This is a genomic window from Paraburkholderia sp. IW21 (assembly GCF_041321145.1).
Classification (GTDB): Bacteria; Pseudomonadota; Gammaproteobacteria; order Burkholderiales; family Burkholderiaceae; genus Paraburkholderia.
In genome coordinates this window covers 1-57,671 of sequence record NZ_JBGGWA010000009.1, presented here as the reverse complement: position 1 = coordinate 57,671, position 57,671 = coordinate 1, and the positions used below count along the sequence as shown (strand labels likewise).

The window sequence follows — 57,671 nt, the reverse complement described above, 5'->3', positions numbered from 1 at the left end:
TGACCTGGTTGAGATCCTTGTCGTATACGTAGAGCTTGTCGCCGTCGGCTTGCAACAGCTGTGCATAAGGCTTCTCGTATTGCCAGATGAACTTGCCGGGGCGCGCGAACGTGAAGGTGCCGCTCGATGTGCCGCCTTTGTTCCCGCCCGTGGACAACACACCGCCGTTCGCACCGCTTGCACCCTGCGCCTTGCTTGGCGCACGCACTTCCTGCTGCACGAACGTGCCGCGCGCCGAGTGGACTTGCGCGACAAATGCCTTCAGTTGCTCAGTGCCGCTCGCGAATGCCTGCGATGCGAAGAGCATCGACGTGCCGATCGCCACGCTGCCGACGCTACGCACGATCGTCCGGGCGAGTTGGCCAAAACGACCTGATTGAGCACGTGGCCGAGCGTGCTGGTGCGCGAATAGCTGCATAGTGTTTTCTCCCTTGATTGATCTGTTGAGCGGTCGTGGCGGCGGACCTTTCGGGGCAGCGGCCGTTGGACCGGCGCGGCTGGCCTCATGCGCATGCCCTCAGTCCTTGCTAACAGCTTAAGCACGTGGGCTTAAACAGGGCTTATGCGCCGCGCACTTCACCACGGGTTTGGCGGAATAAGCCGCACGGCCTATTCCGCTTCCCGCGCCGGGGCGAGAATTTCGCGATTGCCGTTCGACGACATCGACGACACCACACCCGAGTTCTCCATCTGCTCGAGCAAGCGCGCCGCGCGGTTGTAGCCGATGCGCAAATGCCGCTGCACCAGCGAGATCGACGCGCGGCGGTTCTTCAGCACCACGTCGACCGCCTGGTCGTATAACGGGTCCGACTCGCCGTCGCCCGAACCGGTTCCGCCGGCGCCCGCGGAGCCTTCATCGCCCTCGCCCGTCACGCCGCCTTCGAGAATGCCCTCGACATAGTTCGGCTCGCCCTGCTCCTTGAGCTTGTCGACGACGCGATGCACTTCCTCGTCCGACACGAACGCGCCGTGCACACGCACCGGCAAACCGCTGCCAGGCGGCAGATACAGCATGTCGCCCATGCCGAGCAGCGATTCCGCGCCCTGCTGGTCGAGAATGGTGCGCGAGTCGATCTTCGACGACACCTGGAAGGCCATCCGCGTCGGCACGTTGGCCTTGATCAGGCCGGTAATGACGTCCACCGACGGACGCTGCGTTGCCAGAATCAGATGGATGCCGGCCGCACGCGCCTTCTGCGCGATCCGCGCGATCAGCTCCTCGACCTTCTTGCCCACCACCATCATCAAGTCGGCCAGTTCGTCGATCACGACGACGATGTTAGGCAGGCGCGAGAGCGGTTCCGGATCGTCCGGCGTCAGGCTGAATGGATTCGGCAGCTTCTCTTCACGCTTGGTGGCTTCGTCGATCTTGTTGTTGTAGCCGGCGAGGTTACGCACGCCGAGCTTGCTCATCAGCTTGTAGCGGCGCTCCATTTCGGCGACCGCCCAGTTCAATGCGTGACCCGCCTGGCGCATATCCGTCACCACCGGACACAGCAAATGCGGAATGCCTTCGTAGACGCTCATTTCGAGCATCTTCGGATCGATCAGAATCATGCGGACCTGGTCGGCGCTCGCCTTGTAGAGCAGCGACAGGATCATCGCGTTGATCCCCACCGACTTGCCCGAACCGGTCGTACCGGCGACCAGCAAGTGCGGCATTTTCGCGAGGTCGGCGCACACCGGCTTGCCGCCGATGTCCTTGCCGAGGCCCATGGTCAACGGTGAAGCCGCGTCCGCGTAGACTGCCGAGCCGAGAATCTCCGAGAGGCTCACGGTCTGACGACGTTGGTTCGGCAACTCCAGCGCCATGAAATTCTTGCCGGGAATCGTCTCGACCACGCGAATCGACACCAGCGACAGCGAACGCGCCAGGTCCTTCGCCAGACCCACGATCTGACTGCCCTTCACGCCGGTGGCCGGCTCGATCTCGTAACGCGTGACGACCGGGCCCGGATACGCGGCGACCACACTGACGTCGACGCCGAAGTCCTTGAGCTTCTTTTCGATCAGACGCGAGGTGAATTCGAGCGTGTCGGCGGAAATGGTTTCCTGCGCGACCGGCGCCGCGTCGAGCAGCGAGATCGGCGGCAAGGTGGAATCGCCCGGCAGATCGGTGAACAACGGCACTTGCCGCTCTTTCTCGACACGCTCCGATTTGGCGGGCGTGACGACCGGCGGCACGATCATGACCGGCTCGTGCTCCTCGATCCGCACGCGGCCCTTCTCGACCTTGCCTTCACGCTTCACTGCGGCGGCTTCGCCCAATTTACGGTCGCGGCCTGCCTCGCGGCGCAGTTTGGCGAAAGTCACCGCCGAAATGATCGACTCACCGACCTTTTCCGATACCGACAGCCACGAAAAACGGAAATACAGCGACAAACCGATGCCCAGCACGATCAGCAGGGCCAAGGTGCCCCCCGTGAAGCCCAGCGCATGCGACACCCCACGCGCGACCGCTTCGCCGATCACGCCGCCCGGCGCGCGCGGCAACTGCACGTTGAGCGACCACATGCGCAGCGCTTCGATACCGTCGCAGGCAAGCAACACCAGCATGAACGCGAACGCGTCCGCAAGCCAGCTGACATCGCGCGGCGCATCGTCGGGCAGTTCCTCGTGACGGGTAATACGGCGGTAATTGGCGGAGATACGGCGGCCGAGCAGCACGATCCACCAGTAGGCCGACAGGCCGAACAGCAGCAGCAAGATGTCGGACGTCCATGCGCCGACGCGGCCCGCCCAGTTGCCGATGCGGTCGACCTGCGCGGCGTGCGTCCAGCTCGGATCGTGCCTGCTGTAGCTGACGAGCGCCATGAGCAGGAAGACGCCGAGCGCCACCTGCAAGATCCAGCGGATTTCGGTGAAAAGGCGCGACATGCGGTGCGGCAATGCCTGCGCGCTCGCGGAATAGGGAGCTTTTGCCATTGATCCTGTTGCTTGTGGGGCCGATTTGCGGCCAGAGTCGCGGCCCGAAGCGGCGCCTAGGGCGGCTCCAGACCCGTTCCCGGCTGCCGGGTCCATCGATCCGGCCTATTGTAAACGCAGTGCCGGATGCGAGGCTGTAAATGACGGTAACTTAGCCGATCGGCTTGACGAAAGCCCGTCTGGACCTGCGGCAATGCTATCGCCGCGATCAGAAAGCTTCATGGAGCAGGCCGGCGTGCCGCCCTTTATAATGCCGCTCTGATACCCATCTGTAGTTTCAGCTCAAATCGCGCGGCCTCGCAGGGGCGAGCCGGGCGCCGTAAAAGGATCGATCATGCCCGCAACTTCCACGAAACACGCCAAGGTTCTCATTCTCGGTTCCGGTCCCGCCGGCTACACGGCAGCGGTCTACGCGGCACGCGCCAACCTGTCACCGGTGCTCGTCACGGGTCTCGCCCAAGGCGGCCAGCTGATGACCACGACCGACGTCGAAAACTGGCCGGCGGACGCCCAAGGCGTGCAAGGCCCGGAACTGATGGGGCGCTTCCTGGAGCACGCCGAGCGCTTCAACACCGAAATCATCTTCGACCATATCCATACGGCCAGGCTGGATGAAAAACCGATCCGCCTGATCGGCGACTCGGGCGAATACACGTGCGATTCGCTGATCATTTCGACCGGCGCCTCGGCGCAATACCTCGGCCTGAAGTCTGAAGAGGCCTTCATGGGCAAAGGCGTGTCGGCTTGCGCCACCTGCGACGGCTTCTTCTATAAGCAACAACATGTGGCCGTGATCGGCGGCGGCAATACCGCAGTCGAGGAAGCCCTCTATCTTTCCGGCATCGCCAGGAAGGTGACCGTGATCCATCGCCGCGACAAGTTCCGCGCCGAGCCGATCCTGATCGACCGTTTGCTGGCGAAGGAAAAGGAAGGCGTGGTCGAGATCAAGTGGAACCACACGCTCGACGAAGTGACCGGCGACCAATCCGGCGTAACCGGCATGCGCATCAAGCATACGCAAACCGGCGAAACCTCGGATATCGCGCTGCAAGGCATCTTCGTCGCGATCGGCCACCTGCCGAACACGCAAATTTTCGAAGGCCAGCTGGAGATGAAGAACGGCTACATCATCACCAAGGGCGGTCTGAACGGCTTTGCAACGGCAACCAACGTGCCGGGCGTGTTCGCAGCGGGCGACGTGCAGGATCACGTTTATCGTCAGGCGATCACCAGCGCGGGCACGGGCTGCATGGCCGCGCTCGACGCGCAACGCTATCTGGAAACCGTCGAGGAGATTGGTGAGCACGTAATGAGCGCGGAAGCCGAGCGTTAATCCGCAACGGTAAGATAGCGGCTGGGCGTGGCCCGGCCGCTTGCCTGATGGAAGGCCGCGGCTGACAAGCCGGCGGCCTTTTTTGCGTCCGCTTTTCAACGCCGCAACCCGCGTCGCGCGATCGATCTACTTTTCTGCGTGTACTACCGATATGCCGAAGAATCAGCCCCACCCTAGCGAACCGAAGCGCGCGCGCGCCGTTGCCAAACCCGCGTCCGAGCCGGCCGCGCCCGTCGTCAAACCGAAGATCGAAGCAGCCGCGGGTCTCGCCGGCCTGGGTGCATTGCGTGACGCGTTAAAGGTCGATACGCAACGGCGTGAGCACGAACGCGCGGCAGCAGCGGCGGCGCAGCGCGAAGCTTCCGCGGACGCCGATCTGTTTCGCCGTGAGATCGGTGCGATTGCACCGCTGGCGGTCCCACCGCGCGCCACCCTGCCGCGCAATCCCCCGCCACCTCTGCCGGTGCAAACCAAACTCGACGAAGAAGCCGTACTGCACGAAGCGATCTCCGATGAGTTCGATCCCGAGGTGCTGCTCGAAACCGATGAAACGCTCTCCTATTGCCGGCCCGGCGTGAGTCAGGAAGTCGTACGAAAACTGCGGCGCGGCGATTGGATCGTGCAGTCGCAAATCGATCTGCACGGCATGCGCCGCGAGGAAGCGCGCGAAGCGCTGGCCGAGTTCATTCGTGAATCGGTCAAACGCGGTTTGCGCTGCTTACGCGTGATTCACGGCAAGGGCCTCGGATCGATCGGCAAGGAACCCGTGTTGAAAGGCAAAGTGCGGGCGTGGCTCGTGCAGAAGTCCGAGGTCATCGCGTTCTGCCAGGCACGCCCGCATGATGGCGGCGCGGGTGCGGTGGTCGTGCTGTTGCAGCCGGGCGCATTGCCGGCTCACGCCAAATCCTGACGGAGTTCCGGTGATCCATCCGAGGCTGACGCTGGCGCTGACCATCATGGAGGCGCTGGCTATTTTCGCGTACGCGATCTCCGGATTCATCGAAGCAAGGAGCCGACGGCTCGACGCGGTGGGCACCTTCCTCGTGGCTGTTGCAACGGCATTCGGCGGCGGCACGCTGCGCGACGTGCTGCTCGAGCGGCGCCCCTTCTACTGGGTCGAGCATCAGGCTTATCTGGTCGCGATCTTCGTGATGTCGTTGTTTGCGCCGACGCTGTTGAAGATGACTTCGCGCCTGCTCTCCGAGCGGGTCTTGCTGGCGGCCGATGCGGTGGGGCTGGGCTTGTTCAGCATTTCAGGCACATCGATCGCGCACGACGCCCAGATGCCGTGGTTCACGTCGGTCATGATGGGGGTGTTGGCAGGCGTATTCGGCGGCGTGATTCGTGACGTGCTGTGCAACGAAGTGCCCTTGATTTTGCGCGATTCGAAGCCGTACGCGACGTGTGCTTTTGCAGGGTGCTGGTTGTATGTACTGCTGGACTACATGAACGTCGATACGGTTTACAGCGTGTTGATCGCCACCGCTTTTATCCTGCTTGCCAGGCTGGTGACCTTCAGGCTGGACGTGCGCTTGCCGCATTGAGCGCGTCGCGCGGCAACAGGTGGCGCGCGCCTTGAATCAGCCTTCCGATGCACCGGCGGCACCGAGGGATATCCTGACATTTGATTTGCATACCCAGAGAAAAGAGGGCGAGTTCACGAGATGTCGATTCTCACCACTCTCATTCGTCGTCTGTAAACCGGCCCGAGCGCCGGTGCTGCGCCGCAGGCAGCCCTCTCTAAACCAAAGGTGAACACAATGGCACTTACGCTCTACGCCCACCCTTTCTCGTCATACTCACAAAAAGTTCTTATCGCATTGTACGAAGGCGGCACCGCGTTTGAATTCCGCGTTTTGTCGCACGACAATCCGGAAATCATGGCGGAGTTCGCCGCACTATGGCCGATAAAGCGCTTCCCCCTCCTCGTCGACGCCGGCCGCATCGTAACGGAGGCGACCGTCATCATCGAACACCTCGGCCTTTACCATCCCGGGCCTATCGCGCTACTGCCCGGGGATGCCCGCGCCGCCATGGAGATCCGCAGCATGGATCGCTTCTTCGACAACTACATCTCGACGCCCCAGCAAAAGATCGTTTTCGACAGCCTGCGGCCCGAGGCAGAGCGCGATCCACGCGGTGTCGCCGAAGCGCGCACGATGCTCGACACCGCCTACGGCTGGCTCGACAAAATCATGGCCAATCGCAAATGGGCCGCCGGCGATACCTTCAGCCTCGCCGATTGCGGCGCGGCACCCTTCCTGTTCTACGCCGACTGGACACATCGCATCGCCCCATCGTTCCCCAACGTGATCGCCTACCGGCAACGGCTGCTGGCGCGGCCGTCATTTGCGCGCGCAGTCGACGAAGCACGCCCCTACCGCCATTTCTTTCCGCTCGGTGCGCCCGACCGCGATTAAACGTCCCGGTCCATCCGCGCCGGCCGACACGCCGGCGCGGGGGTCCACGCGCTTGCCAAAATAATTCTGCCGACCTATACACTTCCTTCGAAAACCAGTTTCCGCCAATTTGCAATAAGGGAAAAACATGGACCGCTTCGAAGCGATGGAGATATTCACGCGCGTGGTCGAAGCAAACAGCTTCACCAAGGTATCCGAGTCGCTCGACCTGCCCCGCGCCAAAGTCAGCCGCACCATTCAGGCACTCGAAGAACACGTCGGCGTACGGCTGCTGAACCGTTCGACACGGCAAGTCAGCGTCACCGAAGACGGTGCGCTGTTCTACGAACGTTGCGTGCGCATCCTCGCCGAAGTCGCCGATGCCGAATCGGCACTTTCCAGCAAACGCGAAAATCCGAGCGGCACGATCCGCGTCGATACCTCCGGCACGCTCGCCCGCGCGCTACTGCTTCCCGCGCTCGACGATTTCTACCGGCAATACCCGGAGATCGACGTGCGGCTCGGGCTGGCGGATCGCAATATCGATCTGATTCAGGACGGGGTGGATTGCGTGATCCGCATGGGCACGCCGGAAGAGTCGAGTCTCGTCGCGCGGCCTATCGGCCAGGCGCGGATCGTGACCTGCGCGTCGCCCGCTTATCTGGAGAAATACGGCACGCCGACCACGCTCGGCGACCTCAGCGAGCATCGCGCGGTCAACTATGTTTCCGCGCGCAGCGGCAAGACTTTCCCGTTCGAATACGAGGTGGACGGGGAGATCGTCAAGGTTGCGATGAAAAGCGTGCTCGCGGTGAACGACGGTACGGTCTACATTGGCGCGGGCACGCTCGGCCACGGCATCATCCAGCCGTCGCGCTTCATGGTCGCCGATCTGATCGAGCAAGGCGCGCTCAAGGAAATCCTCACGACCTACACGAGCCCGGCCACGCCGCTTTCGATCCTGTACGCGCATCGCCGCAATTTGAGTTCACGGCTTCGTGCATTCACCGAGTGGGTCACCGAACTGGCGCGAAGCAATCCGGATCTGCGCAACGCGGACGCTTGACGCCGCCGCGCCAATAGTAAAAAGCCCCATGCGTCTTGCAACGCATGGGGCTTTCTTCAACAAGGATCGCTCGGCGAGAAACCGGTCTTCAGGCGATCCGATCTTCATTCGCCGGATCGAACAACACGGCCTTCGACGCATCGAACAACAGCGTCGAATTCATCAACGGCTGCGGATTCGACGCCGGGTGCACGCGGCTCACGATGCGCTTGCCGTTGACCTGCGCGAACACCAACGTGTCCGGACCCGTCGGCTCGATCACGTCGACCTTCACTTCGATCGGCTGCAACGTCACATTGTCGCCATGTGCGCCGCGCGCGTCGGTAATCCGCTCCGGACGCAGGCCCAGAATCACTTCACGGCCCACATGCGATTTCACCTTCGCCGAGTCGAACGGCAGGTTCAACACCGCGCGTGCGACACCCGTATCCAGTTCGATACCCACGCCCGAGCCCTGCTCCACCAGCTTGCCCTGAATGAAGTTCATCGGCGGTGCGCCGATGAAGCCGGCCACGAACAGATTCGACGGCGAATCATAGATGTCTTGCGGTGCACCGAACTGCTGGACAATGCCGTCTTTCATCACCGCGATGCGGTCGCCGAGTGTCATTGCTTCGATCTGATCATGCGTCACGTAGACGATCGTCGTGCCGAGGCGTTGATGCAGCAGCTTGATTTCCGAGCGCATTTCGATGCGCAGCTTCGCGTCGAGGTTCGACAGCGGTTCGTCGAACAGGAACATCACCGGATCGCGCGCGAGCGCACGGCCCATTGCCACGCGCTGACGCTGGCCGCCGGACAGCTGACCCGGCTTGCGGTCCAGCAGGTGCGTGATCTGCAGCGTATTCGACACGCGATCGACAATCTGCGCCTGCTCCTGCTTCGGCACCTTGCGGATACCCAGGCCGAACGAGATGTTCTCGCGCACCGTCATGGACGGATACAGCGCGTACGACTGGAACACCATCGCGATGTCGCGATCTTTCGGCGACAGGTTATTCACCGTCTTGCCGTCGATCTGGATCTCGCCCTTGGTCACGGTTTCGAGGCCGGCGATCATGTTGAGCAGCGTCGATTTCCCGCAGCCCGAGCCGCCGACGAGAATCAGGAACTGGCCGTCTTCGATGTCGATGTTGACACCCTTCAGAACCGGTACCCCGTTCGGGTAGGTCTTGTACACGTCACGGATGGAAAGGCTTGCCATGCTGTGATTCCTCTTGTCTCTGGTACGGCTTGAAAACGTCTTGTCGGATGACGGCGGCATTTCCTGATGGAAGCCCCGCCGCGCTCGGATGGTTTAGCCCTTGACTGCGCCCGCCGTCAGGCCGCGCACGAAATAGCGTCCGGCGACGATGTAGACGAGCAAGGTCGGCAAGGCGGCGATGATCGCGCCGGCCATGTCCACGTTGTATTCCTTCACGCCGGTCGAGGTGTTCACGAGGTTGTTCAGCGCCACCGTGATCGGCATCGAATCGACGCCGGAGAACACAATCCCGAACAGGAAGTCATTCCAGATCTGCGTGAATTGCCAGATCAGGCACACCATGAAAATCGGCAGCGACACCGGCATCAGAATCTTCGTGAAGATCGTGAAGAAACCTGCGCCGTCGATCCGTGCGGCCTTCACGAGTTCAGCCGGAATACTCACGTAGAAGTTGCGGAAGAACATCGTCGTGAAGGCGATACCGTAGATCACGTGCACCACCACCAGACCGGTCGTCGTGTTCGACAAACCGAGCATGCCTTCGAAGCGTGCCATCGGCAGCAGGATCGCCTGGAACGGAATGAAACAGCCGACCAGGATCATCGTGAAGATCGGATCCGCGCCGCGGAAACGCCAGTGCGTGAGTACATAACCGTTGAACGCGCCGATGATCGACGAGATCAGCACAGCCGGAATCACCATCCGCACCGAGTTCATGAAGAACGGTTGCATGCCGTCGCATCGCACCCCCGTACAGGCACCGCTCCATGCCTTGATCCACGGGTCGACGGTCCAGTGAGTCGGCGGCGTCAGCAGGTTGCCCGAGCGCAGCTGATCGATGTCCTTGAACGACGTCGACAACATCACGTACAGCGGAAACAGGAAATACAGGGCGAACAGGATCAAGGCCGCATAAATGACGGCACGGCTGATCGTCATCTTAGGCTGCATTGCGGGTGCTCCTCGATTCCAGATACATCAGCGGCACGAGCACGGCCACGACGGTGGCGAGCATCATCATCGACGATGCCGCGCCGACGCCCAGCTGCCCGCGATTGAACGAAAACGTGTACATGAAAATAGCCGGCAGCGACGAAGACGTGCCCGGACCGCCCGCGGTCAACGCGACGACCAGGTCGAAGGTCTTGATCGTGATGTGGCAAAGAATCAGCAGCACGGAGAAGAACACCGGGCGCATGCTTGGAATCACGATCTTGCGATAGATGGTGGGCAAGCCTGCACCGTCCATCTGCGCGGCCTTGAAGATTTCACCATCGACACCGCGCAGGCCCGCGAGGAACAGCGCCATCACGAAGCCGGTGGATTGCCACACGGCTGCGATCACGACGCAGAAAATCGCCTTGTTGGGGTCGCCGAGCCAGCTGAACGAAAAGCTCGTCCAGCCCCAGTCGTGGAAAACTTTCTCAAGGCCGACGCTCGGCGTCATGATCCATTGCCACGCCGTACCCGTCACGATGAACGAGAGCGCCATGGGGTACAGGAACACGGCGCGCAGTGCGCCTTCGTTGCGGATCTGCTGATCGAGCAGGATGGCAAGGAACAGACCGAGGCCGATACAGATGCCGATGAACGGGATGCCGAACCAGCCGAGGTTCGCAGCCGACGTCCAGAAGACATCGTTATCGAACAACTCGCGATAACGATCGAGGCCGACAAAATCATAACGTGGCATCAGTCGCGAATTGGACAGCGACAGATAGCCGGTAACCGCAATAAATCCATACACGAAGATGAGGCTGATCACGACGCTGGGTGCGAGCACCAGCTTCGGAATCCAGCGATCGGCAAGGGCCGCCATCGGCGAGGTGCGGCGGGTCACGGAGGCCGTTTTTTTCCCGTTTCCGCTGATAGAAGCAGTCACTACTCGACTCCTGCTGAAACTGTACCGCCGGGGCGCTCACGCATGAAAAACGCAAGGCCGGAACGGCATAGGTGTGACTCCATGAAACCAGGGGTGAAATCTCTCGCCCAAAGTAACGCAACGACTGCCAGCAATCGGAAGGGCGCGCCCGGCACCCATGATGAGAAAAGCCAGGCGCGCTACTTCGCTTAGATCACTTACTTGGTCTTCGCTGCCTTCGCGAGCGCGGCAACCGCGGTCTTCGAATCTTCCTGCGAGTTCATGAACTTCGTGACCACGTCCGAGATCGCACCGGCTGCTGCATCCGGTTGCGCCATGCCGTGTGCCAGCGAAGGCACGTAGCCGCCGGACTTGATCGCCACCTGTTCATCCGCGTACGACTTCTTCGCGCAGTCGTCGAACTTGGCCATGGACACGCCCAGACGAACCGGGATCGAGCCCTTGTACAGGCTGAACTGCTCCTGGAAGTCCGGCGACATGATCGTCTTGGCGAGTGCCAATTGACCCGGCGTTGCGGCCTTTTGGCCCTTCTGCTGGAAGAACACGAACGAGTCGACGTTGAACGTGTAGGCCTTTTCCGTGCCCGGAACCGCAGCACAGATGTAGTCCGTGCCCGACTTCTTGCCGGCGTTGGCGAACTCGCCCTTCGCCCAGTCGCCCATGAACTGCATGCCGGCCTTGCCGTTGATGACCATCGCCGTTGCCAGGTTCCAGTCACGGCCCGTGCGGCCCGCGTCGAAATAACCCTGGATCTTGCGAACCGTGTCGAACACGCCGACCATCTTGTCCGAGGTCAGGGTCTTCTCGTCGAGGTCGACGAGTGCCTTCTTGTAGAAATCGGCGCCTTGCGACAGCACGACGTCTTCCCACAGCGTCAGGTCTTGCCACGGCTGACCACCCATCGCGATCGGCTGGATGCCCGCGGCCTTCATCTTGTCGGCCACGGCGAAGAACTCAGGCCACGTGGTCGGCGCCTTGCCGCCTGCCTTGTCCAGTGCGGCCTTGTTGATGTACAGCCAGTTCACGCGGTGCACCGAGAACGGTGCTGCCACATAGTGACCGTCCGCGTGCATGATCTTGTCGATTTCCGGCGGCAGGTTCTTCTTCCAGTCGCCCGCGGCCGAGTCGATCGGCACCAGCACGCCTTGCGACGCCCAGTCCTGGATCAGCGGACCCTTGATCTGCGCGGCGCTCGGCGCGTTGCCCGAGATCACCTGCGTCTTGAGTGCCGTCATGGCAGCCGCACCCGCGCCGCCCGCAACCGCGAAGTCCTTCCACGTGTAACCCTGCTTCGTCATGTCGTCCTTGAGGACGCCGACGGCTTTCGATTCGCCGCCCGAAGTCCACCAGTGCAACACCTCGATCGATTCGGCCGCTTGGACTGCCGACACGCCACACATCAGACCCGCGGCGCACAAAGCGCCCATGATCGCGCGAAATTTCATTGCTTATCTCCTCCAGACACCTGAACAAAAAACAAATGACCCCTGATGTCGCCAGGGTGCTGTGGTTGGTTCAAACAGGCAAAACACTGGGCGATCGAGCACGGTCGGGCGCATGCATCACGCATGCGCCGGCGGACCGCCATTCGGCCGCTGGAAGCTCAAGAGATGAGTGGTTCGGGATGCAACTGACTGTCTCCTCTTTTGATTTTTGCCTGCCCGCGTCGCGCGCGGCAGACTCGAGGTGCCTCGCACGTTAACCCTGACGCCAGTTCAGCTTTCCGGCTTTCCGTAAAGGCTGCCGGGGCCATGCTGGCGCGTGCTCGCACGCAATGTCCGTTAACATGCAGGGACGCCTGCCGATTCGGGAAAACGCGCATCTTGCATGACTTCGCACGCTTTTTTCATCGAATTAGCGCTACCTCTTGATTTGGATTGTAGTTAAACTACAATTCAGTGTCAAAAATTATTTTATCGGACTACGGTCGCCCTTCCCGATCCCCACGGCGGCCTCAGGATATCGACGGAGACTCATGCAAACCGATTCAAGTTTCACCTTCGTTCTCTTCGGCGGAACCGGCGATCTGTCGATGCGCAAGATCCTGCCGGCACTGTTTGAAGCGCACCGTGCAGGCGGCATGCTGGCCGACAGCGGCAAGATCGTTGCGGTGGCGCGGCATGTGGCTGATCGTGCCGGCTACCTCGAATGGGTCAATGAGCACGTCAAGCCACACGTGTCGAAGAAGGGTGTGGATGAGGCCGCATGGGCGAGCTTCCTCGACCGTATCGAGTTCGTGAAGATCGATCTCGGCAACCCCGAAGACTTCGCCCTGCTGCGCGACGCCGTGAGCGGTCTGCCCGGCATCCGGGTGTTCTATCTCGCCACGGGGCCGTCGCTGTTCGTGCCGATCTGCCGCGCGCTGGCGTCGGTGGGGCTCAACGAAAACTCGCGCATCGTGCTCGAAAAGCCGCTCGGCTACGACCTGAAGTCGTCGAACGCAATTAATGATGCAGTCGGCGAAATCTTCGCCGAAGAACAGATCTACCGCATCGACCACTACCTCGGTAAGGAGCCGGTGCAGAACCTGCTCGCGCTGCGTTTCGGCAATGCGCTGTTCGAGCCGCTGTGGCGCCGCGAATGGGTCGAGAGCATCCAGATCACGATTGCCGAAGAACTCGGCGTTGAAGCGCGCGGCGACTTCTACGACAACACCGGCGCATTGCGCGACATGGTGCAGAACCATTTGCTGCAACTGCTTTCCATCGTGGCGATGGAGCCGCCGCATTCGATGGATTCCGACTCGGTACGTGACGAAAAGCTGCGCGTGCTGCGCGCGCTGAAGCCGATCGATTCGCGCGATATCGGCAAGGTTGCGGTGCGCGGCCAGTATCATGCGGGCGTGATCCGCGGCAGCGCGGTGCCGGCGTATGCTACCGAGCCGGGCGTGAAGCAGAACAGCACGACCGAAACCTTCGTTGCAGTGAAGGTGGAAATTGAAAACTGGCGCTGGGCCGGCGTGCCGTTCTTCCTGCGCACCGGCAAGCGCCTGGCGGACCGCGTCGCTGAGATCGTGGTGAATTTTCGTGCGGTGCCGCATTCGGCACTGGGCGCGTCCGCATTGCGCGCCGGGGCTAACCGTCTCGTGATCCGTTTGCAGCCGAACGAGACCATTCGCCTCTACTGTCTCGCGAAGCAGCCGGGCGAAGGCATGAACCTCGCCAGCGTCCACCTCGACCTCGCGTTCGACCAGTTCTTCCGCGAAGGGCAGATGGAAGCGTATCAGCGCCTTCTGCTCGACGTGATCAACGGCCGGCTCGCGCTGTTTGTGCGGCGCGACGAGCAGGAAGCGGCATGGCGCTGGGTCGAACCGATCCTCAACGAATGGGCAGCGTCGAACAAGCCGCCCAAGCCGTACGCATCCGGCACGTGGGGACCGGCCGCGGCGAGTGCGATGTTGGCGCAGCACGACACCTGCTGGCTCGAAGAAGAGAATTGAATCAACTGAATCACGGCGCTGTACCTTGCCAGATCCTGATCGCGATCCCGGTCGAAGCACAGCACGGCGCCCGCAAGACCCACCGACGAACGGAACGGAATGGCGCCGGTATCACGAAGGCACCTGCTAGTCACCCAGCTTGCAGGCATCGCGTGAGAGCAGTACGGCACATTCCGCAGATCTAACAAGAATGCAGCACGGAGGAGAAGTGATCGAGCTTCACGCTTTCAACGATCAACGCGCCCAATCCGACGCGTTGGCGAAAGCGGTTGGCGACGCGTTACATGCGTCGCTCGCCGCACAGGCGGCTGCGTCCGCCGCCGGCACGCCCACCCATGGCGTGCGCCCTGCAATGCTTGCCGTGTCCGGCGGCACCAGTCCGCGTCCGTTCCTGCAGACGTTGTCCACGCAATCCTTCGACTGGGCGCGCATTGCCGTGACGCTGGTCGACGACCGCTGGGTGCCGGAAACGGACAGCGCGAGCAATTCGCAACTCGTGCACGACACGCTGTTGCAGAACGCCTCGAAGAACGCCGCTTTCTGGCCGCTGGTCGACACCACCCAGGACCTGAACGCGCACGTCGCCGCGCTGAACGCCGACCCCCGCTTTAGCGGCGTGCCGGACGTCGCGATTCTCGGCATGGGCGAAGACGGCCACACCGCGTCGATTTTCGCGGATGCGCCCGAATGGGACCACGCGATTAGCACCGCCGACCGCTTCGTCGCCGTGCATCCGGGCAGCGCGCCGCATGCGCGCGTGAGCTGGTCGCTGTCCGCCTTGAAAGAAGTGAAGCACCTGTTTTTGCTGATCGCTGGACCGCGCAAGCTCGACGTGCTGAATGCCGCCGCCGCTTCGCTACAAAAAAATGCCATCTCGCAGTTGGCAAATGACAAAGGAGTGAGACTCGATGTCTACTGGTGTGCAAACTAAGGCTGTTCCGGGCGCGGGCCAGCACGCCGATGGACCGAGGCTGCTCGCCGACATCGGCGGCACCAATGCGCGTTTCGCGCTCGAATACAGCCCAGGCGAGATTGGCTCGGTGCAGGTCTATCCGTGCGCCGACTATCCGGGCGTTGCCGAAGTCATCAAGAAGTACCTGAAAGACACCAAGATCGGCCGCGTGAATCATGCGGCCATTGCGATTGCGAACCCGGTCGACGGCGATCAGGTGAGCATGACCAACCACGACTGGAGTTTTTCGATCGAAGCCACGCGCCGGGCGCTCGGCTTCGACACGCTGCTGGTCGTGAACGACTTCACCGCGCTGGCCATGGCGCTGCCCGGGCTGACCGACGCGCAGCGCGTGCAGGTGGGCGGCGGCGCGCGCCGTCCGAATAGCGTGATCGGCCTGCTCGGCCCGGGCACGGGCATGGGCGTGTCCGGCCTGATTCCCGCCGACGACCGCTGGATCGCGCTCGGCAGCGAAGGCGGCCACGCCACCTTCGCGCCGGCCGACGAACGCGAAGACCTCGTGCTGCAATACGCACGCAAGAAGTGGTCGCACGTCTCGTTCGAACGCGTGGCCGCGGGCCCCGGCATCGAAGTGATTTACCGTGCGCTGGCCGCCCGCGACAAGAAGCGCGTGGTGGCGAACGTCGACACCGTGGACATCGTCAAGCGCGCGCTGGAAGGCGAGCCGCTGGCGGCCGAATCCGTCGATGTGTTCTGCGGAATTCTCGGCACGTTCGCGGGCAATATCGCGGTGACACTCGGCGCGCTGGGCGGGATCTATATTGGCGGCGGCGTCGTGCCGCGCCTTGGCGAATTTTTCGTACGCTCGTCGTTTCGCAAACGGTTCGAGGCGAAGGGCCGCTTCGAGGCGTACTTGCAGAGCGTGCCGACCTACGTGATTACCGCTGAATACCCGGCGTTTCTGGGAGTTTCTGCGATTCTCGCGGAGCAGTTGTCGAACCGGGCCGGCGGCAGTTCATCGGCCGTGTTCGAGCGGATTCGCCAGATGCGTGATGCGTTGACGCCGGCCGAGCGCCGCGTGGCCGATCTCGCGTTGAACCATCCGCGCTCGATCATCAACGATCCGATTGTGGATATTGCGCGCAAGGCCGATGTGAGTCAGCCGACTGTGATCCGCTTTTGCCGCTCGCTCGGCTGCCAGGGCTTGTCGGATTTCAAGCTGAAGCTCGCGACGGGTTTGACCGGCACGATTCCGGTGAGTCATAGCCAGGTGCATCTGGGCGATACCGCGACGGACTTCGGTGCGAAGGTACTCGACAACACGGTGTCCGCGATTTTGCAGTTACGCGAGCATTTGAATTTCGACCAGGTCGAGCGGGCGATCGATCTGTTGAACGGCGCGCGTCGGATCGAGTTTTACGGGCTCGGCAATTCGAACATCGTCGCGCAGGATGCGCATTACAAGTTCTTCCGGTTTGGCATTCCGACGATTGCCTACGGCGATCTGTATATGCAGGCGGCGTCTGCGGCGTTGCTCGGCAAGGGTGATGTGATTGTTGCCGTGTCCAAGTCGGGACGTGCGCCCGAGCTACTGCGCGTGCTGGATGTCGCCATGCAGGCGGGGGCCAAGGTGATTGCCATTACGTCCAGCAATACGCCGTTGGCCAAGCGGGCTACGGTTGCTTTGGAGACCGATCACATCGAGATTCGCGAGTCGCAGTTGTCGATGATTTCGCGGATCTTGCATCTGGTGATGATCGATATTCTGGCAGTTGGTGTGGCGATTCGGCGCGCCATGCCTAGCGCGGATGTGGCAGAGGCCGTCGTTAAGGCGCGACAGGGCGCTGATGATGATGCCAGCGCTGTGCTGGATTGGTTGAGTCATGGGGCGGCTTCTTCGCCGCGTGATTGATTTTTGGGGATTGGGTCGCGCCGCGTTACTGGGGGGTGTGCCTGCGGCGTTGATCTTTTCCTGATCTGCTTGCCTCGACGCCGGAGTAATAGGCGTTGACAGGTTGCTCGCGCTCGCGAGTCTGTTACGCATCGAGGAGGTCGCGGAACAGTTCGTGGGGCTTGACGAATCTGGGCAGGTGTCGATCTTCGGGTTGTTCGAGGTTGGGCTGTCCGATGTTCGTGCCGTCCTCACCGGCATAGTACGAGAGGGAGCAGCGAAAGGCACGATACGATGAACAGCCGGAGAAAAAAGCAGAGGGTTCCCTGGTAGGCGCGCGCCACCCTGTGCCCTGTGCAACTGTGCACAGGGTCGCCGTCTCCGTAAGGGAGCCCAATTCACCCGACAGACACAACGGTCATGTTGCTGCGCGAAACAGCAGCTGTTTCATGCTCGCGGCACCTTCCGCGTCGCCCAGGATGGATTCATTTACCTGATCGACCATCTGCTGGAACTCCGGATCGTTGATGATCGAAGCGCCGAACTCGCGTGCGAGCAACCACTCGATCACGCTTCGCGACAGCCGCGCCGGATCACCAATGCCGCCCGTGCGCAATGTTCCGACACGTGCAGCAAGCATTTCGCGCGTGCCCGGCGAATCTGGATCGGGCCGGGACACGCGAGTAGATGCGTCTTTCTGCGGTGACGCACGTTCCGTTGACCGGTTGCGTTCGGCAAGCTGCTGTCGCAGAAGCCCCATGACCTGATTGAGTGTTGAAACGGAATCCATGGCTGCTATACAACGATCAATGACGCGTGTTGCTGCCCAGATAGCTGGTCAGCAAAAGATGACTTCCTTCATGATTTGAAGGACTGGATTCAAGTTCGGCGCGGGCCGAGCATCGGCTTCCGACGCGATCTACTACAGCCCGCACATACCGGTTCAAAATCGGGTGCGCGATGTTGAGCGCCATGCCACGTCGCAATGCTTCGTAGGCGACATCGAAGCGGTCATCGCACAGATCCAGCAGTCCGTTCCTGATGGCGCGCAACGCGTCATCATCAGCGAGGTTGTCGAGCCCCTTCCAGGTTTGCACTGCCTTGTCGACGTGGCCACTCACCAGCTCAAGAAAACCCAGCATGAACGTCGCGATGCTGAATGTAGGAGCCAGTCGTAGTGTTTCAGTGAAATCGGCACGCGCCTCGTCGTTACGTTGCTCGCTCGTGTTGACCGATCCGCGCAGAAACCAGAGTCGGTAGTCCTCTGGCCAAAGTTGCAGCGCATCGGCAAGGCGCTGCAAAGGCGGTTCACCCTGATCTTTCAGTACCTGGGCAATTGCTGCAATTTCCGCATCATCACACATCGGCGAGACCGCCGCACCCTCGAATCCTGACGTCATTTCCTTTACCCTTTCAGATACATTTGCTGCGCGGCGCCCAGTCGCTCGCGAAGTTCGATCAGTGTTGCGCGATGAATCTGCGAGATACGGCCCTTGCTGACGCCCGTGAGTTCGCCGATCTGTTCGAACGTAAGACCGTTGAAATAGTGATATTGGATGATCTTCCTGCTGCGATCATGTAACTGCGAGACCGCCGCAAGCAGGCGCTCCCTGGTCTGCCGCCACGCGACGCCCTGGTAGGGCGTCGAAAACGATGCGCGCCTATCCGCAGAGTCCGCGAGCATACCGGTGTCGTCGAGCATGTAGCCAATCGCAAGGCCTGCTGTCAGGTGAGCCAGCAGCTGAAAGGTATCCAGCACAGTGACGTTGTCGGCGTCCGCTGTTTTCAGCGAGGCGATCCGCTCGCGCCGGGCACGTCGCATGAAGGACACCTGCTCCTGTCCGTCGGTCAGCTTCTCGACTCCGTCCAGCACGCTTCCCTTTAGCCTCGGTGTGCAAAACGTCTCAAAAGAAACCTCACGGACGGGATCGAATCGATCGATTGACTCCAGCAGACCGATAAACGCGAGTTGCTGGAAGTCCTTGAATTCGACATCGTCGCGATGTCTGCTGGCGAACATCTGTGCAGCCACTGCGCGCGCATAGGGCAGATAGCGTAAGAACAATGCTTCACGAGCGGCGATCGATTGCGTATCGGCAAACTCGCGCCACAGCGCCGACGGCGACGTGCCGGCGTCGGCCAAATCTGGAGACGCATGCGCATCGATGCAGTCCAGCGTCATTTGAAACTACCCAGCACGCCGCGCATGACGAGCCCCCAACCGTCGATCAATACGAACATCAATACCTTCAGCGGCAGAGAAATGGTGGCAGGCGGCACCATTAGCATGCCGAGCGAGAGTAGCACGCTTGAGACGACCAGATCGATCAGCAGGAACGGCAGCAACACCACGAAGCCGATCTGGAAGGCGACGCGCAGTTCGTTAAGAATGAACGCGGGCGTGAGCTGCAACAGACTGACGTCATCAGGCGTTTGCGGCAGCGGCTTGCCTGATAGCTCGTACATCAGCTTCAATTCGTCGTCGCGGACCTGTCGCAGCATGAACTCGCGGAGAGGCGCTGCCCCTTTTTCGAGTGCGGCGTCAAGTTCGATCCGACCGCTCATGAACGGCTGGAAAGCATCGTGATTGATCGTTTCGAGCGTCGGCATCATTGCAAACACGGTCAGAAACAGGGCAAGACTGATCAGGATGGGCGTTGGTGGTGTTTCAGGCATGCCGAACGCGTGCCGGATCATCGAAAGAACAATCACGATCCTGATGAACGCGGTCATCGACATGATGAGCGCGGGACCGACGCTTAGCAGCGTCAGTAGCGTCGCCATGCGAACGGTATCGGATACGCCCGGTCCGCCGTGTGCGAGCTCTCTCGCCGACCCGGACATCGAAAGCGTGAACGTTTCTGTATCCGGTCGGTGCGTGACTGCGTATGCCGGTGGCGCGCAGAATAACGGCGCGAGCAGCGCGCACATTGCGAGTATGCGAAACGACCAGGTAACGAGCGTCTTCATGCCGCGCCCTCCTGCTGAAGCGCACGAGTGACATGCAAGGTCTTGATACCCGTTTCGTCTGCTGCAAGCAGCACGGCGGATCCATCGCACTCGATCAGGTAGAGCGCGGATTTCGGATTGAGCCGTACAGTCTCAATCAGCTTGAGCCGCCGCGGCGTGCCCGATGCGGACCCCAATGTGCGATACCCAAAACGCCGGAGCGCCAGGATGAGGGCAATGCCGAGTCCCAGACAGATGAGCAATGCAACGCACACTCTGAATGCGCCAATATCGGCATGCGCGACCACATGTCCAAACGACAGCGCATTCTGTGGCGATACGGCCGCAGCGGCGGATGCAGGCCATGGGGCGCTCGTTGCCTGTGTGAAATCCATTACCGGTCCGCTAGTATTTCGGTCATACGGATGCCGTACTGATCGTCAACCGCGACGATCTCCGCACGCGCGATTGTCTTTCCGTTCAACTGGACATCGACGGGTTCATCTATGAGTTTTTCGAGCGTGATGGCGGAGCCGTCTTCAAGCGCCATCAGTTGCCTGATCGTGATGGTCGCCGAACCGAGCCGGATATCCAGCTTGACCTTGACATCGCCGACGAGATCGAGTGCCGGGATGTGACCGTGTCCCTGTTCGACGACGGGCCCGGCCGAAGCCTGCTCCGGCAGTTCCAGAGACTTGACGACGGGCGTCGCAGAGATGGTATGCAGAGTCATAAAGCGTTGCGACCGTGGATCGCGTTCAATTGAATGGACAGGTTGCGGCCTGTACGGCCGACATGACCCGTGCCGAGGTTGCGTGGTCCACATCCGTCGCGCTGCTCGACAATCACGTCGACGGGTGAATCGAGTGTGCGGTCGATGGCGATGACGTCACCGGCTTCCAGACCGAGCAATTGCTGCACGCTCAGCTCGGCCTGGCCGAGTACGGCCGACAGGCGGACTTCGATGGGCGCGAGTGAGTCGGAGCGCAAAGCGAGCGGTTTGATGGGCGTCGACCGCGGAAGACCGGGAGCGCGCGCCTTGCCATGCAACAGCGCCGGTGTGACGACGATCGACAGCAATTCAGCCCCGCCGTTGCTCGCGACGCGCAACTGCACACCGCCGCGCGGAAGCTGCAACCGCGTGTGTGTTTCAGGCGTCGCGCACAGTCGTGATTCGTTGCCTGCGTTATCACCGCAAAGCGAAGCAAGGGCGGCGCACAGCTCATCCGTCACATGCCGCTCCAGATCAAGAAGGGGCGCCGCACGAACCGCGCCCACTGCGATCGAGTCGTCCTCCGGCAGATCGAGCGCGAGATTCGCGAGGCGTCTGGACGCATCTGGGGCGATACTCCACCGCAGGGACGTTCCGAGGGCGTACACGCACGCGTCTCCCGGGAAGGTACACGCGGAGCGCGGCGCAACCAGGGCCACGCTTTCAACCTGTACGGCGGGTGCGTGAAACCACGCCTGCTGCCAGGCTGAAAGTGTGTCTTCGATCAGCGTACGGGCCGTGTCGAGATCACGGGGCGCGAGCGGACGCCATCGCGCGACGGGCGCCCTCACCCCTGGCCCCGCATCTGGAACAACTGCATGATCATTTCATTGGCGGTGGTCATCACCTGTGACGACGCCTGAAAGCCACGTTGTATGAGAATCAACTGTCCGAACTCGTTAGAGAGATCGACATTGGATACTTCGGTCATTCCCGATAACACTTGCCCGAATCCGGCATCGATGCTCGTGCCGTATCTGGGGGTGGGCGCATGCGACGCGTCGAAGAGACCGTTGCCCGTCTGCTTGAGCTGCTGGGAATCGGAGAACGTGGCGATCGCGATACTGCCGAGTTTGGTCGTCTCGCCGTTGGAGTAGTGGAGCGTCAGTTTCCCGTCCTCGTCAACGTCCATCGCGGTCAACGTGCCAGTCGCGTAACCATCCTTGCCTGATACCTTGAGGGTGGACGAACTGCCGGCGGAAAAGCCGGTTACTCCGCTCGAGAAATCGAGCTTCACCGTGATCGGCGGCGCGGAGCTGGACGTCAGCGTAAAGTCGAGCGTGTCGCTTCCCGGCTCGGGAATCCCGCCGTTGAATTGCAGCGTGCCTTCCTGAAGGGGAATCTGATTTTCATCGTACACGGTGACTTTCCAGCGGCCCGGAATGATGCTTGAATCCGGCTCGAAACCAATCGACAGCGTGTGCTTGCCGCCATTGGCATCGAACACGTCGACATTCGGAATCGAGAAATCTGTCGCTCCGGGAGAAAGGTTGTCGGAGAACGAGATCGTGGTCGTGGGATGGGGGGCGCTGATCTCCTTGCCCGCGAGAGACACGGGTTCCGGCGTGCCGGACGCTCCAAGCGTTGCAAGTTTCAGGCCCGTGACCTTGTCGGTAATGAAGCCGTCATTGCCGGCGGTGAACTGCCCGGTGCGTGCATAACGCACCGGGCCACCATCGAGCAACGTCAGAAAGCCATCGCCCTTGATTGCCAGATCCAGCCGGCCGGAGCTTGCGCGCAGATCGCCCTGCGCGAGATTGAGCGACGCATAGCCATATTCGACACCGCTGCCAAACTGCATCGTGCCGGATGTACCGGGTGTGTAGCGCGCGAAAGAGTCGCCGTAGTACATGTCGGCGAAGCGAGGTGTCGAAGTCTTGAACCCTGGCGTGTTCAGGTTTGCGACATTGTTGCTGATCGTCTGCAGGCCTTTCGAGTAGGCCGTCAATCCACTCATACCGATGTAAATGCTGTCCAGCATACGAATCTCCTAGCGTACCGACGTAATTTGCGAGAGCGTGGCGTTGGTGAGGAACTGACCGTCGGGCGTTTCGATCGTCAGTTGCGGTTGACTCCCCTGCAAGGAAACACTTTTGACGACGCCCGTGACCAGTGACGTGTCCGATTGCACATCGACGCTCCGGCCTAGCAAGCCGAAGGTTTGCGACGCGGATTGAACTAACAGCAGGCTGTCGAGCTTCTCGGTGCTCTGGCGCGTCTGTTCAAGTGAGGTGAACTGCGCGAGCTGCGACACGAACTCGAAGTTGTCCACGGGCTTCAACGGGTCCTGATAGGTGAGCTGCGTGAGAATGATCTGCAGCAACGACTGCATATCGAGTCCGATCGAGTTGATTCGATCGTTGGCGTTGCTCGTAGCGGCGGTGTTGCCAGTTGAGCTGACGGGACTAATGGCCATGTTTTTCTTCCTCCAGGATTTCGATGGTTTGCTGGACGCCGTTCATAACAATGCGCGCGCCGTGCATGCCGTGGCGGCGCAATTCGTGAAGCGCCGCGCGTGAGATTCGCTGAGTCTGCTCAGACGTTGGGTCGTTCGTGCGTAGCGCGACCGTCATACCGCTGTCACCGTCAGTGACGGTGACAAGACAGGTGGCGGCCCGCTCCTGACGTGGCGGCAATGACGCCAGTGCCCCGCGATTCGCAGGCCCGCTTCGCGGCGCGTCTTCATCCGCTACGGAGCACGCCGTTTCGCGCGCCTCGACTTGCGGCGCGAGCGCCAGGGCAAATGGGCGGGCAGACGTGGCGACAAAGGGGGGCGCGTTGCCGACCACCGCCGCATGACGTTGCTCACGCATTTGCGTATCTGTGTGGTTTAATTCCGCCGTTTCGCGCTCCGCCATGGACATGTCAGGCCTTGGCCAATTAATCGCCAAACGAACGAAATCCGATGTGGCACGGGCCGGCATGGGGCTAGAAACGCCCTGACCGGCTGGCGCCGTATCGGCGCGGCCCGCTAGCCGGGCAACCGTCGAGGGGAGCCTAGCGGTCGGCATTTGTCCTGCGGCCGCACCGTTCCACATGTCCTTTTCCATACTCCGCAGTGTCTGGTCGAAGGCGGCAGCAGGGGCGACGCGCTGCGGGGTCGTGCCATCAAACGATTGAAGCGCCATACCTGCGGACACTTTCACTGGCGTGCCTCGCGCGAGCGGAACAGGTCTTCGATCATGAAGGTCTGCCGGTCATCGCATGCGCGCGTATAACGACGCGCCGCGCGTTCCACCAGTTCTTCCGACAGGTCCGCCTGACGGTGATGCGTCGCCACGACTTTCCGGTGCAACTCAGCGTTGCGTTCGGCCTCGCGCGTGTGGACGGCGGCACTCGCGAGCGCCGTTCGGGCTGACGCAATTGCGGCATCCCAACTGGCGACGAGCGTCAAGGAGACGCCATTCCCCGCTGCCAGCATGCGGCGCATGCCATCCAGTTGCGCATCGAAGCGGGACGACGCCTCGGCTTCGAACGCCTTTGCCTCTTCGTGAATCCGGGCGAGTCGTTGCGCTTCGTTGCGGCTCTGTTCGAACTGCAAGGCACGAATGCGGGCGATCTGTCTCATCATGTCGAGTTGTTCGCGTTCGTTCATGTGCGGCCTTCAATGAGCGTGGCGAGATTCGCCATGGCTTCCCAGCGCGGCATGGGTGCGTTCACGTTCTGACGCAGGAAAGCCGTGAGCGCGGGGCGCAACCGCAATGCCCGGTCGAGCGACGGATTGCTGCCAGCGGCGTAAAGCCCGGATTCGATCAAGGTTCTCGACGATTCATACAATGCGAGTTGTGCGATCGCGTCTGCTGCGAGTTCGCGTTCCCCGGCTTGCGTGACGTGTTGAAATACACGGCTCACGCTGCGAGGAACACTGATCGCGGGGAAGTGCCCCTGTTCCGCCAGGTCGCGGCTCAAAACGATATGTCCGTCGAGCAATGCGCGCATTGTTTCGGCCATCGGGTCATCGATTTCGTCTGTTTCGCTCAGAACGGTCATCAATGCGGTGATGGCGCCGCCCGCTTTGATCCCTCCGCAGCGTTCGACAATCTTGGGCAGCGCGGCGAATACACCTGGCGTATAAGCGCGTACGGTGGGAGGCTCACCGGCAGCCAGTCCGATTTCGCGCAAGGCAAGTGCATAACGGGTGACTGAATCGAGCAGCAGCAACACATGCTTACCTTTCGCGCGAAAGTACTCGGCGATGGACAGCGCGTACAGCACGCTGCGCGCGCGCAGAATCGCGGGCTGGTCGGACGTTGCGACCACCATCGTCGAACGTGCGCGGCTCCCGTCCGACAGCGTGCGATGCCAGAACTCCTCTGCCTCACGCCCGCGCTCGCCGACGAGACAGAGCACGCACACATCCGCTTCGATGTTGCGCGCAATGCTGCCTAGAAGCGTCGTTTTACCGACACCGCTGCCGGCGAAGATGCCGACGCGCTGACCCACGCCCAGCGTGAGCAGACTGTCGAGTGCGCGCACGCCCGTTTGCAGCGGCACGTCAGGTGATGTGCGCTCAAGCGGCGGAATCGCGACACCGCCGGTTGGCCACGGTTCGGTATGCCGTCCAGTGATCGGCGGGCCGCCATCGAGCGGGCGACCCAGCGGATCGATCACACGTCCCAGATAGCCAGGGCCGACGGACACGGTCGCACCCATCGAAGCCGAACATACTTCGTCGCCAATGCGAACGAAGGCGAACGGCGAGCATGGCGCGAGCGTGACCTTGCCGATTTCCACCTTGACTACCTCGGCGAGTGCCTGTTGCGAGTCCATTCCGCTTATCGTGCAAAGCGATCCGAGGGGCACACCAGGGCCGTCTGCTTCGATGAACGTGGGCATCACGCGTATGACTGCGCCACTCCGGCGTAGCGGGTCGACCGCCCGCATCGCTGCGACGAACGGATGAAGGGCCTGTTGCATGTTCATTGCTGGCAAATCGCGGACAACGCCGCCCGTATTCGCGCGGACTGTGCATCCAGGCTTGCATCGAGCGTACCCAGCGAAAGGCGGATCAGACAGCCGCCCGCCGGCAGTTGAGCGCTTGCGGTGACGCCCGCGCTCAACTTGCCGGCGAGCTGCGCAAACGCCGCATCGAGCTGTGTGTCGGACGGAAAATCGTGTCGCGACACTTCGACGGCAATGGCGGACCCAGCCGCGACCGCGTTCAGATGATGGCGCGCGGTCTGAGCAACGAGGTCTGCGTGCTGGCTAGTCTCGCCGAACAGCTTGCCAAGCGCAGCGTTCGTTACCTCTATCGCGAGCGTTTCGAGCGAGTCGAGTTGAACCCTGAATGTCTCCAGCGCGGACTCGATGCCACCGCGCAAAATGTTCAACTGGGTTTCCTGATCCCGTTCCAGCTGCTCCTGACCGGTTCTGATGCCTTCCTTCAGCCCTCTTTCATAGGCGGTCCGCTCGCGGACTTCGGCTTCCTGCGGGAGTTCGGTCAAAATCTGCTCGATGGCGGGCAGACGGAGTGCCGCAGTTTCCAGCGTCGTATCCGTCACCGTATGAGTCTGGTTCTCCCACGCGCTAACCGATGCTGCTTCCCGCTCATCCGGACGGCCAGACGCGCCAACTCGTGCCGTCGAGCCGAATGCGAATCTCACGTGATCCGCCTTGATCAATGTGCTCATGTGCGCCTTCCTGTCCAATCGCGGATGCGGCTAAGGAGCGTCTGTTTCCGAGACGCGGTGTTCAACACTCGCGTTGAATGCGCATCGTCAGCCTGGGCCACGCATGCGGCAAGCCATGTTGCTCGCGCGCGTTGCGTGAGGCGGATGTCGCACAACGCGGGATTGAGCGACGCGCGTTGTGCGTCGGAGAACTTATCGAGAATTTCCCTCTGTATCGGAGTGTCGACACTCGCGAGTAACCGAACGGCTAACGTTGCCGGCAGCGTCTGTGCCATCTGGGCTACCCGCCACGCCTTATCGTTGGAAAAAGCTGGAGCAGCTGAAGAAGACGACGAGTCTGCACGGGCCGGCGTGCCGCACCTCGCGCCTTGTACCGGCTGTTCACAGCCGCCGAGCCCAGTTGCCTCCCCCAGCAAAGGCTGGAGCCGCGCGCGCTCATCCGGCGATAGTTCGGCCCACACCGATTCGATATCCTCGATCGCACATTGCGCGAGGTCAGCTACTGCCCGCCGCAGCTCGCGCTGGCTTCTACGGTGCTTCATGTGTGGCATCCTGTTGGGCCAGCAGCGTGCGCAGGCGCACCACATGCTGGTCGCGCTGTGCCTGTGTCAGGCGCTGCTGTCGCGAAGCGCGAGCACGCCGGGTCGTCCACGCGACGAGGCCCGCCAGCACGACGACCGCCAGTGCGATAAGCGCTGCCGCAACAATCCAGGTTCGGGCGAATACGCTAGTCGAACCAGTCGGTGGAGACACGCTCGCGCCGGAAGCAGGGTGAAGCTGTCCGGTCGCGGTGGCGTCCGCTGAAAAGGCTAGCTCCGATCCCGACCGTTCGTGCGTCGATGGCGAGGGCTCCAATGAAACAGGCTGCGCTACGCCCTGCACCGCCGACGCTGCTGCGCCGGCCGCTTGTGACCCTTGGACGAAGGCCGACAACACGTCGCCGCGTGCAGGATCGAGACCCACTGACGCGGAGATCACTGAATTCAGATTGGCGAGTTCGGCGGGAGGCAACGGCTTATCGAACACGATACCCACCGACAGCCGGCGCAGCGCGCCGGGTTCCCTGACGATCTGCTCGATGTTGTGCTCGGTGCGCGTTCCCTCGGGCGACCGCACTGCCGGCATCGCTGCCGTGGGCAGCGGTGGTAGCCCTGCCGTGGGCGTGGACTGTTTCGGCAGCGGCGGCCATGCATTACCGGCGGTGGAAGCCACATTGCTGTCCGTGACGATCGGCCGGCTGACGTCCGATTCGCGCGTCGTATGAACGCGATCCAGGTTGATCGACGCATCGACGCTGACCGACGCGTGGCCGGGGCCGATGACACGCTCGATCTGAGCCGCGATCTTCTGTTCATAACTGCGCTCGATCGCGTCCTTCAGGCGCAGGCCCGGCTCATCGAGTTCAATGGCGCGTCCGTTAGCCGGCGCGCCGCGCTGGTCGAGCACCGACACGTCCACCGGCGAAAGTTCGGGCACGGCAGCGGCCACGAGCCGCTGGATACCGGTGATCGTCTCCGGACGAAGCGTTTGTCCGTCGCGAAGAAACAGCGCAACCGATGCTTTCGGGCGCGCACTGTCACGTCGAAACAGCGACGATTCAGGCAGCGTCAGATGTACGCGTGCAAGCTCGATTTCGTCTAGCGTCATGATCGTGCGCGCGAGTTCGCCCTGCAGTGCGCGCTGATAGTTCACCTTCTGGGCGAAGTCGGTGAGGCCGAGGTCGGAATTGTTGAACAGTTCCAGGCCGACCACCCCTTGCAGGCGCAGATCGCCACTCATCAGCTTAAGACGTGTTGCGCGCGCATCGCCTTCGGGCACGAGAATGGACGACGTCTGATCGTCATAACGATACGGGATCTTCTGTTTTTCAAGTTCCGTTGCGATCGTCGACGCATCCTGCCGTTTCAAATCGCGAAATAGCACCTGATACGACGGACGCAGCAACAACCAGCCGGCAGCGGCCGCACCGCCGATCACGACGACGAGCGCGGCCACTATCGCGAACTGACGCGGGCGTGAACCCTCGCTCGCAAAGGCGGTGAGACGTGACAGTGTGGAGTTCATACTAGAGTTGCATCCGCATCAATTCCTGATAGCCTTCTACGAGGCGCGAACGGACCTGCAGCGCGAATTGCAACTGCAGGCGCGCGTCTTCGAGCGCGAGCATGACCTGGTGCGGGGGGAGTTCGTTGCCAAGCGCGAAACCGGCGACCGCGGCGTTCGCCGACTGCACCGCGTGGTCGACGTTCATCACGCCGCCCATCAGCATCGATCCGAAACTTTCCGATGCATTGCGTACCGGAGCAAGTGTCGAAGCTTGTGCGGAAGATGCGCCTTGAATCGCGCCAATTTCAGTGACGTTCATCCCTTGCTCCCGAGGTCGAGCGCGCGCAGGTACATCGAGCGCGCAGCATTGAACATGATCACGTTGGCCTCATACACACGTTGTGTCTGAACCATCAACGCCATTTCGCCCGCGTGATCGAGACCGGGATAGTGAACGAAACCTTTCCCGTCGGCATGCGGATGCGATGGTTCATAGACAAGGCGCGGTTGCGTTTCCATCGGCTCGACGCCGTAGGTCTGCACGCCAGCCAGGCCCTCCGTTGGGGAAACGTCCATACCGGAAACGTCGTTGCCGGCTTGCAGGTGGGCGGGGAAATTCGACACTACGCGCGGCCCCGAAACGAGCCGCATCGGTTGATAAGGTGTGCCGGCCGCCGTTTGTGTGGTTCCTGCATTCGCGAGATTCTGCGCAATCACTTCCATACGCTGATGTTCGACGTCCATACCCGAGCGGGCAATCGCAAAGATGCTGTCCGACATCCGCTTACACTCCCTTCACGGCGAGTTGTTGCATCTGCAGCGTGCGGTCGAGCATGCTGACCAGCATCGCGTAACGCGCGGACGTCTCGGAAGCCGTGGTGATCTCACGATCCAGCTTCATGCCGTCGAACTGATCCGCCGGCGTTGTTCCGGTCATGGGTTCCACGGCCACAATGCGGTTCATCACGCCTGATGCGTTGTCGCCGGGACGTGGCAGCGCTGCCGTTCGCAGTGCGTCTTCGAACGAAACGCGCACTGGGGTGAACCCTGCGGATCCGGCATTCGCGATGTTGTCGGCGGTAGCGGCCTGTCGCGCGAACAGCCCGTCGAGCGCCTTGGTGGCTATTGCGGCAACGAGATCGATGCTCATGGGTAAGGTCTCCTTTACTGAATGATGATGTCGGCGTGCAATGCGCCCGCAGCCTTGATGGCTTGCAGGATCGCGATGACGTCGCGCGTACTTACACGTGTTCGTGACAGTGCCTGCACCAGGTCGCCCACGGTTCCGTCCGGGAACGACGCCGCAACTGTCTGCCCGGGTTCTTCCACTGAAAGATCGCTGTTGCCGACGACCATGCTGCGCACACCCGGTCCGGTGACGCTCACCAGATTCGGCTGGGACGCGGTGTATTCCGTCACGACCGAAACGCGGATGTCACCATGAGAAATACTGACCGCCGAAATGCGCGTATTGCCGCCTGCGACGACCGTTCCCGTGCGCTCGTTGACGACCACTCGGGACTCCTGGTCTGGGCGTACTTCCAGAGCCTCGATGCGCGCGACATAGTCGTTCATGGCGAGCGCGTCGTGCGGAGCCCGTACCGCAACGGTTCGCGCATCGACTGAGTGAGCTACGCCAGCGCCCATCGTCTGATTGATCTCCTGCTCGATGCGTCGCGCGGTGGTGGCATCCGCGTCCTTGAGCACGAAGTTCAGGTTGCCGTCCTGGGTGACCAGATCGGCGCGCACGGGTACCTCCACTGTCGCGCCGAGCGGCACGATCCCGACCGTCGGATGGTTCTTCTGTTTGAGGTTGCCGTTCGCGTCATAGCGATATCCGCCAACCGACACGGGGCCCTGAGCGAGTGCATAGGTTTTTTTATCCGGCCCGCGCAGCGGCGTCATGATGAGTGTTCCGCCAGCGAGACTGCGCGCGTCGCCCATCGACGTCACGTTGATGTCGATCTTGTCGCCAACATTGGCGGTCGGCGGCAGCGTGCCGGTGATGATGACAAGCGCTGCGTTGCGGCTCTGGATCTGATCCTGCGTCACGGCCATGTCGAACTGCGACAGCGCGTTGGCCAGCGCCTGACGGGTGGCCTGGTTACGTGGCGTGTCGCCTGAACCGGCCAGCCCCGAAACGATCCCGTAACCCACCAGCATGTTGTCCCGCCAACCCAGAAAGCGGCCAAGATCCTTGAGGCGAACGTTCGCCGTAGTGGTCGCTGCGAATGCGGGGCTTGCCAGCGCAACGCCAAGCAACGCGAAGACGAGAATGGAACCGATGCGCTTTACCATAAGCCGAGCCATGCAAAAAGGCGGGGAATGAGGCCAGGGCGGGAACGGTCCGTAATGAAGCCGTCGCCGGTGTAATCGATCTGCGCGTCGGCAAGACGACTTGATTGAACGGTGTTGTTCTGCGCGAGATCGACGGGGCGTACGCGTCCTTTCAGATGGATCTTCGTTTTCTCGCCGTTGACGTCGATGTTCTGGTCACCAGCAACGATCAGGTCGCCGTTGGGTGCGACGTCGGCAACCGTCGCGCTGATCTGCGCGAGCAGGCGTCCGGTTCGCTGGATCTGGCCGCGGCCGCCGTAGGTGTCGCCCGTGCCGAGCTGCAGCCTGTTATTGCCAGCATACAACGTGGACACGCTGCCGTTCAGGCCGAAGTTCGTATTGGTCGACGTATCGGCGGTGTTGCTCGCACTCGAATTTTCGTAGACGAGAATCGTGACGATATCGCCGGGCTTTGACGCCCGGCGGTCCGCAGTCAGCGACTGATAACTGTTGGCATCGAACAGGTTCGCGCAACGACCAGGCAGCGCTGCACCGAGCGCGGCGAGCAGCAGCGCCGTGTGAAAAAGAGCAGGACGCATAAGATCAGCGCTTCAGGCCGTTGGCGATACTCATCAGTTCGTCGCCGACCTGAACGAGGCGCGCGTTCGCCGCGTATGAGCGTTGATAGAGCATGAGGCTGACAAGTTCGTCCGAGAGTGACACGTTTGATGCCTCGCTGAATCCCTGAGCGAGCGTACCTGCATTGTCTTCGCCCGGCTTCGCGTGCGTCAGCGTGACGCCGTCGTCCTGAACGCGATAAACCCCGTCGCCCGTGCTGCGCAGTGCACGCGTGTCGGTGGGCGTTACCAGTTCGATCTGTCCGATTTCGAGCGGATCGGTTTGATTGGCGACCGCGGCAAATACCTGGCCATTGGCCGCGATCGAGATTTGCGACGCGTCGCGCGGTACGGAGATCATCGCCTTGAGCGGTTGACCATTCGGCGCGGCCAGGAATCCGTCAGCGCCAACGTGCAGCACGCCGCCGCGCCACAGCGTTGCATCGTTCGAATTGCCATCCGACGTCAGTTCGATAAAGCCGTCTCCCTGAATCGCAAGATCGAGGGGATTGCCGGTTTGACGCAACGCGCCGGCCGTGAATACATGCAGTGACGCATCGGCGGCGACGCCGGCAGGCGCGTCGCCCGCGCCCGCGTGTTGCGTACCGCGCGCTTGCTGCGCACCCGCTTTCAACAGTTCGGAAAAGGACACGGTGCCGCGCTTGAACGCCGGCGTATTCATGTTCGCGATGTTGTTCGCCGTCAGGTCGACTGCCGTTTGCTGCGCATTGAGGCCCGTTGCCCCGATATAGAAAACGTTGTTCATGTCACATTTCTCCTAGCCGTTGCATGACGCTGCCCATCATGTCGTCATAGGCATGCACGAGTTTCTGTCCGGATTCGACGCGTCGCATCGCTTCCATCATCTGCATCATGTCGGTCGGGAGCGTCGCGTTCGACGACTCGATGTAGCCCTGGCTAACCTGCACGCGATCGACGTCCGCGGCTTGCGCACCGTCGGAAACGAAGAGACCGCCGTCTGTGCGCCGCAGCTTCGCGGTGTCGTCGAAATCGACGATTCGAACGACGGCAACGGTATTGCCGTTATCGATTACCGTGCCATCCCTTTCCACATGCCAGTTCGCGGCGTTGACCCTCACATCGCCGTTCGATCCCTGCAATGGCCAGCCCTGTGCGGTCACGAGTCGGCCATCGGCGTCGCGCTGGAAGCTGCCAAGTCGCGTGTACGCGGGGCCGTCAGTCGTGGCGACCTCAAAGAAGCCTGCGCCGGTGATGGAAAGGTCGAAGGGATCGCCCGTATGCACGAGCTTGCCTGCCGAGAAATCGGTCGCGACGGTGCTGCCGTTTGCGTTTCCGACGATGGAGGCGGCCTGGAAATGATCCGCACCCGCCGCTGCAAGCGCATCCTCGAAGGCGATTTCGCGCTTGTAGCCGGGGGTCGCCACATTGGCGACATTCTCACCGGCAATCTCGACGCGCCGTGTCTGTAGTGAGATCAGACGAGTGGCAAGCAACATCACGTTATCCATCTGCTGTTGATTCCTTATCGGGTGTTGGTGCAGCCGTCAGGCCGGTTGCGTCGCGGCGGGTGTTGCGGATTGGCGCATTGGCGCAGCCTGCGCCGGCCGCTCGACGCTGACCATCGCGAATGAGCGCAGATTGATTTGATGAGGCACTTCGTTCATCGACAGCACGGTGAGCCGGGGCACGGTTCGCCGGGTGAAGGTTTTCAGATGTCGCCGCACTTCGGGTCGGCACAGCAGTACGGACGTGAGCCCTTGCCGCATCATCGCTTCGGCCTGGGCGAGCAGGCGGCTGAGAAACGCTTCGGCAAGCCGTGGATCGAGCACGAACGTACCGTTGCCGTCCGCGCCGGCGAGATTCTGTGCAATGGTGGCTTCGAGCGCGGGGTCGAGCGTCAGGACGGCGAGCGACTCGTGCTCACCCTGTGCACCCTGACAGATTGAATGGCCAAGGCGCTGGCGCACGGTCTCGCCAAGCATGGCCGGGTCCTTCTGATGGCGGCCCGCGTTCGCCAGCGCTTCTACAATCAGATCGATATTGCGAACCGGAACGTGCTCAACAAGCAAACCTTGCAATACCTGTTGGACGTCGCCAACGGCAAGGAGGTTGGGAACCAGTTCTTCGACGAGACCTGGCTGACGCGTGCGTACGCCCTCCAGCATGGTCATGACGGATGCGCGCGTCAGCAGCACCGCCGCGTTCGAACGGATAACTTCCGTCACATGCGTAATCAGCACGGTGATGGGATCGACGTTGGTGTAGCCCTGCGTTCTTGCCATAGCCTGCTGCTCCGGGTCGATCCAGACGGCCGGCATGCCGAAGGCTGGATCGCGCGTCGCGATGCCCTTTGGCAATTCAGCGGCGTTGCCCGCGTGAATCGCAAGCGTCTTCCCGGGATAGATCGTCGAGTGGCCGAAGCGATTGCCGAACAAGGCAATCCGGTAGTCGTTGGCGCTTAACCCCGGGTCGTCGCGAAACACCACGGGCGGAATGGCAACGCCGGATTCCCCCGAAAACCGCTCGCGAAAAGCGCCGATCCGCTCCGCCAATACCGGCTGCAATGCCATCCACGCGCTAGCGAGCGCGGAGCCGAAGGTGATTTCGATGGCGGGCAGCGGGGCCTGATCGGCAGCGGCCGCACGCTCCGTCGATTCGCTGACGACATCGGTCGCTACGGCGGTCGTGACCTTGCGACGCCGCGCAACGAGCCATGCGCCGAGTGCCGCAATCACCAGAATGACGATGGGCCACTTCGGCATGCCGGGCAACACGAGCAGCGCGCCGACCGCGCCAATCACGAGCAACTGGACTTTCGGGAACTGGATCAACTGATGCAGCACCTCGTTGCTGAGTTTCCCGTCGGCGGACGAACGCGTAACGATGATGCCCGTGGCGACAGAAATGACGAGCGCGGGTACCTGAGTGACGATGCCGTCGCCGATCGTCAGCAGCGTGAAGGTTCGCATCGCCTCGCCGAGCGACATGCCCATCTGCGCGACGCCGACCGCCCATCCACCCAGAATGTCGATCAGCAGGATGATGATGCCGGCAACCGCATCACCCTTGACGAACTTGCTCGCGCCGTCCATGGAGCCGTAAAAGCCGGCCTCCTTTTCGAGTTCCTTGCGGCGACGCTTCGCTTCGTCCTGATCGATCAACCCCATGTTCAGATCCGCGTCAATACTCATCTGCTGGCCCGGCATGGCGTCGAGAACAAAGCGCGCGGCCACTTCGGACACGCGTTGCGCGCCGTTTGTTACGACCACGTACTGCACGACGATCAGGATAAAGAACACAATCAACCCGATCACGAAGTTACCCTGCACGACGAATTCGCCGATTGCGCCGATCACCTGCCCGGCGGCGGCGCCCGACAGGATCAGGCGCGTCGCCGCGATATTCAACGACAGCCGGAACAACGTCGCGATCAGCAGAAGCGACGGGAACGTCGAGAAATCGACGGGACGCGTGACGTAAAACGTCAACAGCAGAATCGTGAAGGCAAACGCGAAATTCACGATGATGAACAGGTCCAGCGCGACTGCCGGAATCGGTGTGAACAGGATCAGAAGGATCGTCACGATCGCGACCACGAGCGCGAGATCGGAATGGTTGCGCAGGCGTGAACCGAGTAACGTCATACCGCGCTCCGCTGCGATGGCGCGCGATTTGCGCGAAGATAGGCTGCCGCAGCGTCGCGGAACAGATGCTCGGGAATTTCGCGCTCGAAAGCGGCGTCGCGAAACAGACGGCGTGCGAGCGCGCGTGACTCTATGACGGGAACGCCGTAGATGAACGCCATTCTTTTCAGACGCTGCGCGAAGTCGCCTCTGCCTCTGGCTACCACCGCAGGCGCGGCCATGCTGCCGGGTTCATACTTGAGCCCAATCGCGTAGTGGGTCGGGTTGGTCAGCAGCACATCGGCGCCGCGAACGTTTCGCATGCTGGTCGCGCGTTGCAACAATTCGCGTTGCAACTGCCGGCGGCGTTGCTTGATGCGAGGGTCTCCTTCGCGTTGCTTGTGTTCCTGCTTGATATCGTGACGGCTCATGCGCATTTTCTTTGCAAATGCACGGCGCGTAATGACGTGATCGATCGCGGCGAAAACGAGTGCCGCCATCAACAGCGAAAACAGAAGATGCAGCGTGCTGTCCGCAAGCACCTTCGGCAGTGACTCCGACGGCAATGCCGCATGCTCCACTGTCACTACCGTGTCCGCGATGCATGACCACGCGATACCGCTGTAGATCACCATCTTCAGGCAGGCTTTAGCCGCTTCGATCAGCGTCGGAGTCGAAAATATGCGTTTGAAGCCTTGTGCCGGATTCAGTCGGCTGAAGTCTGCCTTGAGCGCCGCTGGCGCGAAGAGCAGTCCCGTTTGAAGCACGGTTGCCAGCAACGCGCCACCGGCGGATACGCCGACCAGCGGCGCGACGATGCGTACCGACTGCACGATGAGCGAGCCGAGCCAGGTCAACATGGCATGACTTCCGATTGACAGGTAGGCCGCGTCGTTGAGAGCCCGGGCACTGAGCGCCGCAAAGTGAGCGGCCATGCGATCGCCCCGTGCCCAAAGATAGCCTCCGCAGCACGCGAGACTCACGAGGATGGACGCTTCCTGGCTACGCGGTACGATGCCCTTCCTGCGCGCCTGTTCGAGCTTGTACGCAGTGGCCTGCTCTGATTTGTTCTGGTCGAGTTCCGACATCGTCTAGTTCAATGAAGGAACAAAGCGCAGCGCTGAGTTCATCAGTTGCAACACGACCGGCGCCATGATCCCAACCGACATGGACATGACGAAAAGCGTAACAATGGTTTTGACCTGAAGGCCAAGCATGAGCGCGTTCATTTGCGCAAGCGTGCGCGAAAGGAACGCAATGGTCAGGTCGATCGTGAAAAGGCACACCATGACGGCGGCTATGCTCGCGAGACCGAGCGCCATGACAACGCCGAAATAGCTGATAAAGGCCTGCGGGTCGCCGGGTAGACGTGCGCTGCCGGCAGGCATCAGACGGATCAGCGACGCGAGCAGCGTGAGCAACTCACGATGCCCGTTTCCCGCGAAGAAGAGCAGCCCGCCCAGCATCGTCATGATCGTGCCAAACATGGGCGCCTGGGCCCGTGAACCGGGGTCGATGACCGTTGCAAGGCCGTAGCCCGCCTGCACGTCGAGCACGCGTCCCGCGAACGATAGGGATGCAAACGCGGCCTGAAATGCAAAAGCGATTGCGAGACCGAGTAGCAGTTCGGATGCTACTGCCAAGGCCAGTGCCGCGCCATCGTGAAGCACGTATACGGGTGCGGTGTCCGCAAAGCATGCGGCCAGGGCCAGGACGAGCAGCACGCGCACGCGGGCCGGCACTTGCGTTTGCGAAAAAGGTGGCGCGATGATAAACACCGGGCCGATACGCAACGAAAGCAGCAATGCGGCCATTGCCCATCCGGTGAGAATCTGGATGGACATCTCTTACCCGAGGGTCGGAATGATAGTGAAGAGGGAGGTTGCAAATCCCGTCAGTCGGCCGAGCATCCAGGGCGCCAGCACGACGATAACGACCGACGCCACGACGAGCTTGGGCACATAGCTCAAGCTCATCTCCTGAAGCTGCGTAACGACCTGAAATACGCTCACCATCAGACCGACGACCAATGTCGCGACGAGAACAGGACCTGCAATAAGCAGGCTATTCCACAACAATTGCGACACGATTTGCAGCACCTGATCTGACGACATGCTTACCCCGGCTTTCGTATATGTTCTGATTCTGAGCCGCGGAATTTTCGTGTAACGTAAATTAAATTTGAATAAGAAAAGCGCTGCGTGGAAACGGGAATTTTCTGAACGCTTCGCAAGATTGACGACGCGTTGACCACGATCAAATCAAGCGCGACATTGAAACTCTTGCGAGGGACCAATGACAGCGCATCAAGGCCGGGTATTCCCGAAGTGATCTTGCTTACCGCGATGCACGCCGCATCAACGCCTGAGCGATGGTCAGTCCGTCAGAATCGATCGGGCGATTGACGGCGGCGTGCAGGATGGCGTCGGCCGTAGCCTGGTCGCCGTCGTGTGCAGCGAGGAGATTGAGGGCAAGGGCTGCCGACAGGCATGAGCGGTCAAGCCGCAGGGCCACATTCGCGTAGCGCCGTGCTTCGTCGAAGCGCTGCTGACGGAAGTTCACGACGGCGAGTCCGCCGGGAGCTTCAGCAAATCCCCGGTCCAGCTCCGCGGCACGTTCGTACCTGGCTTTCGCCGTATCGAGCGCGCCATTTAGCAGATGGGCCCAACCCGCCGCGACCCACGAGCCCGCATGTGTTTTGAGCAGATTTGCCGCTTCGTCGAGTGCGCGCGATGCTTCGTCGAAACGCTCATTCGACACGAGGCAAAGGCCGATGCCGAGCTTTGCGCGGCCGCTTTCAGGACGCAGTTGGAGTGCACGTTCAAGCATGGACGCCGCCTCGGCGTCCGCGCCATCCGCGATCGCCAGCAAGCCACGAACCGTGAGACTGTCCGCGGTCTCGGGTGCCATGGCAGCGTAGCGTTTCGCGCCCTCCTCATCCCCCGCATCGAATAGCAAGGTTGCGTATGCGCCGCGCAGCTCCGGGTCGGCGTCCGGTCGATCGACGTAACGCTGCGCGAGTTCGCGCGCTTCGTCGACGCGACGCAGATGATGTAACGCTCGCACCTTCAGGGCTGCCGCTGCCGGAATCGATGCGAGGATCGTCTCGTGAAGCAGCGCTGCGGCTTCGTCGAAACGGCCGAGCATGGCGTTCGCGTAGGCGAGGTTATAGACCACGGCAGGCTCCGTGCTGTTTTCCTGAAGCGAAATGAAGCATTGCTCCGCTTCGTCGAAGCGCCGCTGCGACATCGCAGAGAGGCCGCGAAGGTTCACGAGCGACGGTGGAAGCGGTTGTTGTGCCGCATGACGATCCAGCAATTCGTCGCACAGCGCGAACTGCTGCGCGTCAAGGGCGGCGTCTGCCGCGTCCGCGAGCAGATTCAGGTTGTGAGGGTCTGATTCGACAAAGCCGAGCAGACGTTTCAGGTGCGCGCTAGTCGCGCCTGAAAACTGATGGGATGAATTCTGGTGAGACGACATGAGTCTGGTTGGCGCGTGAGTGCTGGGTCCACGAAGCGGGACGGGTCGCGTGACAAGAGTGTTTTTTTAGCATAGCAGTGTGGGTGATCGTTGGCGAGACCCGGAAACGCTTCAGCGTCGTCCCGCAACGGGGGCACCAATTCGTCGCTATTCGCAGTCATTTCGACAGGAGACCGGAAATTTCCTAGAAATGTAAAGAATGATCAATTGCGCTAAACGATTTTGAGAATCCGCGGATAACTTGTTCAGGAAGCGTGCCATGCATTGCGGCACGCAAAGCATAACGAACAGGTATACGGGGAATCTCGATGGTAGCGATCGTCGCTGGAAACGGGTTGGGACTGCAGTCGTCGTCGGCGCTTGGGCTTGGAGACCGTGGGCAGATTGGAAATGCGTCATTCGGTCAAACCGGAGAGCAGATCTACGTCAATGCAGCGACGGGCAACCTGATGATTCAGGATCGCGACGAGCTGCTGCTGGGTCAGGGCGTGAATAGCCAGATCTATCGCGCGTATAACAGCCAGGGCAAGTTGATGGGCGATAACTGGCGGCCGGGCGGACTGCGCACGGTGGATGGGCTGACCGGTACGTTGAACAGCGTCGGTAGCACTGTCACGCGCACGGACTGGGACGGGACGGCAATGACGTACCTGTACGACGCATCGCGCAAAGTCTATGTGGCGACGAGCGGTGTCGGAGCGCGTAGCGTGCTGTCGTTCGATGCGACCTCCAGCACGTGGAACTGGAGCGACGGGAGCCATCGGATCTTCGAAGCATATGACGCAAACCACGGTGGCCGGCTTACGACGACTCGCGACAGCGATGGAAACGCAATCAGCTACACCTACAACGCTGACAACCTGCTTTCCCAGGTGCGCACGGCCAACGGCGATATAACGTGGCTGGACTATAACGGCGCGCGGCAGTTGAGCGCATTGCGCACGGTCTATCAGAACGCCAGCGGCCAGCAGACTACCGCGACGACGGTGCGATACGGCTACAACAGCCAGGGGCGGCTTGGCGAAGTCGTGATCGATCTTACGCCGGATGACAATAGCGTGGCCGACGGCAAGCTGTTCAGGACCACCTATACCTATGACGGGACGAGCAGCCGGATTGCATCGATCGCGCAGTCCGATGGTTCATCGGTGGCGTTTACCTATCAGCTGGTCGGCAGCGACTATCGTGTCGCATCCATCGTGCAGACGAGTGGTGCAGGCGCGGCGCGCCGGACGACTCTCGCTTACCAGCCGACGACGAATACCACGACCATCACGGACCCGCTCGGGCAGGTGACGGTGCTGCGCTACGACAGCAGCAACCGTTTGACTTCCATCGTGACGCCGGCGACCGGCGGCACGAGCCGCGCGCAGACATTCATCTACGATACAGGTGGCAATCTTGCCCAGATCGATGATGCCGGTATCGTCACGCAGTACCGCTACGATAGCCAGGGCAACCTCGTCTGGCAGAAGGACGGCAACGGAAACACGATCGAGCGAACCTTTGGCGCTGACAATCAGCTATTGACGGAGACGGCGGCCATCGGACAAAGCGACAGCGCCAGCACGCGTTATGCGTATGACGCTCGCAACCATGTTCGCTTCACGGTAAGTGCCGAAGGTCGCGTGACGGAATACCGCTACAACGCGTTGGGTCAAAGGGTGTCGGTGCTGACATATGCCAGCGGCCTTTACACCGGCGCCAACGTCAACGAGACCGACCTTTCCGGTTGGGTCGCCGCGTTTGTCAGCGGCGGCCAGGGCACACGCGTCGATACGTCCTACGACTTTCGTGGGAACGTGGCGAGCGTTACGCAGTATGGTCGACTGCTGGCGGATGGTACGGGCGATGCCAATGCCGGCGCCGGCGAGATCGTCCAGGTCCGCTATGTGTACGACCCATCTGGCCGATTGCTGCAACGTATCGCTGGCGATGCAGGTCACCCACAGGTCGAGCAATTCACCTATGACGGCCTTGGCCGTGTGCTCTGCGCAACGAAGCTTGACGGCACGATCACGCTGTATCAGTACGACGACGCCGGTCATCAGGTAATCGCCACTTTCGGCAACGGACTGACGCGGACTTCGACATACGATGCCGCGGGTGAACTGATTTCGGTGGCGGAATCGAGTGGCGGCAAGGTTCTTTCGCAGATCCGCAACCAGTATGATGCCGATGGCCGTCTGCGGATGTCCACGGACGCAACCGGCCAAATCACTCATTACCTGTACGACGAGGCGGGGCGTGCAGTGGCGCGGATCGATCCCGCCGGAGCGTTGACCGAGTACGTCTACACGTCGAACGGACTGCTTACCAATACGATCCAGTATGCGACACCGGTCGCCGCGGCCGCGCTCGCCGCGTTGATGGATGGCAGCGGACGGCCAGTAGAAATGGTGAATGTTGCCGGAAAGTCCGTTGCATTGACACTTGCAAATGGTAATCTTCGCCCGACGATCAGCAAAGCCGACAGGAAAGACTGGCGCGCCTATGACAATGCAGGCAACGTGACCGGCGTGGTGAATGCGGATGGCTCTTTCGTGCGTTATCAGCACGACGGGGCGGGTCGTCTGGTGACGAGGACGGAATGCGCCAGCGCGGTGGACATCACCCGAGCAAATCCAGCGGAAGGTAACGGGCCTGCGTATTCGGCAAACGACCGGACCACCCGTTATTTCTACGACCACGACGGTTTGCTACGCGGCCAACTGGATGCGGAAGGTTATCTGACCACGTACCGTTATAACGCTGCGGGTCAGAAAGTCGAAACGGTTGGCTATGCCACGGCAACGCCGGCTTCGGCACGAGCGACAGGTATCCTGACGGATCTGGTTCCTGCTGGTGATTCTAAGGACATTCATCAGTATTTTCTCTATGACTCGCGTGGTTTGTTGCGTTCGGAGATCGATGGCGAAGGGTATCTGACGACCTATCAGTACGACGCATATGGCAATGTTTCGCAACGCATCCGCGGGCAGCAGATCAATCCCGCGTGGCTGGGCGCACCACAGCAGGTGCCGCTCACGTTTCAGGCGAAGGCGTCGTCCGCCAACACAACGCTGGAAGTCTGGATTGACGGTGTCAGGGCCGGTTCGATCGTCGCAGGTTCGGCAAACTACGCGACCTACACGTTGAACGTATCGAACGTCGTACCGCTGGCCAATCACATGGTGGAATTCCGCAGCCCTGCCGGCTCCCAGGTCGCAGTCAGGGACGCAAGTTTTGGCACGCGCCCATTCGCCGCAGCAAGCGATTCCGCACGCACCGCACCGGTCGCCGGCAACCCGGCACAGATCGGCGTGAGCTATAGGCTCGACGCAGCGACGACCGCGAATTGCTGGGCCACGCTGCCTGGCCAGCTCGAACAGACGAGCTATGTCTACGATGCAATGGGTCGACTGCTCGAGCGCACCGCATACTCAGGCAGTGGTAGTGCGACCACGCGGTTTACTTACGACAGTCAAGGGCATGTCGCGACCGAAACGACTGGCGACCGGGTGGTGTCATATCGCTACGACGCGCAAGGGCGGCTCATCGGCCAGCTCATGGGTGAAGGAAGTGCGGCGTTGTCCGCGCTCGGGAAAGGCCCTACCCAGACCCAGATAGATGCGGTATGGAAATCGTGGGGCGTGGCATATGCGTACGATGCGGCGGGCCGTCGAATCTCGATGAGCGATGCAAATGGCAACCGCACGCTGTATTGCTACGACGGCGCTGGACGGCTTACTCATGTCGTCAATCCGCTCGGCGAGGTTGTCGAATCCCGTTACGATATGTGCGGCGAGATCACTCAAACGGTCGTCTACGGCAGCCGTATTGCGAGCTCAACGCTCGGTACGCTCGCGGGTGGTTTGCTGACCGATGCGTTGAAGAATACTTTCTCGGCCCTGGATAACGATGGTCTGGCTACCCGCACGTCGTTCAGCTACAGCGCGGCTGGCGCGCTGACGCAACGCACTGATGCTTCGGGCTACAAGACCGATTACGCCTACAACACGTTTGGCGAGCAGATCGCAATCGCGCGGGATATATCGGCGGGCGTCCGCGTGCAGGATGTCACTGACTACGATCGGCTCGGGCAGGCCGTTCGCAAGGCGAGCGACGCAGTCGGCCTGAATCTGGTTACGCGCGCCGTCTATGATGCATTCGGTCGCGCGACCGAATCCGTTGACGCAAACGGCGTATTGCGGAGGCAGGACTACGACCGGAACGGACATCTGGTAGTGCTGACGGATGGAACCGGTGCACGCTCGAACATGACATACGACGCCTTCGGGAACGTGCTATCGCGTACCGATGCAAACGGCAACAGGACTAGCTACGCGTACTCCGCGTTCAGCCGCGAAATTGCCGTCACGACGGCAGAAGGCATCAAAACCACCTCGTCCTATAACGAGTTTGGGCAACTGGTCACGTTGCTGGATGGGCGAGGCAACCTCACCCGTTACGCGTACGATCTTGACGGTAATTTACTGACGGCCACGGACGCAACGGGCGCGAGCATCACGCACAGCTACGATCATGCAGATCGCCTGATCGACACGACTGATGCGCGCGGTATTCATACCGCGTATGCCTACGATGCTGCTGGCCGCACGCTGACCCGGACGGTCGATCCATCCGGTCTGAAGCTGGTGACTCGCTACGAGTACGACGCGAAGGGGCAGACGGTCAAGGTCACTGATCCGTCGGGTGTCGTGACTGAAACACAGTACGACCTCAACGGACGTCACGTGTCGGTTATCACGGACAGGAGCGGCCTGAATCTGCGCACGACGTTCATCTACGATGGTATGGGCAATGTGTTGACCACTACCGAGGGTGCCGGCACCGATGCGGCAAAGGTGACGCAGAATACGTACGACAAGGCTGGGCGCCTGGTGTCAGTGACGGTCGAGCCTGCCGGACTCAGGCTGACAACCACCTACACATACGATGGCGATGGTAACGTCGCCTCGGTGACAGATGCTGCCGGCGGTGTGACGCGCTACGCGTATGACAAGGAAGGTCGGCAGACGTGGTCGGTTGGCCCGACGGGGGCGGTGATCGGCAATGTTTATGACGCGGCAGGCTACCTTCTATCGCGCACTGTATATAGCCGATACAACCGGGATATTCCTGACGGAGATCTTTCCGACGACTTCCTGCGCCGCCGCGTCGTAGCATCGCGTCTCGACGACCACGCGACACGATATGTGCACGACCGTGATGGCAGGGTGCGCTACGTTGTCGACGCAGCGTACCAGGTGACCGAGCAGATCTACGACGCGAATGGCAACGTGGTCCGCTCGATTGCTTATGCGAACTGGATTAGCTGGAACGGTACATCAACGGTGGACGCAGTTCAAAGTGCATTGGCGCTGCAAGACGCGTCGGCGCACTCGGCTGACCGGACAACGCAAATGGTTTACGACGCGGCGAATCGTTTGACCGCCGTAATAGACGCCTTGGGTTTCGTTACACGCAACCGTTACGACGCGAGCGGTAACCTGCTCGAACGGACGCAGTATCAGTCGCCCTATAGTGCGGCGGAGAACCCGGACGATGCAACGTTGCAAGGCTGGGTCACTTCGCAAGGTGCGCAGAACACGGGGCAGAACCATACGACGTCATGGACCTACGACACGGCTAACCGGATAGTCTATGCGATGGACGCGGAAGGCTACGTTACCGAAAATCGCTACGATGCTGCCGGCCGTTTGCTGAAAACCATCCGGTACGTGAATGCATACGAGGCCTTGAGAGGTGCCACGGACAAGCAGATGGCGGCCCTGCTGCCTTCCTCGTTGCCGTCCAACCCGGCGACGAGTTACGGCTACGACGTCGCAGGCCGCCTGATCACCACGACCGACCCGATGGGTGCCGTCACACGATACAAACTGGATGCGCTTGGCCGCGCAGTGGTAACCACCGCTGCATGCGGCACCGAGCAGCAGGGTGTGACGAGTACCATGTTTGACGCTGCCGGCCGAATCATTGAGCAGACGCTCGCCCGTGGGGCTACCAGCGCTGCGACGACGCGCTACGCCTACGACGGTATGGGCCGCCTGATTCAGGAGATCGATGCGCGCGGCGTGGAACTGATTGAGCAGGACACGGACTGGGCACTAGCGGCCCGCAAGGCGCGCGGCTTTGTGGATGCCGACGGCAACGGGTTGAAGGCTGCGGCTCTTGGTACGCTGCAAAAAGCGAACCTGCTGGCTGCTTACACGACGACTTATACCTACAGTACCAGGGGCGAACTGCTGACGACAACCGACCCGCTCGGTTACACGACAACCAACGCCTATGACCTGTTTGGCAACGTCACGCAGACCACCGACAAAAACGGCTACACGACCCAGCTCGGCTACGACGCGCTGAATCGGGTCATCCGGGTGACCGCGCCGCAGCGTAGCGTCGTTCAGACCCAGTACGACGCGTTCGGCGGGGTCGTTTCGGTGACGCAGGATTCGAGTCTGGTTACGAAGATGGAGTATGACCGGCTCGGACGCCTGACAAAGTCCACGGACGCCATGAAGTTCGCCGAGCAATACGCGTACGACGCATTCGGTAACCGGATCAGCTATATCAACAAGGTAGGCGGGCAGTTTTCATACCAGTACGACCGCCGCGGGCTGATGGTAACGGAGACATTGCCTGTCACGTCCGGCGGCCGCGCCGTCGTCAACCGGTTTGAATACGATTCCCGGCGCAACCGCATCACGACGATTGAAGCGGCTGGATTACCCGAACAGCGTTTGACCTCGTATGAGTACGACGCGCTGGACCGCCAGGTCCGGATGGTCGGCGCATTGCTCAATACGACGTCGGCTGATGGCACGACAAAGTACGTTAACCTGACCGAAACTCGAGCGTACGACGCGCGCGGCAACCTGACCAGGATAATCGACGCGAATGGCCTGGCCACGTCGTACTACTACGACGAAGCAAACCGGAGGACTGCTCAAGTCGGGCCCGACGGAGCCTACACCACGTGGAGCTACGATGCCGCGGGCAACGTTCTTGAAGAGCGTCGCCATGCGACTCCGGTAAGCGCAACCGCGGGATCAACACCACCTGCGCTACCGGCGGCAGCGAACCTGCGCTTGACCCGCTACGCGTATGACGCAAACAACCGGCGGATCGAATCCCGTATCGTTGACGTGGCCGCCGGGGCTTTGAACCCGAGCAGCAACGTGTACGACATCACGACAGGGGATCTTGTCAGCACATGGGAATATGACGGCAACGGAAACGTGGTCGTTTCGATTGACCCCAACGGGAACCGCACCACTACCTTCTGGAGCAGCCAGGGCAAGGTGCTCGAAATCGATCCGATGGGGTATGGAACCACCTGGTATCGGGACGCGCAGGGCAATGTCGAGATGGAGTACCGGTATGCAATAGCATGCCGCGAACCATTCACCGCAAGAAGTGATCCGAACAGTCTGCTGGCGCCGTGGCCCTTCGGCGCTGACGACCGACGCACCGATTTCACGTGGGATCGCAATGGCCGGATGACCAGTGAGGCGCGTCAAGACGTTGCTTATGCGACTGTCGACGCAAACGGCAACCTGACAGAACGCACGGGCGAGGCGAAGACCACTTACACCTACGACGGCGAAGGGCATCTGTTGCGTAGGGTCGATGCCAACGGCAGCCAGTACGATTTCACCTATGACAAGCTGGGCAGGCAGACGGGAGCGACTCTACCCTCCTTCACTGATTACCTGAACCGGTCGGTTCGTTCCAGCACCGTATACGAATACGACGGCCTGAACCACGTCGTCAAGGAGACGGCGCAGGGAGACGTGAATCGTGTGACCACGTACACGTATGGTGCCGGTGGGCGGCTGATGTCGAAGACCAATGCTCTGGGCGTGGTGACGCAATTCGGCTATGACGCTGCTGGCAATACCACGATGGTGAAGTATCTGCGCGCGGATGCTGATCGCCGAAGCCAGTATGAGACCACATGGATTGCATACGATGCGGCTGGCCACGAAGTGTCACGCGTCATGCAGACGAGCGATCCTGTGAGCGGTGCGATTTCCACCACTGGTGAACGACATGAGATGCAATACAACATGTTTGGTGAGGTTACCGGGCGCAGGACGGGTGGCGGGAACGCGAACGGCGCATGGCAGGAGTATGCGGAGTACAACAACGCAGGCAAGGTCATCCGCACCAATTTTGGTGATGGCGTTTCACACGTGTTCATGTACGACCGCAACGGTAATGCGACGCTAAAGATAGAGTCGATGACTGCGGACCTGCGTAGCTATGAGATCAGGGACATTCTCAATGACTCAAATCTGAGCCAGACGTTTACGCGTTATGACGCTCGGAATCAGGTTGGGGAGATTCTGCAGCCAAAGGTGGTGGGAGGGGCTCCGCGTATCAACTTTACGCCTGTCGATATTCGGATCGATGGCGGAAAGTTTGCCACGACGCAATTGACAATCAGTGGGTGGATCGAAGCAGCGAATTCGCCCGGCAGCGCGACGGCAAGTATCGATGCGCGGAGTACTCACGACACTCAGGTGGCGACGCAGTTACGCTTTGGACTAGCCAACCAGATCACGCTGGACGGACTCGATGTCGATTTACCTGACCTGTCCACGATATACGGCAGCAGTTATTCGGTCAGAGTCGTATTTACTTTGTATAGTCAGTTCGAGAATGGGAGCGATAGCGAACCGACGAGCTCCAAGAATCCGATTTCGTCGTCGTGGTCGTGGCCCGTCACATTTACGGGTGGGGCGAGTGGTCCGAAGCACATTGAGTTTTCAGATCAGAAAACCGGGATGAACGTGCTGCCGTACGGCCCGAGCCAGATCTGGTACGCCGGGCGTCCGGTCGATCAGTCGCTGAATTATCGGGTGCAGATCTACGTCAACGATGAAGATACTGAACTCGCACAAGCAGTGGGCACAGTACGGCGAAGCGAAGTACTGAGTGGCATGCAGCAAGGCAAAGCGCAATTTGGGCAGGTGACGACGAGTCTCAAGCAGGGCTACGACACACTCCGTTTTACGAACACCACATGGTCCGCCGGCGTAAAAACCGCTGTCTATATAAGCCCGGCCAAGTCTCCCGGCGTGTTCAGTCTGGCGAAACGTCTGGGATCGCCCGACGCCAGTGTCGTAGATCTGACCAACCTTGCTGACGGAGCCTATGACGTGCTCTTCATGGCAACAAGCGGTACGGGTGCGTTACTGGCCTACTCGCAATATGGGATGCAGGTGTCTCACGGTACGGGAGAGGCTACATCGATAGTCGAGGTTCCAGCGAATCGTCCGGCTGGCGCATCGGTCCTGCCGCTGAACGATATGGGCGCCTGCGTTTGGGATTCCGATGGGAACCTGAATATCTTTGCAGCCCGCGGTGTCGACGGCCGATTGGCCGGCGACATGCTGGTCCGATATCGCCCGTCGGGCAGCAGCGGACCGTGGTCGCTCAGTAATACATAGAGGGATCCGGTTACCAACGCACTCGTTGCGTTTGGTCTTCATTATGCAACTGGGTCATATGATTTACAGCTTGTGCTGTTCAGTGACATCTATGTCGGCAGCGCTGTCATCGCCGAGATAAACGGTTCAGTAACATTGGGCAGGTGGACTGGAAGCGGGCAGGTGTACGCACAGGCATCGCAGGCAGGATTCGACTGGCCCAAAGCCAAAAAATCATTAATCACATTCGAGTCGCAGCCTGCTGATGCGCAATACCTGCTCATCTCGTACGAGCAGGATGGCAAAAATAAATCCGAGCGGGTCGAACGATCGGCAAACGGCTCGTTTGCATGGGATCCGTCGGAATCGGGTCTCCTGCAGAGGCCTGGTGGCCTGTCTGCAAGTGCGATTGCGTATACCGCTTTTGATGCGAACGATAGGCCGCTACTCATGGGGCAAGGCAATATCGTAATAGGCAGCGCGACGGCCGACGGCAGGACTAGCGCCACCCTGCCCGGAAGTAGCGATTCGTGCATTCTCGAATTCGATCCCCGCGACACACATGGTCAACCCGTACAGGCATCCGAGTTGCGCCTATCTTACCGCCCTGTGCCGAATAGCGCCGCAGATCAGACGCGTCCTTTCGAGTTCGCAGAACTCCGCCGCGACATTACGGGACGCTATTTTTTCGACGCAACCGCCCTGCCGACCGACACCGAATACGAGTACCACTATGTGGCAGTCGATGCATACGGCAACGCACTCCTGGAGCGCCAAGGCTACTTCTTGACAGGTACACGTAGCCAGCCCGTAACGAACATCGAAATTGCGCAGCAGGCGGTCTCGACGGTCAATGTGATGACAATCGACCGTCGCCAAACGCATAACGCCTTCGGAGAGGTGTCAAGCGAGACAGACGGGAATGGCAACACGACGGTTCTGCAATACAACAGCCTGGGCAATCTGGTGCTGAAGCGCGAGCCTGCGGTATCGGTGACGCTAGCGAACGGCTACGCAACGCTAACGGCTCCTGAGACACGCTTTTACTACGACCGTATGGGTAATCTCGTCGGGTTGAAGGACGCGAATGGCAACCTGTCGACGCAGCAGTGGAACTATGGCCTGAGCCAGGCGGCAATAGCGAAGTCATGGGATGCCCAGCATTACAGCAAGGCCTTCCTGTACGACAGCTTCAGCAACCTGCGCGTTAGCACGGACGAGCTGGGGCGTCGCACCGCCTATACGTATGACGCCGGGAACCGGCTGACCCAGGTGGATCATCCGGTGCTGGCCAACGGCCAGCATAGCGTGGACCGCTACGAGTACGACAGCGTAGGCAACCGTATCGCCCATACGAATGCGCTGGGCGGGCGTGAGCGCACGTACTACGACATGGACGGCCGGGTGGTTCAAACGGTGTCGGCACAGGGGCGTACCGTGCGCTACGACTATGCCTGGTCGAGCTCGATCGCGTCGTTGGGTAACTCCGTGGGCGGTGGCTGGGTAAAGACCACGACCGACGCAAACGGCATGACGGAAGCCGACCAGGTCGACATTTTCGACCGGGTCACCTGGCACCGTGACCTCGGCGGCCACACATTCACCTACGAGTACAACTGGGCCGGCCTGCTGTCGAGGCAGACGGGGAGCACCGGCCAGCACATCGAATACGAATACTATGCGCACGGCCTTGTGCGCACTATCCGCGACGACGGTGCGGGCACCATAGCCCAGTACGAATATGACAACGACGGCAACCGGACCTACGAGGGCCTGCAACTGATCGCGGGCGGCACAGTGCTGTCGGCGGCATCGATCACGTACGACGCGCTGAACCGGGTGACGTCGATCACTGACCCGCTCTACACGGTGAGCTACGAGTATGACGCGGTGGGCAACCGCCGGCGGATGTTCGCGGACTATCACGATGCGCTGGACGGTCGCCACAGCTATCAGGAGTACTGGTACGAATACGACTCGCTGAACCGCTTCACGGTGTCGATGGGGCAGCTCCCGGGTGGTGCGCGGGGCACCAGTGCGACAGACCGCGGCGTGTCGATCGTGGCGGGCAGCGGTGGCGACGGCGTACAACTGGGTTACAACGCGGCGGGCGAGCGCGTGCTGGCGCGCTACGCGGTGGACGGGCGCACCGAGGCGTATGCGTACGACGCGAACGGCTACCTGACGGACCAGCGCATCAACGGAGTGCTGGTGCGCCAGCGTACCAATGACCTGCTGGGACGCACGACCAACTATGTGGAGTGGAACGCGGCGGGCACGCAGCAGACGACGAGCGTGCTACGGGTGTGGGACGGCGACAGCGTGCTCACCCAGGAGCAGAACCGGCTGGACCGGTCGCTGACGACCTATAAGCGCATGGCAGACGGCACGCTCGAACAGGTGACGCAGCGCCCCGGCGACGTGGATGGCACCTGGGTGACGACGAGCTACGAGTACGCGTGGTGGGAAGGCGCGCAGCAAAAGCGCGTGACGACCCAGGCGTCGAACCCGGATGCGCCGGGCTGGCAGCCCGCGACGTCGACCTACAGCTATGACGTGAATGGTCATGTGAAGACGGTGTACGACGACGGCGGCGGCGAGCAGGACAAGGCACGCGCGTTCACGTACCGCACGGACACGCAAGGACGGGTGCTGCGTCGCGACGGGATGCTCAACGCGCAGGTGGACGCGAACGGTGTGGTAGTGGGTGGAGCGGCGAGCCGGCTCCACCACTACTACTACGTGGACGGGCACCGCGTGGGCAACGTGGGTGACGACGGCATCGAGAAGGTGGACTACGCGCAGGAACTGGCCGGGCAACTGGACAAGGGTAGCGACAGCCGCTACAAGGTGTACGCGCCAGTGGCGACGGCGGAGTTCGACAACAACTACATGGCGGTGAGCGCGGTGTATCCGGGTACCTCGCCGGGAAGCTGGACAGTGCATGCAGGCGACACGTTGCAGTCGGTGGCGGCCGCCCTGTGGGGTGACAGCACGCTGTGGTACGTGCTGGCCCAGGCGAACGGTCTGAAGGGTGAGGACGCGCTGAAGGCCGGCCAGGTGCTGACGGTGCCCAACCGGATCACGAACGTGCACAACACGTCGGGCACGTTCAGGGCCTATGATGCGGGCGAGGCGATCGGCAACACGCAGCCGACGCTGCCCGATCCCCCGCCCCCACCGGGTCCGGACGGCGGCTGCGGCATGTCGTCGATCATTTCGGTGGTGGTGGCCGTGGTCGCCTCGGTGGTGACGGTGGGTGCGCTGGCGCCGGTGATGGGCGTGATCATGGCGGGCGCGGCGGCCGGGGGGATGGCTGCGGCGATGGGCTCGCAGAATCCGAATGGTCCGCAGTTGAAGGATGTGGCGCTGGGGGCGATGGGTGGGGCGGTAACGGGCGGGTTTGCTTCGTCGGGGATGGGTGGTTCGCTGGCGTCGTCGATGGGTGGACTGGGTGAGACGGGGAGCCAGATCGCGGCGCAGGCGGTGCTGGGGGCGGGGCGTTCGGCGGTGACGCAGGGCCTCGGTATTGCCATCGGCGCACAGTCGGGGTTTGACTGGAAGGGGGTGGCAGCGAGTGCGATTGCTGCCAGTGCTGGGTATGGTGTGAGCCAGAGTGTCCTTGGAAAAGTACCAGTGGTTGGAGGCATTGCCTCAGGTATGGCGGCCGGAGCGGCGAGCACACTTGCCAGAGGCGGGAGTCTGACGAACAATCTTGGGGCGATCAGTGCTGATGCGGTCGCATCCACGGTCGGAAACATGGTGCTCGGGCAGGTTGCGCAGGCCTCCGTTGGGAAAAGTGCCACCACTGCAGGCGGCAACGGTAGCAACAGCGCACTGTATGGCGTGAACGGCAGCTATGACGAACTGGTGCGGCAGACGGCGCAGGCGAGCTATAGCGCGAATGCGGGCGATCAGTTTGCGGGGATGGCGGGCTGGGACCTCGCGTTAAGCCAGCAGGCGTTTGTTGGTGGCTTGCAGGATGAGTTCGGTGTACGGGCGAACGATGCACTGGCGGCCTCGCGGGCGCAGGATCAGGCGTTAAAGCAGCAGCTTGGCACGCAGTTCGCGGGTCAGGCGAACATGTCGCTGGCAGCCCAGCCGCTGGCAGCCCAGCGAGCGGAGCACGCAGCGGTGGCCGCGCGACAGAATGCGGCGGGTCTGGACTTTGGTCGTGGTCCGAATAACTGGTCGGACGATGCGCTGGCGATTGACCTTGGGCACCGAGGTGGTAGCTGGTCCGAGAATGATGCGAGGCTGGTCGGCACTGACAGCGGCTTTGTTCGTGGGCTCAGTGGTGACAGGCGTAGCGTGCTCGAAGGGCCTGCACCGCTGTCGGAAAAGATTGGCGCGGGCATCGGCGCAGGTCTGACTGCGCTAGGCGACTTCGTTGCTGGGCCGGCCATTGAAATTGGCAACCAGTACCGTGATGTGTTCGCGGCGGCAAACGGCGCAACGGGTGGGTGGTCAAGTGGGCTTGCGCAGCAGGTGTCGGCGGGGAATTATGGTGCGGCGGCGCTGACGGAGGTTGGCGCGATTGCGGGCACGATGCCGCTGGCCGGGGCGGTGGTGAACCGGGCTGTATCGCTTGCACCGTCGTTTGCTGACGCGGCTTATGGTATGTCGGAGCGCTATCTTGTCGGCGGGCGGATGTATGTTGTACCGCCTGCGGGGGTAGGCTTTGGAGCGGGCGTTGCCGATGCGACCTCAGCATTCCGCGGTGGCGCTTACGGGCGTCTTGAAACTGGTGTCGGGATTGAGCGCCATCATTTGCCGGCAAACAGCGCCAGTCCGATAACTACTTATAGTGGACCTGCAATCCAGATGGATAAGGCGGACCACTTGTTAACATCAAGTCATGGCAGCCGGGGTTTGGCAGGTGCAGAATATCGTTCTGAAATTGAACAGTTGGTTCAACAAGGGCAAATGCGTCAGGCGATGGCTACGGAAATATGGGACGTTCGTCGAGTCGCTGTTGCAGGAGGCGGGGTGCCAACAAAATACAATGGTGCCATTCGCGAAATGCTCGATTATTCGTATGGCAAAGGTTGGCTGGATAGATAGGAGTGGAAATGTTTTTTATTAATCCCTATGAGGCTGTTGGCCCTATTCGCTTTGGGATGACGCGAGCCGAGTTAGTGTTGGTAGTTGGTGATCCCGTCAGGGAATTAAAGAATCGACGGGCAGAGGCTGATTTGCAGTTTCCGGGTTTTAGCATCCGTCTTTCGAAGGGGGATGAGAAGGTTGTTGAGGTTGGTATAACACCGGATACACCAGTAATGCTCTGCGATGTTGACGTGTTTGTATCGGCGGATGCCTTTGCTCGGCTTGTGAAAATTGATGGTGCTCCCTATGAGTATGTCGGCTTTGTGATCCTGCTTAATCTGGGTGTGACGATGACGGGATTCCATGATGCAGACGAGTCGCAGAAGGCTATAACGGTATTTGAAAAGGGCCGCTGGGATCATTTGCGTTCGCAGTTCAACCGTCTTCCCATTGCATGAAGTTAGGAAGCAAGTGATGCTGTAACGCCAAAGGGCCGCGAGAGCGGCCCTTTGGCGTTCAAACGGAGGAGCTGGATCAGTCGAAACAAACCCAGCCTTCGCGCTGGGTTTGTTGTTTGTGGAGTGGTTCAATCCGGCGTGATGATGAGCCTGCCGTACTGAACCTCGATCCTCACGCGCTGACCGGGCGGGAAGCCGGCGAGTTCAAGCGTAAGCGGTCCATCTTCGACGTCTATCGGCTGGCGGTATGAGCGAGGAGCATAGGTGTCCACCTACGTGGAGGTGGACACCTATGGCTGGCAATGACTCAGAGTTAAGAGTAGTTCGTCTAAGCCGCGACGGGCGCCGTCGCTATGACGAGAACGGTAAGCGCGCGCTGGTCGAGGCTGCATTGCGCCCGGGCGTGTCGGTAGCCCGTCTGGCACGGGAGCATGGGATCAACGCCAACCTGCTGCGCAAATGGACCACGAAGTACCTGATGGAACGTGAGAAAGGCATCTCATTGGCATCGCTGAAGGACGACCCCGACGAGCGCGCCCCATCACCACCCGCAGTCGAAGTGATGGATGGCAAAGCCATCGATATGGCGGATTCACGTAAGCGGCCCGCGCCGGCAGAATCCTCCTCTGCATTTGTTCCTGTCGTGTCACTGCCACCGGCACTGCCGCCACCACCCGTCTCTCCGGCACCGCCGATGACGCTCTCACTGCATGTATGTCTGTCGAACGGCGTGGAACTCGATCTCAGTGCAGCGAGCATCGACGAACTGAGCACCGTGGTCCAGATGTTCGGGAGGATGCCGTGTTCCGGTTCGACGAAAAGCTGACGGTATACCTGCACCGCGATCCCGTCGACTTCCGGTACGGAATGAACAGTCTGTCGATTCTCGTCGAACAGGCGATGCGCCTGAATCCGATGGATTCCTCGCTCTACGTTTTTACCAACCGGCGATGCGATCGCGTCAAGATCCTGGGCTGGCAGCACAACGGTTTCTGGTTGATGCTCAAGAGACTCGAGGCCAATGATCGCTTCGTCTGGCCTGACAGCAAAACCGAAGTCGTGACGTTGACCGTCGATCTGCTGCACTGGCTTCTCGAAGGTGCCGACATTGCTGCTCTTCAGCGGCATCCGAAACGCCATTATGCTCGCGTGAGTTGAACACGGCATCGGCGTGCCGGTCTAAGTGGCATGCCGATCAACGTGACCATCGACGCTGACGAACTCAGGGCGCTCCTCGCGATACGTGAGGAGCACGACGCCCTTCAGTCAGAGCGTGACGGGTTACGCAGCGCACTGCGTCTCGTGACTGCGGAGCGCGACCTGGCCGAGGAACGACTGCGCGCTTACCGGCGCGAGCTGTTCGGCGCGAAGAGCGAAGCTCGCGCATCGGATCAGCCCGGTCTGTTCAATGAAGCCGAAGTGCTCGGTACCAACGCAACACCCGCGCAGGAAGATACTCGCGAAACCACGATCGCAGCGCACACGCGCAAGAAGCGCGGTCATCGCAAACCGCTCGATCCCAGTCTGCCGCGCGAAGTCGTTCGGCACGAACTTCCCGAAGCCGAACGCTTCTGCAACCACGACGAACACGCGCTCGTCGAGATCGGCGTCGAAACGAGCGAGCAGCTCGACGTGATCCCCGAGCAGGTTCGCGTCATCCAGCACCAGCGCGTGAAATATGCCTGTCCGTGCTGCGACCTCGGCATCAAGGTTACGCCGGCGCCGGCGCGCATCATCCCGCGTGGGCTGCTGACGGAATCGGCACTCGCGTGGGTCGCCACCGGCAAGTATCAGTTCGGCATGCCGATCTATCGCCAGGCTGGCCTGCTGCGACGCTTCGGTGGCGACATCTCGTCGAACACGCTCGCCGCGAGCATGGTCCGCGTCGGTCTAGCGACGCAGCCCGTTATCAACCTGATGCGCGACGCGTTGCTCGATGCTGACGTGATCTACTGCGACGAGACGACGTTCCAGGTCCTGAAGGAAGAAGGGCGCAAGCCGCAAACGAAAAGCTATCTCTGGGCGCAAATGACCGGATCGGGAACGCCCATCCGCTGTTTCGCCTATACGGCTGGTCGCGGCGCGAAGCTGGCCGACAAACTGTTCGCCGGCATTCGCAAGGGTGCGGTTCTGACCGACGGATACGAGCCCTACAACGGCATCGCGCAACAGTATCAGCTCGTGCATCTCGGATGCTGGGCTCATGCGAGACGGTATCTGGTCAAGCCACGAAAAGCACCACGGAGAAAAGCAGTTACACCGACGCGGTGTACAACCAGATGGTCGATGCGTTTGGTAACAGCGCAGGTCCGTCGAGTACGTACGCGTCGGGCGGGATGCTGTTCGCCGGGCCTGGTGCGCCGGAGATGTCGTACAGCAGTAGCGCGTTGCTGTTTGGTGCGTACGGTGGGCTTGTCGATACGGCTGCAACGACCTACAGCAGTGCGTCCATGCTGTATGGTCCGGGCATGGGACTGGCGGCTGCGGCACCGGCCCGAACGCCGCTGTCTGGCGAGCCGTTCGTGGCGCAGTTCCACACTCCGTTGCCGGGCGTGGTGGTGGCAGGGCCAGGCGCCCCAGCCTACGAAGACCTGGGTGGTACGGGGGGCGAATTCCTGAATCGGCTGGGCGGAGCGATCAGGAGTACCGCGAGCGATCCATTTGGGGCCTTGAATCACGCGCTAAACAGCATTATTCCGTCACCTTCGGGTCAGAATCCGGATGCGGACGCCGGTCTGCTGACGGGTACGGGCAGCAAGGCAAACAACTGGACCTCGCAGTCGAAGACGGACCTGTTGATGCAGGGGATCGCGAATGGTCTGAATGCAATCAGTTGGACCGGAGGCATGCCGCCGGAGGCGAATCCGGGGCTGGTGCTGGTGGATTCCGCAGCGGGGAGCATCGCGAAGGCCGGGGTTGGAGCACCGGGGTATGTGCCCAGTAATGCGATTTTTAATAGCGGTAATGGCGAGCGTCCGTCACCGCGTCAGTCGGAAAAGGATGTTGGTTCGGATCTTGGATCAGGCCATGATCCGCAGATAAGCTACAAGGACGGCAAGCAGGTGTCCTACGGGACGTCGGGCAGCGTGCGGCCGGACTTTGTGGCGGCCGATGGAGCGGTGAGCTTCGAGGTGAAGAACTACAATATCGCCACGAACTCGAGCGGGTTGATTAACAACGTTGCGAAACAGGTGGTGCAGCGCCAAGCCAATTTGCCCGCGGGAATGGAGCAACAGATTGTGATTGACACGCGAGGGCAAACGGTGACTCCTGGGCAGCGCTCAGCAATTGTTCAAGGTATCGTTCAAAAGTCGAACGGAATTATTAACCCGATTGACATCCAATTCAAAACGAAATGAGAAAGATAGGCTTCCATGGTGGCCACACCATTTGCGAGCTTGGTCCAGCTCCTGATGTAGCGTTGTTCTTTAGTTGCATCGAGCGATACGCCGCGCAAGATCATCCTGAGCAAGACTGGAGTTTGCTGACGGATCGCCTATATCGGCGCTACCTTCGCTGGGAGGAATTGGACCATGCATTGGCGCTGATGGCGCAAGGGCGTGAAATCTTTGCGCAAAAGGCGGCTGCATCATCGGTTGAATGGGATGCGGCAATGCTTGCGAACCCGGAGAAAAGTTGGTTGAACCCTGAGCAGCCAACATTGGCCGATGTGTTTAGCAAGTACTTTGAGCAGTTTGTGGACGCATGTAACTCGGCGAAATCATTCTTCGAGACCTTTAATATTTACCAGCCCGTTCGCGTGGTGATTTCTGATCTACCGGGCTTTGCGCGCGACAAGAAGAAACCACTGGCAGAATATGACGCACTTGAGGGAGAGCCGTTCTGGCTCCGGTAGTGATGTCACAAACAACAAACCCAGCCTTTGCGCTGGGTTTGTTGTTTGTGGAGTCGTTCAATCCGGCGTGATGACGAGCCTGCCGTACTGGACTTCGATCCTCACGCGCTGGCCGGGCGGGAAACCGGCCAGTTCAAGCCACATGCCGGCGATGCGTAGCCACGGAAAGAAGGTGGGTGTTCGCCACGGTCGGCCGGGTTTCGGGCTGGGTCGCCAGCCCATGATCTCCTGTACGGTGGCGTGGCGCTCGGGATGAGCGGTCAATGTGTTAGCGCCGATGTAAAAATGACCCCATGGGGGTCAGGTTTCAGTCGGCGTTGACACCTGGCGAGTTCGAGTGAATCGAGGAAGGTACGCATAGGCGTCTTGCCGTAGCACCATCGCCCCTGATGTTCGCGCTCATTGTTGTACTGGTCAAGCCAGCCGTCCAAATCGGTCTGCAGAGC

Annotated in this window: 49 protein-coding genes and 1 pseudogene (1 of these 50 running past the window's edge); 16 read left to right on the top strand and 34 right to left on the bottom strand. The window is 61.0% G+C overall.

Going from position 1 to position 57,671, the window contains the following annotated elements; all coding sequences use genetic code 11:
- Positions 1–418, bottom strand: partial view of an outer membrane lipoprotein chaperone LolA gene (gene lolA, locus ACAX43_RS21265; RefSeq protein WP_370710394.1) — the 5' portion only. The gene continues 326 nt to the left of window position 1, outside the view; only the first 418 of its 744 coding nucleotides appear in the window; the start codon lies at positions 416–418; the stop codon falls past the left edge of the window.
- Positions 419–609: 191 nt separating this feature from the next.
- Complete coding sequence (locus tag ACAX43_RS21260; RefSeq protein WP_370710393.1) at positions 610–2,925, bottom strand: DNA translocase FtsK; 2,316 nt, start codon at positions 2,923–2,925, stop codon at positions 610–612.
- 334 nt (positions 2,926–3,259) lie between these two features.
- Here ACAX43_RS21260 and trxB point away from each other — a divergent pair, with 334 nt between their 5' ends.
- The 5 genes from trxB to ACAX43_RS21235 all read left to right on the top strand — a co-directional run bounded on the left by trxB (position 3,260) and on the right by ACAX43_RS21235 (position 7,723).
- Positions 3,260–4,258: a thioredoxin-disulfide reductase gene (gene trxB / locus ACAX43_RS21255; RefSeq protein WP_370710392.1), complete on the top strand. Its 999-nt coding sequence runs from the start codon at positions 3,260–3,262 to the stop codon at positions 4,256–4,258.
- A 151-nt stretch (positions 4,259–4,409) separates the two neighbouring features.
- Positions 4,410–5,168: a Smr/MutS family protein gene (locus ACAX43_RS21250; protein WP_370710391.1), complete on the top strand. Its 759-nt coding sequence runs from the start codon at positions 4,410–4,412 to the stop codon at positions 5,166–5,168.
- Between the two features lie 13 nt (positions 5,169–5,181).
- A complete protein-coding gene (locus ACAX43_RS21245) occupies positions 5,182–5,802 on the top strand; it encodes a trimeric intracellular cation channel family protein (protein WP_370710627.1) in 621 nt (206 codons plus the stop codon).
- Between the two features lie 216 nt (positions 5,803–6,018).
- Positions 6,019–6,678, top strand: a complete 660-nt coding sequence (locus tag ACAX43_RS21240) for a glutathione S-transferase family protein (protein WP_370710390.1) — start codon at positions 6,019–6,021, stop codon at positions 6,676–6,678.
- 127 nt (positions 6,679–6,805) lie between these two features.
- A complete protein-coding gene (locus tag ACAX43_RS21235) occupies positions 6,806–7,723 on the top strand; it encodes a LysR family transcriptional regulator (RefSeq protein WP_370710389.1) in 918 nt (305 codons plus the stop codon).
- A gap of 88 nt (positions 7,724–7,811) precedes the next feature.
- Here the strand turns inward: ACAX43_RS21235 and ACAX43_RS21230 are convergent, their stop codons facing one another.
- The 4 genes from ACAX43_RS21230 to ACAX43_RS21215 form a co-directional block, all read right to left on the bottom strand.
- Positions 7,812–8,927, bottom strand: a complete 1,116-nt coding sequence (locus ACAX43_RS21230) for an ABC transporter ATP-binding protein (protein WP_370710388.1) — start codon at positions 8,925–8,927, stop codon at positions 7,812–7,814.
- Between the two features lie 93 nt (positions 8,928–9,020).
- The gene (locus tag ACAX43_RS21225; protein WP_370710387.1) at positions 9,021–9,878 is read right to left on the bottom strand and encodes a carbohydrate ABC transporter permease; all 858 of its coding nucleotides are present in this window, start codon (positions 9,876–9,878) and stop codon (positions 9,021–9,023) included.
- The gene (locus ACAX43_RS21220) at positions 9,868–10,809 is read right to left on the bottom strand and encodes a carbohydrate ABC transporter permease (protein ID WP_370710386.1); all 942 of its coding nucleotides are present in this window, start codon (positions 10,807–10,809) and stop codon (positions 9,868–9,870) included. Before ACAX43_RS21220 ends, ACAX43_RS21225 begins: the two co-directional genes overlap by 11 nt.
- 197 nt (positions 10,810–11,006) lie before the next feature.
- Complete coding sequence (locus ACAX43_RS21215) at positions 11,007–12,254, bottom strand: ABC transporter substrate-binding protein (RefSeq protein ID WP_370710385.1); 1,248 nt, start codon at positions 12,252–12,254, stop codon at positions 11,007–11,009.
- A 530-nt stretch (positions 12,255–12,784) separates the two neighbouring features.
- Here ACAX43_RS21215 and zwf point away from each other — a divergent pair.
- From zwf to ACAX43_RS21200, 3 genes are all read left to right on the top strand, one after another.
- Positions 12,785–14,248, top strand: a complete 1,464-nt coding sequence (gene zwf / locus ACAX43_RS21210) for a glucose-6-phosphate dehydrogenase (RefSeq protein ID WP_370710384.1) — start codon at positions 12,785–12,787, stop codon at positions 14,246–14,248.
- Positions 14,249–14,456: 208 nt separating this feature from the next.
- Positions 14,457–15,179 carry a 6-phosphogluconolactonase gene (gene pgl / locus ACAX43_RS21205; RefSeq protein ID WP_370710383.1) on the top strand — a complete coding sequence of 241 codons (723 nt, stop codon included), beginning with the start codon at positions 14,457–14,459 and terminating at the stop codon, positions 15,177–15,179.
- Positions 15,157–17,073 carry a bifunctional transcriptional regulator/glucokinase gene (locus tag ACAX43_RS21200; protein ID WP_370710382.1) on the top strand — a complete coding sequence of 639 codons (1,917 nt, stop codon included), beginning with the start codon at positions 15,157–15,159 and terminating at the stop codon, positions 17,071–17,073. The genes pgl and ACAX43_RS21200 overlap by 23 nt, the downstream gene beginning before the upstream one ends.
- Positions 17,074–17,470: 397 nt before the next feature.
- On the opposite strand, the gene ACAX43_RS21195 is transcribed toward ACAX43_RS21200, so the two are convergent.
- The 26 genes from ACAX43_RS21195 to ACAX43_RS21070 form a co-directional block, all read right to left on the bottom strand.
- Positions 17,471–17,842 carry a hypothetical protein gene (locus tag ACAX43_RS21195; RefSeq protein WP_370710381.1) on the bottom strand — a complete coding sequence of 124 codons (372 nt, stop codon included), beginning with the start codon at positions 17,840–17,842 and terminating at the stop codon, positions 17,471–17,473.
- 16 nt (positions 17,843–17,858) lie between these two features.
- Positions 17,859–18,452 (bottom strand): tetratricopeptide repeat protein, encoded by a 594-nt coding sequence (locus ACAX43_RS21190; protein WP_370710380.1) that lies wholly within the window; start codon positions 18,450–18,452, stop codon positions 17,859–17,861.
- 5 nt (positions 18,453–18,457) lie between these two features.
- Positions 18,458–19,234 carry a sigma-70 family RNA polymerase sigma factor gene (locus tag ACAX43_RS21185; protein WP_370710379.1) on the bottom strand — a complete coding sequence of 259 codons (777 nt, stop codon included), beginning with the start codon at positions 19,232–19,234 and terminating at the stop codon, positions 18,458–18,460.
- Positions 19,231–20,022 carry a flagellar type III secretion system pore protein FliP gene (gene fliP, locus ACAX43_RS21180; RefSeq protein WP_370710378.1) on the bottom strand — a complete coding sequence of 264 codons (792 nt, stop codon included), beginning with the start codon at positions 20,020–20,022 and terminating at the stop codon, positions 19,231–19,233. The genes ACAX43_RS21185 and fliP overlap by 4 nt, the downstream gene beginning before the upstream one ends.
- Positions 20,019–20,396, bottom strand: a complete 378-nt coding sequence (locus tag ACAX43_RS21175; RefSeq protein WP_370710377.1) for a flagellar biosynthetic protein FliO — start codon at positions 20,394–20,396, stop codon at positions 20,019–20,021. The genes fliP and ACAX43_RS21175 overlap by 4 nt, the downstream gene beginning before the upstream one ends.
- On the bottom strand, positions 20,396–20,734 hold the full coding sequence (fliN, locus tag ACAX43_RS21170; protein ID WP_370710376.1) for a flagellar motor switch protein FliN: 339 nt from the start codon (positions 20,732–20,734) through the stop codon (positions 20,396–20,398). The genes ACAX43_RS21175 and fliN overlap by 1 nt, the downstream gene beginning before the upstream one ends.
- Positions 20,731–21,381, bottom strand: coding sequence for a FliM/FliN family flagellar motor C-terminal domain-containing protein (locus tag ACAX43_RS21165; protein WP_370710375.1), 651 nt, complete (start codon positions 21,379–21,381; stop codon positions 20,731–20,733). The genes fliN and ACAX43_RS21165 overlap by 4 nt, the downstream gene beginning before the upstream one ends.
- Before the next feature lie 179 nt (positions 21,382–21,560).
- Positions 21,561–22,754: a flagellar hook protein FlgE gene (locus ACAX43_RS21160; protein ID WP_370710374.1), complete on the bottom strand. Its 1,194-nt coding sequence runs from the start codon at positions 22,752–22,754 to the stop codon at positions 21,561–21,563.
- Between the two features lie 9 nt (positions 22,755–22,763).
- On the bottom strand, positions 22,764–23,189 hold the full coding sequence (locus tag ACAX43_RS21155) for a flagellar hook assembly protein FlgD (RefSeq protein WP_370710373.1): 426 nt from the start codon (positions 23,187–23,189) through the stop codon (positions 22,764–22,766).
- Positions 23,179–23,631: a hypothetical protein gene (locus tag ACAX43_RS21150; RefSeq protein WP_370710372.1), complete on the bottom strand. Its 453-nt coding sequence runs from the start codon at positions 23,629–23,631 to the stop codon at positions 23,179–23,181. The genes ACAX43_RS21155 and ACAX43_RS21150 overlap by 11 nt, the downstream gene beginning before the upstream one ends.
- Before the next feature lie 284 nt (positions 23,632–23,915).
- Complete coding sequence (locus ACAX43_RS21145; protein ID WP_370710371.1) at positions 23,916–24,368, bottom strand: hypothetical protein; 453 nt, start codon at positions 24,366–24,368, stop codon at positions 23,916–23,918.
- Complete coding sequence (locus ACAX43_RS21140) at positions 24,365–25,690, bottom strand: FliI/YscN family ATPase (RefSeq protein ID WP_370710370.1); 1,326 nt, start codon at positions 25,688–25,690, stop codon at positions 24,365–24,367. Before ACAX43_RS21140 ends, ACAX43_RS21145 begins: the two co-directional genes overlap by 4 nt.
- Before the next feature lie 2 nt (positions 25,691–25,692).
- A complete protein-coding gene (locus ACAX43_RS21135; RefSeq protein WP_370710369.1) occupies positions 25,693–26,403 on the bottom strand; it encodes a hypothetical protein in 711 nt (236 codons plus the stop codon).
- A 528-nt stretch (positions 26,404–26,931) separates the two neighbouring features.
- On the bottom strand, positions 26,932–28,467 hold the full coding sequence (gene fliF, locus ACAX43_RS21130; RefSeq protein ID WP_370710368.1) for a flagellar basal-body MS-ring/collar protein FliF: 1,536 nt from the start codon (positions 28,465–28,467) through the stop codon (positions 26,932–26,934).
- Between the two features lies 1 nt (position 28,468).
- On the bottom strand, positions 28,469–28,768 hold the full coding sequence (locus ACAX43_RS21125) for a flagellar hook-basal body complex protein FliE (protein ID WP_370710367.1): 300 nt from the start codon (positions 28,766–28,768) through the stop codon (positions 28,469–28,471).
- Positions 28,765–29,229, bottom strand: coding sequence for a flagellar basal body rod protein FlgC (gene flgC, locus ACAX43_RS21120; RefSeq protein ID WP_370710366.1), 465 nt, complete (start codon positions 29,227–29,229; stop codon positions 28,765–28,767). The genes ACAX43_RS21125 and flgC overlap by 4 nt, the downstream gene beginning before the upstream one ends.
- Positions 29,230–29,233: 4 nt before the next feature.
- On the bottom strand, positions 29,234–29,599 hold the full coding sequence (locus ACAX43_RS21115) for a flagellar basal body rod protein FlgB (RefSeq protein ID WP_370710365.1): 366 nt from the start codon (positions 29,597–29,599) through the stop codon (positions 29,234–29,236).
- 14 nt (positions 29,600–29,613) lie between these two features.
- The gene (locus ACAX43_RS21110) at positions 29,614–30,747 is read right to left on the bottom strand and encodes a flagellar basal body P-ring protein FlgI (protein ID WP_370710364.1); all 1,134 of its coding nucleotides are present in this window, start codon (positions 30,745–30,747) and stop codon (positions 29,614–29,616) included.
- Positions 30,741–31,325 carry a flagellar basal body L-ring protein FlgH gene (locus ACAX43_RS21105; protein WP_370710363.1) on the bottom strand — a complete coding sequence of 195 codons (585 nt, stop codon included), beginning with the start codon at positions 31,323–31,325 and terminating at the stop codon, positions 30,741–30,743. Before ACAX43_RS21105 ends, ACAX43_RS21110 begins: the two co-directional genes overlap by 7 nt.
- Before the next feature lie 4 nt (positions 31,326–31,329).
- Positions 31,330–32,109 (bottom strand): flagellar hook-basal body protein, encoded by a 780-nt coding sequence (locus tag ACAX43_RS21100; RefSeq protein WP_370710362.1) that lies wholly within the window; start codon positions 32,107–32,109, stop codon positions 31,330–31,332.
- 1 nt (position 32,110) lies between these two features.
- Positions 32,111–32,833 carry a flagellar hook-basal body protein gene (locus ACAX43_RS21095; RefSeq protein WP_370710361.1) on the bottom strand — a complete coding sequence of 241 codons (723 nt, stop codon included), beginning with the start codon at positions 32,831–32,833 and terminating at the stop codon, positions 32,111–32,113.
- Between the two features lie 36 nt (positions 32,834–32,869).
- The gene (locus ACAX43_RS21090) at positions 32,870–34,969 is read right to left on the bottom strand and encodes a flagellar biosynthesis protein FlhA (RefSeq protein WP_370710360.1); all 2,100 of its coding nucleotides are present in this window, start codon (positions 34,967–34,969) and stop codon (positions 32,870–32,872) included.
- A complete protein-coding gene (locus ACAX43_RS21085) occupies positions 34,966–36,036 on the bottom strand; it encodes a flagellar biosynthesis protein FlhB (protein WP_370710359.1) in 1,071 nt (356 codons plus the stop codon). Before ACAX43_RS21085 ends, ACAX43_RS21090 begins: the two co-directional genes overlap by 4 nt.
- Before the next feature lie 3 nt (positions 36,037–36,039).
- The gene (locus ACAX43_RS21080; RefSeq protein ID WP_370710358.1) at positions 36,040–36,792 is read right to left on the bottom strand and encodes a flagellar biosynthetic protein FliR; all 753 of its coding nucleotides are present in this window, start codon (positions 36,790–36,792) and stop codon (positions 36,040–36,042) included.
- 3 nt (positions 36,793–36,795) lie between these two features.
- Positions 36,796–37,062: a flagellar biosynthesis protein FliQ gene (gene fliQ, locus ACAX43_RS21075; protein ID WP_370710357.1), complete on the bottom strand. Its 267-nt coding sequence runs from the start codon at positions 37,060–37,062 to the stop codon at positions 36,796–36,798.
- Between the two features lie 223 nt (positions 37,063–37,285).
- Positions 37,286–38,428, bottom strand: coding sequence for a tetratricopeptide repeat protein (locus ACAX43_RS21070; RefSeq protein WP_370710356.1), 1,143 nt, complete (start codon positions 38,426–38,428; stop codon positions 37,286–37,288).
- 308 nt (positions 38,429–38,736) lie between these two features.
- On the opposite strand from ACAX43_RS21070, the gene ACAX43_RS21065 reads away from it, so the two are divergent.
- The 8 genes from ACAX43_RS21065 (at position 38,737) to ACAX43_RS21030 (ending at position 57,225) form a co-directional block, all read left to right on the top strand.
- Positions 38,737–47,886 (top strand): hypothetical protein, encoded by a 9,150-nt coding sequence (locus ACAX43_RS21065; protein ID WP_370710355.1) that lies wholly within the window; start codon positions 38,737–38,739, stop codon positions 47,884–47,886.
- A gap of 72 nt (positions 47,887–47,958) precedes the next feature.
- Positions 47,959–52,929, top strand: a complete 4,971-nt coding sequence (locus ACAX43_RS21060) for a LysM peptidoglycan-binding domain-containing protein (RefSeq protein ID WP_370710354.1) — start codon at positions 47,959–47,961, stop codon at positions 52,927–52,929.
- An 8-nt stretch (positions 52,930–52,937) separates the two neighbouring features.
- Positions 52,938–53,369 carry a hypothetical protein gene (locus tag ACAX43_RS21055; RefSeq protein WP_370710353.1) on the top strand — a complete coding sequence of 144 codons (432 nt, stop codon included), beginning with the start codon at positions 52,938–52,940 and terminating at the stop codon, positions 53,367–53,369.
- A 292-nt stretch (positions 53,370–53,661) separates the two neighbouring features.
- Positions 53,662–54,195 (top strand): transposase, encoded by a 534-nt coding sequence (locus tag ACAX43_RS21050; RefSeq protein ID WP_370710352.1) that lies wholly within the window; start codon positions 53,662–53,664, stop codon positions 54,193–54,195.
- Positions 54,171–54,527 carry an IS66 family insertion sequence element accessory protein TnpB gene (gene tnpB / locus ACAX43_RS21045; protein ID WP_167368694.1) on the top strand — a complete coding sequence of 119 codons (357 nt, stop codon included), beginning with the start codon at positions 54,171–54,173 and terminating at the stop codon, positions 54,525–54,527. The genes ACAX43_RS21050 and tnpB overlap by 25 nt, the downstream gene beginning before the upstream one ends.
- 30 nt (positions 54,528–54,557) lie before the next feature.
- Positions 54,558–55,988 carry an IS66 family transposase gene (locus ACAX43_RS21040; protein ID WP_370710351.1) on the top strand — a complete coding sequence of 477 codons (1,431 nt, stop codon included), beginning with the start codon at positions 54,558–54,560 and terminating at the stop codon, positions 55,986–55,988.
- Between the two features lie 50 nt (positions 55,989–56,038).
- Positions 56,039–56,728, top strand: a complete 690-nt coding sequence (locus ACAX43_RS21035; RefSeq protein WP_370710350.1) for a hypothetical protein — start codon at positions 56,039–56,041, stop codon at positions 56,726–56,728.
- Entirely contained in the window at positions 56,725–57,225 is a 501-nt protein-coding gene (locus ACAX43_RS21030) for a hypothetical protein (RefSeq protein ID WP_370710349.1), read from the top strand. The genes ACAX43_RS21035 and ACAX43_RS21030 overlap by 4 nt, the downstream gene beginning before the upstream one ends.
- A gap of 57 nt (positions 57,226–57,282) precedes the next feature.
- On the opposite strand, the gene ACAX43_RS21025 is transcribed toward ACAX43_RS21030, so the two are convergent.
- Both ACAX43_RS21025 and ACAX43_RS21020 read right to left on the bottom strand, forming a co-directional pair.
- Positions 57,283–57,447 (bottom strand): SymE family type I addiction module toxin, encoded by a 165-nt coding sequence (locus ACAX43_RS21025; RefSeq protein ID WP_370710348.1) that lies wholly within the window; start codon positions 57,445–57,447, stop codon positions 57,283–57,285.
- A 38-nt stretch (positions 57,448–57,485) separates the two neighbouring features.
- A pseudogene (locus ACAX43_RS21020) lies at positions 57,486–57,671 on the bottom strand (hypothetical protein); the annotation flags it as partial.

Excerpts from the sequence above, each read along its gene's own strand:
- ACAX43_RS21085 (WP_370710359.1), bottom strand. The coding sequence starts at position 36,036 with ATGTCGGAACTCGACCAGAACAAATCAGAGCAGGCCACTGCGTACAAG.
- ACAX43_RS21190 (WP_370710380.1), bottom strand. The coding sequence starts at position 18,452 with ATGACGTCAGGATTCGAGGGTGCGGCGGTCTCGCCGATGTGTGATGAT.
- ACAX43_RS21230 (WP_370710388.1), bottom strand. The coding sequence starts at position 8,927 with ATGGCAAGCCTTTCCATCCGTGACGTGTACAAGACCTACCCGAACGGG.
- fliQ (WP_370710357.1), bottom strand. The coding sequence starts at position 37,062 with ATGTCGTCAGATCAGGTGCTGCAAATCGTGTCGCAATTGTTGTGGAAT.
- ACAX43_RS21080 (WP_370710358.1), bottom strand. The coding sequence starts at position 36,792 with ATGTCCATCCAGATTCTCACCGGATGGGCAATGGCCGCATTGCTGCTT.
- flgC (WP_370710366.1), bottom strand. The coding sequence starts at position 29,229 with ATGTCGGACAGCATCTTTGCGATTGCCCGCTCGGGTATGGACGTCGAA.
- ACAX43_RS21055 (WP_370710353.1), top strand. The coding sequence starts at position 52,938 with ATGTTTTTTATTAATCCCTATGAGGCTGTTGGCCCTATTCGCTTTGGG.
- ACAX43_RS21135 (WP_370710369.1), bottom strand. The coding sequence starts at position 26,403 with ATGAGCACATTGATCAAGGCGGATCACGTGAGATTCGCATTCGGCTCG.
- ACAX43_RS21065 (WP_370710355.1), top strand. The coding sequence starts at position 38,737 with ATGGTAGCGATCGTCGCTGGAAACGGGTTGGGACTGCAGTCGTCGTCG.
- ACAX43_RS21090 (WP_370710360.1), bottom strand. The coding sequence starts at position 34,969 with ATGACGTTACTCGGTTCACGCCTGCGCAACCATTCCGATCTCGCGCTC.
- ACAX43_RS21195 (WP_370710381.1), bottom strand. The coding sequence starts at position 17,842 with ATGGATTCCGTTTCAACACTCAATCAGGTCATGGGGCTTCTGCGACAG.
- ACAX43_RS21235 (WP_370710389.1), top strand. The coding sequence starts at position 6,806 with ATGGACCGCTTCGAAGCGATGGAGATATTCACGCGCGTGGTCGAAGCA.
- ACAX43_RS21095 (WP_370710361.1), bottom strand. The coding sequence starts at position 32,833 with ATGGATAACGTGATGTTGCTTGCCACTCGTCTGATCTCACTACAGACA.
- ACAX43_RS21200 (WP_370710382.1), top strand. The coding sequence starts at position 15,157 with ATGTCTACTGGTGTGCAAACTAAGGCTGTTCCGGGCGCGGGCCAGCAC.
- ACAX43_RS21040 (WP_370710351.1), top strand. The coding sequence starts at position 54,558 with ATGCCGATCAACGTGACCATCGACGCTGACGAACTCAGGGCGCTCCTC.
- ACAX43_RS21070 (WP_370710356.1), bottom strand. The coding sequence starts at position 38,428 with ATGTCGTCTCACCAGAATTCATCCCATCAGTTTTCAGGCGCGACTAGC.
- ACAX43_RS21140 (WP_370710370.1), bottom strand. The coding sequence starts at position 25,690 with ATGCAACAGGCCCTTCATCCGTTCGTCGCAGCGATGCGGGCGGTCGAC.
- ACAX43_RS21125 (WP_370710367.1), bottom strand. The coding sequence starts at position 28,768 with ATGAACGTCACTGAAATTGGCGCGATTCAAGGCGCATCTTCCGCACAA.
- ACAX43_RS21025 (WP_370710348.1), bottom strand. The coding sequence starts at position 57,447 with ATGGGCTGGCGACCCAGCCCGAAACCCGGCCGACCGTGGCGAACACCC.
- ACAX43_RS21110 (WP_370710364.1), bottom strand. The coding sequence starts at position 30,747 with ATGGTAAAGCGCATCGGTTCCATTCTCGTCTTCGCGTTGCTTGGCGTT.
- ACAX43_RS21225 (WP_370710387.1), bottom strand. The coding sequence starts at position 9,878 with ATGCAGCCTAAGATGACGATCAGCCGTGCCGTCATTTATGCGGCCTTG.
- fliF (WP_370710368.1), bottom strand. The coding sequence starts at position 28,467 with ATGAACTCCACACTGTCACGTCTCACCGCCTTTGCGAGCGAGGGTTCA.
- zwf (WP_370710384.1), top strand. The coding sequence starts at position 12,785 with ATGCAAACCGATTCAAGTTTCACCTTCGTTCTCTTCGGCGGAACCGGC.
- ACAX43_RS21175 (WP_370710377.1), bottom strand. The coding sequence starts at position 20,396 with ATGGATTTCACACAGGCAACGAGCGCCCCATGGCCTGCATCCGCCGCT.
- ACAX43_RS21115 (WP_370710365.1), bottom strand. The coding sequence starts at position 29,599 with ATGAGCATCGATCTCGTTGCCGCAATAGCCACCAAGGCGCTCGACGGG.
- ACAX43_RS21145 (WP_370710371.1), bottom strand. The coding sequence starts at position 24,368 with ATGAACGAACGCGAACAACTCGACATGATGAGACAGATCGCCCGCATT.
- ACAX43_RS21030 (WP_370710349.1), top strand. The coding sequence starts at position 56,725 with ATGAGAAAGATAGGCTTCCATGGTGGCCACACCATTTGCGAGCTTGGT.
- ACAX43_RS21155 (WP_370710373.1), bottom strand. The coding sequence starts at position 23,189 with ATGGCCATTAGTCCCGTCAGCTCAACTGGCAACACCGCCGCTACGAGC.
- fliN (WP_370710376.1), bottom strand. The coding sequence starts at position 20,734 with ATGACTCTGCATACCATCTCTGCGACGCCCGTCGTCAAGTCTCTGGAA.
- ACAX43_RS21260 (WP_370710393.1), bottom strand. The coding sequence starts at position 2,925 with ATGGCAAAAGCTCCCTATTCCGCGAGCGCGCAGGCATTGCCGCACCGC.
- ACAX43_RS21105 (WP_370710363.1), bottom strand. The coding sequence starts at position 31,325 with ATGCGTCCTGCTCTTTTTCACACGGCGCTGCTGCTCGCCGCGCTCGGT.
- ACAX43_RS21160 (WP_370710374.1), bottom strand. The coding sequence starts at position 22,754 with ATGCTGGACAGCATTTACATCGGTATGAGTGGATTGACGGCCTACTCG.
- ACAX43_RS21250 (WP_370710391.1), top strand. The coding sequence starts at position 4,410 with ATGCCGAAGAATCAGCCCCACCCTAGCGAACCGAAGCGCGCGCGCGCC.
- fliP (WP_370710378.1), bottom strand. The coding sequence starts at position 20,022 with ATGAAGACGCTCGTTACCTGGTCGTTTCGCATACTCGCAATGTGCGCG.
- ACAX43_RS21050 (WP_370710352.1), top strand. The coding sequence starts at position 53,662 with ATGGCTGGCAATGACTCAGAGTTAAGAGTAGTTCGTCTAAGCCGCGAC.
- ACAX43_RS21150 (WP_370710372.1), bottom strand. The coding sequence starts at position 23,631 with ATGGCGGAGCGCGAAACGGCGGAATTAAACCACACAGATACGCAAATG.
- trxB (WP_370710392.1), top strand. The coding sequence starts at position 3,260 with ATGCCCGCAACTTCCACGAAACACGCCAAGGTTCTCATTCTCGGTTCC.
- ACAX43_RS21100 (WP_370710362.1), bottom strand. The coding sequence starts at position 32,109 with ATGAACAACGTTTTCTATATCGGGGCAACGGGCCTCAATGCGCAGCAA.
- ACAX43_RS21240 (WP_370710390.1), top strand. The coding sequence starts at position 6,019 with ATGGCACTTACGCTCTACGCCCACCCTTTCTCGTCATACTCACAAAAA.
- ACAX43_RS21185 (WP_370710379.1), bottom strand. The coding sequence starts at position 19,234 with ATGACGCTGGACTGCATCGATGCGCATGCGTCTCCAGATTTGGCCGAC.
- ACAX43_RS21215 (WP_370710385.1), bottom strand. The coding sequence starts at position 12,254 with ATGAAATTTCGCGCGATCATGGGCGCTTTGTGCGCCGCGGGTCTGATG.